53 protein-coding genes and 2 pseudogenes (2 of these 55 running past the window's edge) are annotated in these 56,455 nt (G+C 64.9%); 28 read left to right on the forward strand and 27 right to left on the reverse strand.

The genetic code is table 11. The features are described from left to right. The 7 genes in view from G6P99_RS39725 to G6P99_RS39755 are tightly spaced (at most 32 nt apart) and all read left to right on the forward strand, a layout consistent with a single transcriptional unit that may run on beyond the window. On the forward strand, positions 1 to 834 hold the 3' portion of the coding sequence (locus G6P99_RS39725; protein ID WP_029083040.1) for an ABC transporter substrate-binding protein. Its footprint begins 132 nt before the window's first position; 834 of the gene's 966 nt are visible here — the last part of the coding sequence; the start codon falls outside the window, past its left edge; its stop codon occupies positions 832 to 834. A gap of 1 nt (position 835) precedes the next feature. After that, positions 836 to 1,591: an ABC transporter permease gene (locus tag G6P99_RS39730; protein WP_029083041.1), complete on the forward strand. Its 756-nt coding sequence runs from the start codon at positions 836 to 838 to the stop codon at positions 1,589 to 1,591. After that, positions 1,570 to 2,382: an ABC transporter ATP-binding protein gene (locus G6P99_RS39735; protein WP_246709764.1), complete on the forward strand. Its 813-nt coding sequence runs from the start codon at positions 1,570 to 1,572 to the stop codon at positions 2,380 to 2,382. Before G6P99_RS39730 ends, G6P99_RS39735 begins: the two co-directional genes overlap by 22 nt. 7 nt (positions 2,383 to 2,389) lie before the next feature. Next, on the forward strand, positions 2,390 to 3,190 hold the full coding sequence (locus G6P99_RS39740) for an ABC transporter permease (RefSeq protein ID WP_029083043.1): 801 nt from the start codon (positions 2,390 to 2,392) through the stop codon (positions 3,188 to 3,190). A 12-nt stretch (positions 3,191 to 3,202) separates the two neighbouring features. Next, complete coding sequence (locus G6P99_RS39745; protein ID WP_029083044.1) at positions 3,203 to 3,868, forward strand: polysaccharide deacetylase family protein; 666 nt, start codon at positions 3,203 to 3,205, stop codon at positions 3,866 to 3,868. Further along, a complete protein-coding gene (locus G6P99_RS39750) occupies positions 3,865 to 4,734 on the forward strand; it encodes a fumarylacetoacetate hydrolase family protein (RefSeq protein WP_029083045.1) in 870 nt (289 codons plus the stop codon). The genes G6P99_RS39745 and G6P99_RS39750 overlap by 4 nt, the downstream gene beginning before the upstream one ends. Positions 4,735 to 4,766: 32 nt before the next feature. Then, complete coding sequence (locus tag G6P99_RS39755; protein ID WP_029083046.1) at positions 4,767 to 5,810, forward strand: 5-methyltetrahydropteroyltriglutamate--homocysteine methyltransferase; 1,044 nt, start codon at positions 4,767 to 4,769, stop codon at positions 5,808 to 5,810. 69 nt (positions 5,811 to 5,879) lie between these two features. On the opposite strand, the gene G6P99_RS39760 is transcribed toward G6P99_RS39755, so the two are convergent. The 4 genes from G6P99_RS39760 to G6P99_RS39775 form a co-directional block, all read right to left on the reverse strand. Continuing rightward, positions 5,880 to 6,848: a DUF2778 domain-containing protein gene (locus tag G6P99_RS39760; RefSeq protein ID WP_246709768.1), complete on the reverse strand. Its 969-nt coding sequence runs from the start codon at positions 6,846 to 6,848 to the stop codon at positions 5,880 to 5,882. Positions 6,849 to 7,118: 270 nt separating this feature from the next. Next, the gene (locus G6P99_RS39765) at positions 7,119 to 7,775 is read right to left on the reverse strand and encodes an EAL domain-containing protein (protein WP_246709769.1); all 657 of its coding nucleotides are present in this window, start codon (positions 7,773 to 7,775) and stop codon (positions 7,119 to 7,121) included. Positions 7,776 to 7,853: 78 nt separating this feature from the next. Next, positions 7,854 to 8,264, reverse strand: coding sequence for a DOPA 4,5-dioxygenase family protein (locus G6P99_RS39770; protein ID WP_029083049.1), 411 nt, complete (start codon positions 8,262 to 8,264; stop codon positions 7,854 to 7,856). Positions 8,265 to 8,362: 98 nt separating this feature from the next. Continuing rightward, on the reverse strand, positions 8,363 to 8,983 hold the full coding sequence (locus G6P99_RS39775; RefSeq protein WP_029083050.1) for a class I SAM-dependent methyltransferase: 621 nt from the start codon (positions 8,981 to 8,983) through the stop codon (positions 8,363 to 8,365). A gap of 173 nt (positions 8,984 to 9,156) precedes the next feature. On the opposite strand from G6P99_RS39775, the gene G6P99_RS39780 reads away from it, so the two are divergent. Beyond that, positions 9,157 to 9,861 (forward strand): hypothetical protein, encoded by a 705-nt coding sequence (locus G6P99_RS39780; RefSeq protein WP_029083051.1) that lies wholly within the window; start codon positions 9,157 to 9,159, stop codon positions 9,859 to 9,861. Between the two features lie 285 nt (positions 9,862 to 10,146). Further along, positions 10,147 to 12,633, forward strand: a complete 2,487-nt coding sequence (locus G6P99_RS39785) for an arylsulfatase (protein ID WP_205751546.1) — start codon at positions 10,147 to 10,149, stop codon at positions 12,631 to 12,633. A gap of 233 nt (positions 12,634 to 12,866) precedes the next feature. On the opposite strand, the gene G6P99_RS39790 is transcribed toward G6P99_RS39785, so the two are convergent. From G6P99_RS39790 to G6P99_RS39800, 3 genes and pseudogenes are all read right to left on the reverse strand, one after another. Beyond that, positions 12,867 to 13,676, reverse strand: coding sequence for an aminoglycoside phosphotransferase family protein (locus tag G6P99_RS39790; protein WP_165126049.1), 810 nt, complete (start codon positions 13,674 to 13,676; stop codon positions 12,867 to 12,869). 258 nt (positions 13,677 to 13,934) lie between these two features. Continuing rightward, positions 13,935 to 15,731, reverse strand: coding sequence for a flavin-containing monooxygenase (locus tag G6P99_RS39795; RefSeq protein WP_029082814.1), 1,797 nt, complete (start codon positions 15,729 to 15,731; stop codon positions 13,935 to 13,937). 219 nt (positions 15,732 to 15,950) lie between these two features. Next, positions 15,951 to 16,283, reverse strand: a pseudogene (locus G6P99_RS39800) (PilZ domain-containing protein); the annotation flags it as partial. Positions 16,284 to 16,673: 390 nt separating this feature from the next. On the opposite strand from G6P99_RS39800, the gene G6P99_RS39805 reads away from it, so the two are divergent. Next, positions 16,674 to 17,486 carry an enoyl-CoA hydratase gene (locus G6P99_RS39805; RefSeq protein WP_029082813.1) on the forward strand — a complete coding sequence of 271 codons (813 nt, stop codon included), beginning with the start codon at positions 16,674 to 16,676 and terminating at the stop codon, positions 17,484 to 17,486. Between the two features lie 331 nt (positions 17,487 to 17,817). Here the strand turns inward: G6P99_RS39805 and G6P99_RS39810 are convergent, their stop codons facing one another. The 8 genes and pseudogenes from G6P99_RS39810 to G6P99_RS39845 all read right to left on the reverse strand — a co-directional run bounded on the left by G6P99_RS39810 (position 17,818) and on the right by G6P99_RS39845 (position 25,402). Continuing rightward, on the reverse strand, positions 17,818 to 18,600 hold the full coding sequence (locus G6P99_RS39810) for an SDR family NAD(P)-dependent oxidoreductase (RefSeq protein ID WP_029082812.1): 783 nt from the start codon (positions 18,598 to 18,600) through the stop codon (positions 17,818 to 17,820). Between the two features lie 86 nt (positions 18,601 to 18,686). Continuing rightward, positions 18,687 to 19,614 (reverse strand): annotated as a pseudogene (locus tag G6P99_RS39815) (DUF1932 domain-containing protein). Further along, entirely contained in the window at positions 19,614 to 20,483 is an 870-nt protein-coding gene (locus G6P99_RS39820; protein WP_029082811.1) for an ABC transporter substrate-binding protein, read from the reverse strand. The pseudogene G6P99_RS39815 and the gene G6P99_RS39820 overlap by 1 nt, the downstream one beginning before the upstream one ends. 19 nt (positions 20,484 to 20,502) lie before the next feature. Continuing rightward, a complete protein-coding gene (locus G6P99_RS39825; protein ID WP_029082810.1) occupies positions 20,503 to 21,249 on the reverse strand; it encodes a TetR/AcrR family transcriptional regulator in 747 nt (248 codons plus the stop codon). Positions 21,250 to 21,308: 59 nt separating this feature from the next. After that, positions 21,309 to 22,187, reverse strand: a complete 879-nt coding sequence (locus tag G6P99_RS39830) for an SMP-30/gluconolactonase/LRE family protein (protein WP_029082809.1) — start codon at positions 22,185 to 22,187, stop codon at positions 21,309 to 21,311. 35 nt (positions 22,188 to 22,222) lie between these two features. Further along, positions 22,223 to 23,293, reverse strand: a complete 1,071-nt coding sequence (locus G6P99_RS39835; protein ID WP_029082808.1) for an aldose epimerase family protein — start codon at positions 23,291 to 23,293, stop codon at positions 22,223 to 22,225. 2 nt (positions 23,294 to 23,295) lie between these two features. After that, positions 23,296 to 24,225 (reverse strand): Gfo/Idh/MocA family protein, encoded by a 930-nt coding sequence (locus G6P99_RS39840; protein WP_029082807.1) that lies wholly within the window; start codon positions 24,223 to 24,225, stop codon positions 23,296 to 23,298. Between the two features lie 151 nt (positions 24,226 to 24,376). Next, the gene (locus tag G6P99_RS39845) at positions 24,377 to 25,402 is read right to left on the reverse strand and encodes a histone deacetylase family protein (protein ID WP_029082806.1); all 1,026 of its coding nucleotides are present in this window, start codon (positions 25,400 to 25,402) and stop codon (positions 24,377 to 24,379) included. A 179-nt stretch (positions 25,403 to 25,581) separates the two neighbouring features. On the opposite strand from G6P99_RS39845, the gene G6P99_RS39850 reads away from it, so the two are divergent. Then, positions 25,582 to 26,193, forward strand: a complete 612-nt coding sequence (locus G6P99_RS39850; RefSeq protein ID WP_029082805.1) for a TetR/AcrR family transcriptional regulator — start codon at positions 25,582 to 25,584, stop codon at positions 26,191 to 26,193. Between the two features lie 3 nt (positions 26,194 to 26,196). On the opposite strand, the gene G6P99_RS39855 is transcribed toward G6P99_RS39850, so the two are convergent. Next, a complete protein-coding gene (locus G6P99_RS39855; protein WP_029082804.1) occupies positions 26,197 to 27,147 on the reverse strand; it encodes a fatty acid desaturase in 951 nt (316 codons plus the stop codon). A 14-nt stretch (positions 27,148 to 27,161) separates the two neighbouring features. Further along, on the reverse strand, positions 27,162 to 28,193 hold the full coding sequence (locus G6P99_RS39860; protein ID WP_029082803.1) for an alpha/beta fold hydrolase: 1,032 nt from the start codon (positions 28,191 to 28,193) through the stop codon (positions 27,162 to 27,164). 217 nt (positions 28,194 to 28,410) lie between these two features. Between G6P99_RS39860 and G6P99_RS39865 the strand changes: the two genes are divergently transcribed. From G6P99_RS39865 to G6P99_RS39895, 7 genes are all read left to right on the forward strand, one after another. Then, positions 28,411 to 29,748, forward strand: coding sequence for an MFS transporter (locus G6P99_RS39865; protein WP_165126052.1), 1,338 nt, complete (start codon positions 28,411 to 28,413; stop codon positions 29,746 to 29,748). Between the two features lie 129 nt (positions 29,749 to 29,877). Then, entirely contained in the window at positions 29,878 to 30,783 is a 906-nt protein-coding gene (locus tag G6P99_RS39870; protein WP_029082801.1) for a LysR substrate-binding domain-containing protein, read from the forward strand. Positions 30,784 to 30,907: 124 nt separating this feature from the next. Continuing rightward, positions 30,908 to 31,849, forward strand: a complete 942-nt coding sequence (gene kdgD, locus G6P99_RS39875) for a 5-dehydro-4-deoxyglucarate dehydratase (RefSeq protein ID WP_029082800.1) — start codon at positions 30,908 to 30,910, stop codon at positions 31,847 to 31,849. A 44-nt stretch (positions 31,850 to 31,893) separates the two neighbouring features. Beyond that, the gene (gudD, locus tag G6P99_RS39880; protein ID WP_029082799.1) at positions 31,894 to 33,249 is read left to right on the forward strand and encodes a glucarate dehydratase; all 1,356 of its coding nucleotides are present in this window, start codon (positions 31,894 to 31,896) and stop codon (positions 33,247 to 33,249) included. 18 nt (positions 33,250 to 33,267) lie between these two features. Next, a complete protein-coding gene (locus G6P99_RS39885; protein WP_029082798.1) occupies positions 33,268 to 34,716 on the forward strand; it encodes an aldehyde dehydrogenase family protein in 1,449 nt (482 codons plus the stop codon). 184 nt (positions 34,717 to 34,900) lie between these two features. Further along, on the forward strand, positions 34,901 to 36,442 hold the full coding sequence (gene garD / locus G6P99_RS39890; RefSeq protein ID WP_029082797.1) for a galactarate dehydratase: 1,542 nt from the start codon (positions 34,901 to 34,903) through the stop codon (positions 36,440 to 36,442). A gap of 164 nt (positions 36,443 to 36,606) precedes the next feature. Further along, the gene (locus tag G6P99_RS39895) at positions 36,607 to 36,783 is read left to right on the forward strand and encodes a hypothetical protein (RefSeq protein ID WP_165126055.1); all 177 of its coding nucleotides are present in this window, start codon (positions 36,607 to 36,609) and stop codon (positions 36,781 to 36,783) included. A gap of 51 nt (positions 36,784 to 36,834) precedes the next feature. On the opposite strand, the gene G6P99_RS39900 is transcribed toward G6P99_RS39895, so the two are convergent. The 6 genes from G6P99_RS39900 to leuC are packed head-to-tail and all read right to left on the reverse strand — an operon-like array spanning position 36,835 to position 42,766. Continuing rightward, positions 36,835 to 37,707, reverse strand: coding sequence for an ABC transporter permease (locus tag G6P99_RS39900; protein WP_165126058.1), 873 nt, complete (start codon positions 37,705 to 37,707; stop codon positions 36,835 to 36,837). Further along, complete coding sequence (locus tag G6P99_RS39905; protein WP_165126061.1) at positions 37,704 to 38,537, reverse strand: ABC transporter ATP-binding protein; 834 nt, start codon at positions 38,535 to 38,537, stop codon at positions 37,704 to 37,706. The genes G6P99_RS39900 and G6P99_RS39905 overlap by 4 nt, the downstream gene beginning before the upstream one ends. Then, complete coding sequence (locus tag G6P99_RS39910) at positions 38,534 to 39,595, reverse strand: ABC transporter substrate-binding protein (RefSeq protein ID WP_029082794.1); 1,062 nt, start codon at positions 39,593 to 39,595, stop codon at positions 38,534 to 38,536. The genes G6P99_RS39905 and G6P99_RS39910 overlap by 4 nt, the downstream gene beginning before the upstream one ends. Continuing rightward, complete coding sequence (gene leuB / locus G6P99_RS39915; protein ID WP_029082793.1) at positions 39,595 to 40,728, reverse strand: 3-isopropylmalate dehydrogenase; 1,134 nt, start codon at positions 40,726 to 40,728, stop codon at positions 39,595 to 39,597. The genes G6P99_RS39910 and leuB overlap by 1 nt, the downstream gene beginning before the upstream one ends. After that, complete coding sequence (gene leuD, locus G6P99_RS39920; protein ID WP_029082792.1) at positions 40,725 to 41,360, reverse strand: 3-isopropylmalate dehydratase small subunit; 636 nt, start codon at positions 41,358 to 41,360, stop codon at positions 40,725 to 40,727. The genes leuB and leuD overlap by 4 nt, the downstream gene beginning before the upstream one ends. Beyond that, positions 41,360 to 42,766 (reverse strand): 3-isopropylmalate dehydratase large subunit, encoded by a 1,407-nt coding sequence (gene leuC / locus G6P99_RS39925; protein ID WP_029082791.1) that lies wholly within the window; start codon positions 42,764 to 42,766, stop codon positions 41,360 to 41,362. The genes leuD and leuC overlap by 1 nt, the downstream gene beginning before the upstream one ends. Positions 42,767 to 42,911: 145 nt before the next feature. Between leuC and G6P99_RS39930 the strand changes: the two genes are divergently transcribed. After that, complete coding sequence (locus G6P99_RS39930) at positions 42,912 to 43,700, forward strand: IclR family transcriptional regulator (protein WP_029082790.1); 789 nt, start codon at positions 42,912 to 42,914, stop codon at positions 43,698 to 43,700. Between the two features lie 288 nt (positions 43,701 to 43,988). On the opposite strand, the gene ald is transcribed toward G6P99_RS39930, so the two are convergent. After that, entirely contained in the window at positions 43,989 to 45,104 is a 1,116-nt protein-coding gene (gene ald, locus G6P99_RS39935; protein ID WP_029082789.1) for an alanine dehydrogenase, read from the reverse strand. Between the two features lie 127 nt (positions 45,105 to 45,231). Between ald and G6P99_RS39940 the strand changes: the two genes are divergently transcribed. Next, on the forward strand, positions 45,232 to 45,720 hold the full coding sequence (locus G6P99_RS39940) for an Lrp/AsnC family transcriptional regulator (RefSeq protein ID WP_165126064.1): 489 nt from the start codon (positions 45,232 to 45,234) through the stop codon (positions 45,718 to 45,720). Positions 45,721 to 45,797: 77 nt separating this feature from the next. Here G6P99_RS39940 and G6P99_RS39945 read toward each other — a convergent pair whose 3' ends face one another. Beyond that, positions 45,798 to 46,355, reverse strand: a complete 558-nt coding sequence (locus G6P99_RS39945; RefSeq protein WP_029082787.1) for a cytochrome b — start codon at positions 46,353 to 46,355, stop codon at positions 45,798 to 45,800. Between the two features lie 361 nt (positions 46,356 to 46,716). Here G6P99_RS39945 and G6P99_RS39950 point away from each other — a divergent pair, with 361 nt between their 5' ends. Together G6P99_RS39950 and G6P99_RS39955 are read left to right on the forward strand one after the other, a co-directional pair. Further along, positions 46,717 to 47,655 carry a hypothetical protein gene (locus G6P99_RS39950; protein WP_029082786.1) on the forward strand — a complete coding sequence of 313 codons (939 nt, stop codon included), beginning with the start codon at positions 46,717 to 46,719 and terminating at the stop codon, positions 47,653 to 47,655. Positions 47,656 to 47,739: 84 nt separating this feature from the next. Next, complete coding sequence (locus tag G6P99_RS39955) at positions 47,740 to 48,453, forward strand: type 1 glutamine amidotransferase (protein ID WP_029082785.1); 714 nt, start codon at positions 47,740 to 47,742, stop codon at positions 48,451 to 48,453. Between the two features lie 9 nt (positions 48,454 to 48,462). Here G6P99_RS39955 and G6P99_RS39960 read toward each other — a convergent pair whose 3' ends face one another. Continuing rightward, positions 48,463 to 48,813 (reverse strand): hypothetical protein, encoded by a 351-nt coding sequence (locus tag G6P99_RS39960; RefSeq protein WP_165126067.1) that lies wholly within the window; start codon positions 48,811 to 48,813, stop codon positions 48,463 to 48,465. 235 nt (positions 48,814 to 49,048) lie between these two features. Next, positions 49,049 to 49,984 carry a LysR substrate-binding domain-containing protein gene (locus tag G6P99_RS39965; RefSeq protein ID WP_029082783.1) on the reverse strand — a complete coding sequence of 312 codons (936 nt, stop codon included), beginning with the start codon at positions 49,982 to 49,984 and terminating at the stop codon, positions 49,049 to 49,051. A 196-nt stretch (positions 49,985 to 50,180) separates the two neighbouring features. Here G6P99_RS39965 and G6P99_RS39970 point away from each other — a divergent pair, with 196 nt between their 5' ends. The 6 genes from G6P99_RS39970 to G6P99_RS39995 form a co-directional block, all read left to right on the forward strand. Continuing rightward, positions 50,181 to 51,167: a hydroxyacid dehydrogenase gene (locus tag G6P99_RS39970; RefSeq protein WP_029082782.1), complete on the forward strand. Its 987-nt coding sequence runs from the start codon at positions 50,181 to 50,183 to the stop codon at positions 51,165 to 51,167. Positions 51,168 to 51,220: 53 nt separating this feature from the next. Then, the gene (locus G6P99_RS39975) at positions 51,221 to 52,552 is read left to right on the forward strand and encodes an MFS transporter (protein ID WP_029082781.1); all 1,332 of its coding nucleotides are present in this window, start codon (positions 51,221 to 51,223) and stop codon (positions 52,550 to 52,552) included. A 29-nt stretch (positions 52,553 to 52,581) separates the two neighbouring features. Beyond that, positions 52,582 to 53,910 carry an MFS transporter gene (locus G6P99_RS39980; protein WP_029082780.1) on the forward strand — a complete coding sequence of 443 codons (1,329 nt, stop codon included), beginning with the start codon at positions 52,582 to 52,584 and terminating at the stop codon, positions 53,908 to 53,910. Positions 53,911 to 53,931: 21 nt separating this feature from the next. Then, positions 53,932 to 54,957 (forward strand): amidohydrolase family protein, encoded by a 1,026-nt coding sequence (locus tag G6P99_RS39985; RefSeq protein WP_029082779.1) that lies wholly within the window; start codon positions 53,932 to 53,934, stop codon positions 54,955 to 54,957. A 33-nt stretch (positions 54,958 to 54,990) separates the two neighbouring features. Continuing rightward, positions 54,991 to 55,665: an RraA family protein gene (locus G6P99_RS39990; RefSeq protein WP_029082778.1), complete on the forward strand. Its 675-nt coding sequence runs from the start codon at positions 54,991 to 54,993 to the stop codon at positions 55,663 to 55,665. A gap of 621 nt (positions 55,666 to 56,286) precedes the next feature. After that, positions 56,287 to 56,455: the 5' end (the start) of a TonB-dependent receptor gene (locus G6P99_RS39995; protein ID WP_165129172.1), read on the forward strand. Its footprint extends 2,021 nt past the window's final position; the window shows 169 of its 2,190 coding nt (coding positions 1-169); the start codon lies at positions 56,287 to 56,289; its stop codon lies off the right edge, out of view.

Raw genomic sequence — 56,455 nt, forward strand, 5'->3', positions numbered from 1 at the left:
ACCGCGGTCCGGCAAAAACTGTTCGAGAAGGAAGGCATCAAGGCCGAGCTGACGGTTTACCGCAGCGGTGCCGAGACCTTCGAGGGCATGGCCGCGGGTGCTGCCGACATCATTCTCGATCCGCCGTCGCTGGTGTCAGCCGGCCGCAAGAAGGGCGTGATGTCGCGGATCGTCGCCAATGCCGCGATGGGCAATTTCGGCTGGCAATTGATGGTGCCGGCCAAGTCGACGCTCGAGGTCAAGGATCTCAACGGCAAGAAGGTCGGGATCACCGCAGCAGGCTCCGGCTCCGACCTGCTCGCGCTCTGGACCATCCAGGACCGGAAGATCGATTTCACCCGCGTGCCGGTCGGCGGCGGCGGCCTGGTGCCGAACCTGCTCGCCGGCAATGTCGATGCCGCCGTCGTCTATTCGCCGCTCAGCTTCCAGGTCGCCAAGTCGGGCGAAGCCAAGACCATCCTCGACTATGCGACCGCGGCGCCGCCGAACCTCACCGCGGGCTGGATCGTGCTCGACAAGTTCGCCGAGGCCAAGCCGGAGGTGGTCCAGAAGGCCGTCAACGCGCTCTATGGCGCCGTGCAATTCATGCGTGCCAACCGCGACGTCACCGTGAAGCTGATCGCCGACCTCTACGAGATGCCGGCCGAGATCGCCGCGATGGAATACGACAACACCATCATGAAGCTCGAGACCGACGGCAACATGGGCGCGGCCAACGTGCCGGCGGCGGTGCAGCTCTCGCTCGATCTCGCCAAGCTCGGCGGGCTGAAGGACATCGTTCCGGTCGAGGATGTGATCTCGACCAAGTTCAAGCCGGTGCCGACCAAGCCATAACATGCAGGCCACCCTCACCATCAAGCTCGCGCGGGTCGTGATCGTGATCGCGATCTTCGCGCTGTGGGAGATCCTGTCGCGGACCGGCCTCGTCAATCCGCGCCTGCTACCGTCGGCATCGGACACGCTGATGACGCTCGGCGACCTCCTGCAACGCTCCAGCGTCCGGACTGACCTCCTGGTGACCGCGACCGAAGTGTTGACCGCCTTTGCGCTCGCGGTGCCGATGGGTGCGCTGATCGGTTTCCTGGTCGCGGAGAACCGCTATTTTGCCGATGTGGCAAAGCCGCTGCTGTTCTTCGCCTTCAGCATCCCGAAATCGATCTTCCTGCCGATGTTCATCCTGGTGTTCGGCGTCGGCTTCGCCCAGAAGGTCGGGTTCGGTTTCTTCTCGACGATCTTCATCGTGATCATGTCGACCACGACGGCGGTAGAATCGGTCAAGGTCGAGCACCTCACGGTCGCCCGCTCCTATGGCGCCACGCGCATCCAGACCGCGTTCCGCGTCTACCTGCCGAGCATGCTGCCGGTGCTGCTGGAAGCGCTGCGGATTTCGATGATCTTCAACCTCACCGGCGTGATCCTCGCCGAAATGTACGCCTCGCGCGACGGCATCGGCCACCAGATCGCGACCTGGGGCGAGAATTTCCAGATGAAGCAGCTGCTCGCCGGCGTCGTTATGGTCGCCGCGATCGCCATGACCTTCAATGAACTCATCAGATGGGTGGAAACACGATGCAGCCATTGGCGAACGTGACACCATTGAAGCCGCCGCTGCGCGCCGGCGCGATCGAGGTGAGGAATGTCGGCCAGGTGTTCCGGACCAGGTCGCAGGACGTCGTCGCGCTGGAGGACGTCTCGCTCGACATCAAGCCGGGGCGCTTTGTCGTGCTGGTCGGCCCGAGCGGCTGCGGCAAGTCCACGCTCCTGATGATGATGGCCGGGCTGCGCGGGCAGACCTCAGGCACCATCACCATCACCATCAACGGCGCGCCGATCCCACAGCCAGACCCGAACCGCGTCGGCGTCGTGTTCCAGGAAGCGAGCCTGTTTCCGTGGCTGAGCGCCGAAGACAATGTCGAGTTTCCGCTGGCGCTGCGCGGCGTCGCCAGGGCGGAGCGCCGGGCCAAGGCGCAGGATGCGCTCAAGCTGGTCGGCCTCGAAGGCTTCGGCAAGCGTCACCCGCACGAGCTTTCCGGCGGCATGAAGCAGCGCGTCTCGATCGCGCGCGGCCTGGTGCAGGATCCGCCGGTGCTGTTGATGGATGAGCCGTTCGCCGCGCTCGACGAGCAGACCCGCATGACGATGGGCGACGAGCTGCTGCGGATCTGGGCCGCGACCGGCAAGACCGTCGTGTTCGTCACCCACAGCCTGACCGAGGCGGTCTATCTCGCCGACGAGGTGATCGTGACGTCGCCGCGGCCCGGCCGCATCGTCGATCAGTTGCAGGTCAATTTGCCGCGGCCGCGGACCTACGAGATGCTGAGCGGCGACGCCTTCGGCGCGCTGCGCGACCGCATCTGGCGCCACATCCGCAAATCGGCGTGAGGCAATGATGAGCGCGAGAACACTTCGCCATCTGATCGTCATCGGCCTGATTGCGCTGTGGGAGCTGTTGCCGCGCACCGGGTTGATCCCCGAACTGTTCCTGCCGTCGCTGTCCTCCACGCTGCTCGCCGGCTGGAACGAAGCCGCCGAATATGGCCACGCGCTCGCGGTGACGCTCTACGAGGTCGCGGTCTCGATGGCGTTCGCCTGCGGCGGCGGCATCCTGCTCGGCGCCGTCGTCGGCAGCCTGCCGCGGCCGCGGCTTCTGATCATGCCGATGGTCTCGAGCCTCTACGCGGTCCCACTCGTAATCCTCTATCCGGTGTTCACGGTGTGGCTCGGCATCGGCTCGGAGTCGAAGATCGCCTTCGCTTCGATCTACGGCTTCCTGCCGACCATGCTGGCGACCGCGGCCGGAATTCAGACCATCGACCCGCAACTGCTGCTCGCCGCCCGCAGCATGGGCGCGACGCTGGGCCAGCGCCTGGTCCGCGTCATCATCCCCGCCGCGATACCGACCGTGCTGTCGGGCCTGCGCGTCGGCGGCGCGCTCGTCATCGTCGGCGTGGTGGTCTCGGAGATGCTGATTTCCTCGGCCGGCATCGGCTATTTGATCTCGCGCTACCGCACCATTCTCGACAGCCCGCACGTCTTCGCCGGCGTGCTGCTGGTGCTGTTCATGGCGATCGCCTTCAACACCGTGATCCGCTGGGTCGAGCGCAAGGCCGCGATCTGGCAGACCGGCACGCGCGCCGGCCAGAGCGCCGCCGACGAAGTCGGCTCCGGCGCAATGCAGCCGGCGACGTAAGGGGACCGCGACGTGTTCGACCTGACCTTGACGTTCGACAATGGACCGGAGCCGGACGTGACGCCACGCGTGCTCGATATCCTGGGCGAACGCGGCATCAAGACCACGTTCTTCGTGATCGGCGAGAAACTCGGCGACCCTGCACGCCGCCGCCTCGCCGCCCGCGCGCGCGACGAAGGCCACTGGATCGGCAATCACACCTATACGCACAGCATTCCGCTCGGCCAGCAGCCGGATGCGGACACGGCCCAGCGCGAGATCGGCCGGACCCAGGCCGCGATCGGCGAGCTCTCTCACCCGAACCGCTGGTTCCGGCCGTTTGGCGGCGGCGGTAATCTCGACGACCGGCTGCTGAAGCCCTCCGTGGTCGACTATCTGACGCGCAACAAGCACAGCTGCGTGCTCTGGAACGCGATTCCGCGCGACTGGGACGATCCGGATGGCTGGGCCGACCGTGCGCTCGCGCAATGCCGTGCACAGCCATGGACGCTGCTGGTGCTGCACGATTTGCCGACCGGCGCGATGGCACATCTCGACCGCTTCCTCGATCGCGCCGAGACCAGCGGCGCCCGCTTCCGTCAGGACTTTCCGCCGCAATGCGTCCCTGTCCGCAACGGCGAGATCGCACTTCCTATCCAGAACTATGTTTCCTCCATCGAAGAGAGTGAGAGACCATGAAGATCGCAAGTTTCAAGGCGGCGGGTACCGCAAGCTACGGCATCGTGACCGACGCCGGGGTGATCGACGCCGGCAAGCGGCTGACGGCGTATCCGACGCTGAAGGCGTTGCTGACGAAGGGCTCGCTGGATGAGCTGAAGAAGCTGCAAGGCGAGCGCGCCGATCACGCGCTGAAGGATATCGAGCTGCTGCCGACGGTGCCCGATCCCGAGAAGATCTTCTGCATCGGCGTCAACTATGCGACGCATCTCGCCGAGAGCGGCCATCCGACGCCGCCACATCCGATGATCTTCACCCGCTTCGCCAACAGCCAGGTCGGCGCCGGACAGCCGATGATCCGGCCGCTGGAGTCCGAGCGCTTCGACTATGAGGGCGAGATGGCTGTTATCATCGGCAAAGCCGGCCGGCGCATCAAGCGCGAGGCCGCGCTCGGCCATGTCGCCGGCTATGCCTGCTACAATGACGGCAGCATCCGCGACTGGCAGCGCCACACCTCGCAATTCGCGCCCGGCAAGAATTTCGTCGGCACAGGTGGCTTCGGGCCGTGGATGGTGACGACCGACGAGCTTTCCGACATCAGCAAGCAGCACATCGCAACCCGTCTCAACGGCGTCGAGGTGCAGGCGGCGCCGATCTCCGACTTGGTGTTCGACGTCGCGACGCTGATCGCCTATTGCTCGACCTTCACCGAGCTCGTGCCCGGCGACGTCATCGTCACCGGCACCACCGGCGGCGTCGGCGCCTATCGCACGCCGCCGCTGTGGATGAAGGATGGCGACGTTGTCGAGGTCGAAGTTTCCGGCATCGGCGTGCTGCGCAACCCGGTGAAGGACGAAGTTGCGGCAACTGCAACGCGGGCGGCTTGAGCCGGCCACGCAACAAGAAGAAGGAGGACATTATGAACCTGCCCAGGCATCTGCTGCCCACCACCGTCGTCGGTAGCTATCCGCAGCCGGAATGGCTGGTCGATCGCGCCATGCTGTCGAAGTCGGTGCCCCGCACCCGCATGCACGCAATGTGGCGCCTGCCGGCCGAGCATCTGGAGGAAGCGCAGGACGACGCGACCATCGTGGCGATCAGGGACATGGAACGCGCCGGCATCGACATCGTGACCGATGGTGAGATCCGCCGCGAGAGCTACTCCAACCGGTTTGCCACCGCCCTTGATGGCATCGATGCCGACAACCCCGCAATGATCACCGCACGCACCGGCAACACGCAGACGCCGGTGCCGCGCGTGGTCGGCCCGGTGAAGCGCAGGGGACCGGTCGAGCTGCACGACATGCAGTTCCTGCGCAACAACACCGACCGTGCCGCAAAGATCACCCTGCCCGGCCCGTTCACGATGAGCCAGCAGGCCAGGAACGAGTTCTACAAGGACGACGAGGAGCTCGCGATGGCCTTCGCCGCGGCCGTCAATGCCGAGGCACGCGACCTCGAGAAGGCCGGCGCCGACGTCATCCAGCTCGACGAGCCCTGGGTGCGCAACAATCCGGATCTCGCCAAGCGCTATGCGGTGAAGGCGATCAATCGAGCGCTCGAGGGCATCACGATCCCGACCGTGGTGCATCTCTGCTTCGGATATGCCGCGGTGGTGCCGGGCTCGACCAAGCCGGCCGGCTATTCCTTCCTCGCCGAGCTCGACGACACCATCGCCGACCAGATTTCGATCGAGGCGGCCCAGCCGAAGCTCGATCTCGGCGTGCTCAGGGATCTCTCATCGAAGAAGATCATGCTCGGCGTGCTCGACCTCGGCAACCCCGAGATCGAATCCGCCGCCATCGTCGCCGATCGCATTCGCAACGGCCTGAAGCATGTGCCGGCGGAACGGCTGGTGGTGGCACCGGACTGCGGCATGAAATACATGCCGCGCCACGTCGCGTTCGGAAAATTGAAGGCGATGTGCGACGCTGCCGCGACGGTCAGGAAAGAGATCGGCTAACCGCCGTCGCCGACCAAGCATGATAAGGCAAAATCAGTCGCCAGCGACGCTGGCGACGCCATACTCGGCCTACGAGTTCGACGGCGCGCGCGTCGATGCCGACTTAACGTCCTTGATGCTGACGATGACGGCGATGCGCTTGACCGTACCGTTGCGGTAGGCCTGCAGGAACCTGTCGTAGTGCTTCACGGAGATGCAGCCGTTGGAATCGCCGTTCGGCCCGAGCATGTAGCTGTGGACCAGCAGGCCGACCCGTCCGAACGGGTCGCTGCCATCGACCGGGGTCATGCGCAGCGCAGGCACACCGTGGAACAGCTTTTCGCGCGGCTTCATCTCGTAGATGCCGGGCGGCGTCGCGCCTGCATTGCGGGCGTTCACGTGGGCCGGATCGTCGAGCAGATTGCCGAGGCCTGAATGCGCCTCGAATTTGGTGCCGTCGGGCATGTACACTATGCGGCCGGTGATGTCGTAGACCGCCGTGGTGCTGTCGTAGCCGAGCGCGCCGAGATCGGGGCTCGGACCGGACAACAATCCGTCGTTCGGATCGATCGAGGCCAGCTGCAGCTTGCCCGGCATCATGTCGGCGATCTTCTGCAGGAACGTGCGGTTGTCACCCTGCGGCACCGGCGCCTGCGGCGGCTGATCGTTCCGTGCCAGCAGATTGGCTTCGGCCGGCCGTGACCGCGGCATCGGCACCGCGGATGTCGCAGGCGTCGTGGCGGCGACGGACGCCGTCGCAGGCAGGCTCACCTGTTCGGTCTGCGTGTCACGCAACTGGCCGGCCAGCGCATCCTCGATCTGAACGAACTCGGTATTGAAATCGCCGCGGCTCGAACGGAACCCGCGGCGCAGTGGATAATAAAGCGAGGCCGAATTGAGCGTGGAGCGCGAGCCGAAGCGATCTTCGAAGCTCAGCGCGGCGCTGGTGTTGGCGAGCGCCGGTCCGTGCAGCCAAGCGGTGGGATCGATGCCGACCGCCCAGGCGGCAAGGCCAGCCGACAGCGCAAGCGCGCTCACGGCAAACGCCGTGCTGCCCATCAGGGATATGCCGCGGCTCGACTTACGCCCGGCAGCTTTCGTCGTACGTTGACCCATCATCCCCAAATACGGTGCTCTGGGGCCTGTTGCCCGGCCCACGTGGGATTCACCGATCGCTCATCATATCAGGGAATTAGAGTAAGGCATAATCGAGACAGAGCGGGCAACGAGAGGTTTTTTAAACGTTTTTCGGATGGAAAGTGGCTGAGAATCAGCGCTCGGCCGGCCGAAATGGCCCAAAAAGTCCCGATTCGGGACAATTTCGGCGCCTCAGGCGATCCTTTCTTCCCAGAGGGTGAAGATCGGGACCGGCTTCCCGATGGCGTAGCCCTGGGCGTAGTCGACCCCGATCTGGCGCAGTTCGTCCAGGATCGCGAGGCTCTCGACGAATTCCGCGACCACCTGCTTCTGCATGATCTTCGCGGTCTTGGTGATCATCTCGGCCATCGCGCGATCGACCTTGCTGTTCAGGATCTCCTTCACGAACGAGCCGTCGATCTTGATGACGTCGACCGGCAGGTGCTTCAGATAGGCGATCGAGGACATGCCGGTGCCGAAATCGTCGAGCGAGAGGCTGCAGCCGATCTCGCGCAGCCGCGCGATGAATTTCTGCGCCTCGTCGAGATTGGAGATCGCGCTGGTCTCGGTGATCTCGAAGCACACCAGTGCCGGCGAAACATCATGCTGCGCGAACAGCTCGGCGACGAAGTCACTGTCGCCGATGGTGGCGCCGGAGAGATTGATGGCGTAGCTCGCGACCCTGCGCGAATGGTGCTTGCGCTCGGCGATGATCTCGAAGGCGCGGCGAACCACCCAGCGGTCGATCAGCGGCATCAGTCCGTAACGTTCGGCTGCGGGCAGGAAGCTGCCGGGCGGCACCAGGGCCGCTCTCGTCGCGCAGCCGCAGCAGCAGTTCGCGCCGCTCATTGCAAAACGCGACGAGCTTGAAACGACTTGGTTGTAATGCAATTGCGTCAAACTTTACGCATCCCGGCAACCGGGTGCTCAGGGCCGCAATGTCGGCGACGTGTTCGGCGCCGGCGCCTGCTCCATTTCGGACTCTTCCGGCAGCTTGTCGGCATGGACGGCAAGCGGCGCGCCGATCCAGAGCGGATCGTCGTGATGATCGCGGCGCGGATTGGTCGTGTTGGGATGGACCAGGATGCTCAGGCCGCCATGGTTCAACATCAGCCACGGCACCAGGGTCGGAAACAGCTCGGCCGCAAACGCAACCTGATACATCGCCTGATCGTGCGGACCGACCTTGACATCGTGCCAGCGCCCGAGCGTGACCAGGAAGCGCTCACCGATCCAGTTGCGCAGCCGTTCCGCCTCACCCCGGCTGTTCGCGGGGTCGTAATAGACATGGGCGTGATAGCTCGCGATCTCGCCGATCGGGCGCGGCGCATCCGTCATCTCAGCTCTCCTTCTGGCCGGCAGCCCCATCGAATGCAGCTGCCTCTACCTTCACCGACATATTGCACAGATTTGGCAAGTCGCGCCCCTTCGGCCGGTCACTTCCGCCGCAGCACACTGAACTGGAACGACTGCGCTGCTCCCCAGGGCGTGACGTGCCGATGCCGCTCCTCGGCGATCAACTCGAAGGCCGGTCCGATGGTCCGGCTGAGCGTTGCCGGATCATAGCGCTGCACCGGCAGGCCGCTGCACTTCTCCGGACCATCAGGCGCGAAGGTGCCGATCACGGCGTGGCCGCCTGCCCGGACGCCGCGATGCAGCCGGTCGAGATAGGCCGCGCGATCGTTTTCCTCGACGAGGAAATGAAACGCCGCGCGATCGTGCCAGATGTCGAAGGCCCGCTGCGGCTGCCAGACCGTCGCATCATCGGCGACCCAACGTACCGCGTCGCCCGCCGTGCCGAGCCGCTGCCGCGCGCTCGCCAGCGCAGCTTCGGAGAGATCGAGCACCGTGACATCGTGAAAGCCGCGCGTCAGCAACGCATCGACCAGCCGCGAGGCCCCGCCGCCGACATCGATGATCGACGCGTCGCAGCCGGGCGCGACGGATTCGATCAGCCGCAGCGACGGCTGCGGATCGGCCTGCGACCAGCTCACCTGCTGCTCGCCCTTGGTCAGATAGACGGTCTGCCAATGCGATTGGCGGTCGGATGCAGTCATGGGCGGTACGTTCCGAAAGCGGCGGCGGCAACCCGCGTTGCGCAACCATGAGCTAGGCGCGGCGGTTTCCCGCGTCAACCGGCAGCAGCGGGCGCGTTGCGGCAAATGCCGCAGTTGATTTGGCGCATTTTCCATTTAACCTGACGGACAGGTTGAGATCGGGGCGCCCGGGGATGGCCAATTTCGGCTGGACACGCGTCAACAAGCCTGCACCCGCGGAGGACGCCGCCGGCGACTTGCGCGGCCTCACCGATCCATTGGCGTTTCTCGCCGCACTCGACAAGGTCGTGCCGCGCTATCTCGATCTCGCCGACAACGGCGTGCTGGTCTATCCGGCCTGCAAGCGCAAGTCCGGCGACCTGCTCGGCGATACCAGAGCGATCTGGGAGCACACCCGGCTGGAAGCGATGCGCTATGTTCCGATGGTGCCGCGGCAGGACACCTCGCTGCTGGCCGATCCGTCCCGCCAGGCGGAGATGATCGACGCCTTCCTGCGCCAGCGCGCGCACGACAGCACCGTCGTCGACTTCACGGGCACCGCGATCGAGGATTACGGGATTGCGATCTACGCCGGGCTGAACTGGCTGAATCATTGCGGCGCCATCGTGGGTGCCGACCCGCAGAAATTCTCCGGCACGCTGCGAAGCTTCCGCAAGGTCATGGTCGTGGCCCGGCAGTGGTGGGCGCTCGACGGTGCCGCGGAGCGCTGCCGGCAGATGCTGGAGGCGCGCGAACGGCCGCCGCTGGTGTTCTTCCTGCTGTGGGCCGAATGTACCAACCTGGGGCGGGAGATTGCGATCGCGGCGGCCGGTGCCAACGCGAGCGAAGACAGCATCGCACGCCTGCGCGCAGCCGAGGATCCGGAAGAGCTGACGTAATGCGCGAATCGGACGCGCAGCCGCTGGCTAGGGTGCGTACTTATAAATTCAGGATGTCCGCTTTCGAGAGGTAAAGCGCACTCGCGGCCCCGACCACAGAGATGTCGCCTTTTGATCCATAGCGGTCTTCCATTGATTTAGATCAACGTGATACCGCGGGGGTTTCGTTCCTCTATCAAAACAAGCGACATCCCGCTTGGTCTCTTGGTTAGCAGCGGCGTCGCTGATTTTGATGGACGCGGTACATCCAGGAGGCTGGTTCAATCGTCAACAAGAGAGGACGCTATGAGCGATCGTCCAGACGACGGTTCCCCGAACGAATCCTCCTCAAACGCATCCGAAAAAGAGAGGCGTGGCGATGCCGGCATCCAACGACGCGACCTTTTGCTAGGTGGTTCGTCGCTCGCGGCGATGACGGCTTTGGCGGCGACAGCGCCAGCGACCGCTCAAGTGCAGCAGGCCGCACCGGCACCTGCAGCGGCGCCCACATCGACGGGGCCGAAGCTTGGCGAGATACTGCCGTTTCCGCAGCCGCAGCGTCCTGTCATCACCGAGCCGGATTGGCGCAAGGTGCCGCAGCCGAAGCCAGTCTCGATCCGGCCGCCGAAGGGCGCCCCCAACATCCTGGTCATTCTTCAAGACCAGACTTCCTATGCGGACCCATCGACCTTCGGCGGACCGATCAACTTCCCGACCATGGATCGTCTCGCCAAAGAGGGGCTGACCTACACAAACTTTCACGTCAACAGTCTGTGTTCGCCGAGCCGCACCGCGCTATTGACCGGACGCAATCAACATCAAAATAGCCAAGCCGCAGTAGTTGACGGTGCGACCTCATATCCCGGCGACACCGGCATGCGGCCTAAGAGCGTTGCGCCCATCGCCGAAATTCTTCGACAGTGGGGCTATTGCACGTCGATGTTCGGCAAAAGCCACGAGACGCCGCCGTGGGAAACCAGCATTAGCGGTCCGTTCGACCGCTGGCCAGCGCGACAGGGCTTTGAAAAATTCTATGGCTTTATCGGCGGCGAGAAGAACTTGTTCCGGCCCTACCTCGTGGATGGCACTACCGAACTCGGCGTGCCGCGCGACCCAAACTATCATTTCAACGTCGATATCACGGACAAGGCGATAGGCTGGATACGTGGTACGCGCTCGCTGACGCCGGATCGTCCGTTCTTTATGTATTACGCCACGGGCGGTGCGCATCCGCCTCATACGCCGCCGAAAGAGTGGCTCGATGTCTACAAGGGGAAATTTGATCAGGGGTGGGACAAGCTACGCGAGGAAATTCTGGCGCGTCAGATAAAGATGGGCTTGATGCCTCCGGGCACCAAGATTGCTGAAAACCCTCCTGAAATTCCTAAATGGGACGCCCTTTCGGACGACGCGAAGAAGGTGCTGTCGCGGCAAATGGAAGTCTATGCAGGCTATGCCGAGCATACCGACCGCGAGATCGGGCGTTTGATCGATGCCATCGGGGATCTCGGCGAACTCGACAATACCATCGTGATCTATATCGCCGGCGACAATGGCGGCACCGCGATCGGTGGTCTAAACGGAACCTTCAACGAATGGTCCAACCTCAACGACGCACCCGAAGACATCCCGTATCTCAAGACCCGAATGGACGAGTATGGCGGACCGAACTCCTACCCTAACTATTCGGTGGCCTGGGCAATGGCCGGCTCCACGCCGGCAACCTGGTGCATCAATGCCTGCCAGGGCGGCGGCCAGAATCAGGGCATGGTCATCCGCTGGCCCGGCGGCATCAAATCGAAAGGGGAAATCCGCAGGCAATATACCCACCTGATCGACGTTGGCCCCACCATCCTTGAAGCCGTCGGCATCCCCGAGCCAAAGATAGTCAACGGCGTTGAGCAGATTCCGATGGCCGGCACCAGCATGATCTACTCCTTCGACGATGCGGCGGCAAAGGATCGCCACACCGTCCAGTACAACGAGTGCAGCGGCAATCGCAGCATCTACAAGGACGGCTGGATGGCCTGCGTGATGCACCGCGCGCCATGGGAGAGCAGCCCCCGCGTCGATGACTACGCCAAGGACAAATGGGAGCTTTACAATGTGGCCGTGGACTTCGGGCAGGCCACCGACCTCGCCGCGCAAAATCCCGCGAAGCTGAAAGAACTGCAGGATCTATTCCATCAGGAGGCGATCAAGTTCGGCGTTTATCCGATGGATGACCGATCCTTCGCACGGCTGAATGCGACCAATGCCGGACGGCCCGACATTATGGCTGGCCGTACCGAGGTGACCTACTACGCCGGGATGACCGGCATGGCTGAAAATGTCTTCATCGACACGCTCAGCCGTTCCTATGTTGTCACCGCCGACCTGGTCATTCCCAAAGGCGGCGCCAACGGTGTGGTGGTTTCGCAGGGTGGCTTGTTCGGCGGCTGGAGTCTTTACGTCAAGGACGGAAGACCCAAGCTCGCCTACAACTGGCTGGCGCGGGAGAAATACTTCATCGAAGGCAAGGAGGCTCTACCGGAAGGCAAGGTCACGCTGGTCTATGATTTCACCTATGACGGCGGCGGCCTGCACAAGGGCGGCACCGGCGTGCTGTCAATCAACGGCAGGAAAGTCGGCGAAGGCCGCATCAATAAGACGCAGGGTGCGGTGTGGTCGCTGGCCGGAGAGACCGCGGACATCGGCATGGATGCCTACTCCCCAGTGTGCGATGACTACGATCCTTGGGAAAACGCCTTCACCGGCACCATCAACACGGTGAAGATCAAACACAAGGCTTGAGCGCAAGACTTGACCCTTCCCCGTTACGCGAGGAGGGCTCTCTTTGTGTCCCGCGCAACACCAGTCCGCTCCTGGCCCGTTGCTGACCTTCGCTCAGCGCGCCGACATGCCGGCTTCCGGGAGGCAAGCCGATGTTGGTCATGCGTGCGGCAGAGGGGCCGCTTTTGACCCAAAGGAGACACTGACGGCTCGCTCGATAGGCCACTCCGGCTCGCGCGCGCGACCAAAATAATTCAGTCTTCCGAGCGCAGGGCCGCCTCGACGCGCTGGATCAGCCGCTCCCGCATGTCAGGCATGGCCCCGCCGAGCAGGAGGAAGACGCGGACGATCGGCAAATAGGGCTGCATCGCCGCCGTCAGCGCCACAGGCGCTATGCCGGCCAGCCGCGCATACTCCGCCTGCAGAACCGAATTGACCGTGGCCCGCTCCGGATCGTCGGCGTGTTCGGGGCCAATCTCGGCAAGCAGGACATGGCACTGTGCAATCTCGTAGGCGGCGGGCGCACGAGCCGCGCCGAGCCAGTCGATCAGTCTCGGACCCTGCGCCGTCATAATCACGTTGCCGGGGTGAAGATCGGAATGGCACAGCACGTCAACGGGCGCGAGGTGCTCGATCAGCGCGAGGACGCCGGAGGTGATGCGCTCCGGAAGCACGCTGCCGCCGAACCGCAATCTGGCGTCCATCGCCTCCCGCAGCGAGAGTGCGTGCGGCGGCGGTCGCGTCTTGTGAACGGCAAGGCAGAGCGTCGCAAGGATTGCGCCCGCTTGTTCACGCGTGATGGCGCCGGTGCGCGTAGCCTGCGTCAGGTTCGGCCCATCGAACCGCGGCAGCACTATGCCAAAGCGGCCGTCCAGGGTGACTTCGCCGAGCACCTCCGGCGCTGGGCCGCCGGCGGCGAAGACCGCGCGGGTCATTTGCGTCTCGTGCTGGACGACCCACTGCGGGATACCTGGCTTGGACAACTTGACGACCTGACCGGGCACCCAGGCGTGGACATCAGCGAAGACGCCTTCGCCGATCTTCTCTCCCAGCGATCCCTGCATGCCCGTTCTCCGCCGTGCAGAGGAAACACCGGCGGCGAGCAAAAAGGAACCCCTCTCGTCGCGGGGCCGCCGGACACTATGATCGCCTTTCAACCTGCAGAGACCTTCGTCCACTCCGCTAAATGGTGCCAAGTCCGGTTGTGGCCCCTTTCCGACATGACGGATCAAGTCAGCGATGTCGGCTCAGCGAGACAACACGGACATTGCGTTGGCGAGGTGCAAATAACATAGGGCTCGCAATTCCTGCACTCGGCAATTTCAGGCCTTGTGATGGACAGTCTGCAGGCCGTAGACCTGCGTCGGGATGCTCTCGTAGCGCGCCTTCAGCTGCAGGGAAAGGAATTGCGAGTAATGTCGCGACTGATGCAGATTGCCGCCGTGGAACCATAGGCCTTCCTGCTGCGTCGGCTTCCACATGTTACGCTGCTCGCCTTCCCACGGGCCGGGGTCCTTCGTCGTATTCGAGCCGAGGCCCCAGACCTTACCGACTTTGTCGGCCATCTCGGGACTCACGAGATCGGCCACAAAGCCGTTCATCGAGCTGTAGCCGGTGGCATACACGATCACGTCCGCTGGCAATTCCTTGCCGTTGTCGAGCTTGACGCCGTTGGGCGTGATTTCTTCGACTTGTACAGTGAACAGTTTGATTTTGCCGTCAATGATAAGCTGTGAGGCGCCGACGTCGATGTAATAGCCCGAGCCGCGGCGCAGATACTTCATGAATAGCCCGGAATCGTCGTCACCGAAGTCGAGCCTGAAGCCGGCCTTTTCCAGCCCGGCGTAGAAAGCGGCGTCATCCTGGCGGATCTTGTCATAGACCGGCTTCTGAAACTGATTCAATATCCGGTAGGGCAGCGAAGCGAAGATCAGATCGGCCTTGGCCGTGGTCATTCCGCTGCGGACGGCACGTTCGGAATAAAGATCACCGAGGGTCGCCATCAGCGAATCCGAGCGCACAATGTGCGTCGTTGAGCGCTGCACCATCGTTACGTCGATGCCGGCCTCGTACAGCGCAGCGCAGATGTCGTGGGCCGAATTGTTCGAGCCGATCACCACCACCTTCTTGCCTTTGTAGCCGCCGGAGCCGGGATGGCGAGAGGAATGGTGTTGCTCGCCCTTGAACGTTTCCATGCCTTTGATTTTCGGCATGTTCGGCTTGGCCGACATGCCGGTCGCGAAAACAAGCTGCTTGGGCCGCAGAGTGATCTCCTTGCCATCGCGTTCGACGACGATGGTCCATTCCTTCCTTGCGTCGTCCCAACTGGCGCGTTTGGCCATAGTGTTCGTCCAGTAGTTCAGCTCCATGACCTTGGTGTACATTTCCAGCCAATCGCCGATCTTGTCCTTGGGCGAGAACACAGGCCAGTTCTTGGGGAAATCGATGTAGGGCAAGTGATCGTACCAGACGGGGTCGTGCAGGCAGAGCGACTTGTAGCGGTTGCGCCAGGAATCGCCGGCGCGTGCGTTCTTTTCGACGATGATCGTCGGTACACCGAGCTGGCGCAGCCGCGCACCGAGCGCAATGCCGCCCTGTCCGCCGCCGATGACAAGCACGTGGGGCTGGGTCTTGAACCCGAGTTCTTCGACTTCCTCGTCGCGCAGCTCCTTCCAAGTCTTGGAGCCGGGATTGACGCCATGCCTGGCGCCGAGCGGTCGGCTGAAGCCGGCCTTTTCCTCATGGCCCTTGAGTTCGGCCATCGTCGTCAAGAGCGTCCAGATCTGGTCGTTCTGCAGTCGGATGAGTCCATATCCGCGCGCGACCTCGGTCTCGAATGAGATCCAAGACTCGGTCACGCCGCCAGCCTCGGTTGGCGTTTCACCTTCGGCGATTTTCCAGTTGTGCGGCTTCACGCGCACTAGGCAATGCGCGAGCATGTCGCGGACCTGATCGCGGCCTTCCATGGTCTTGATGTTCCAGGTGAAGGCAACGAGGTCGCGCCAGTAGCAATCCGGAGCGAACATTCCTACGGCGGCGTCGAGATCGCCCGCCGCAAGCGCGGCATCAAACTTGTCGAGGAAAACTTGGACGCGCGCGCTAAGGGTGGTGTCGAGCATCACTTCCTCCCAAACGTCGTTTTCATATTTTTCTGCGCAGGCAACGTAACCTTACCCCAACCATCGCGGGAATCCAGACTCGCACGGCAGGTTCCCGGTCGGCTTCAGCACCTCTCGGCGCCCGCCTGCAACAACGCCGCTTTGCCCATCGACGAGTTAGTAGGTTTAGAGTTCTATTTGCTGCGGTGCACGAGTCTGGAGGTGGCCCTTTGCGGACATCGGATTCTTCTGCTTCTTCTCGATCCAGGTCAGCTTGTCGGCGAACTTCTCCCGCATAGCCTGCGTCATCTCGAGCTCGAGCGGGAAGCTGCCGCTCATCGTGTCGGTGGTGCAGCCCTCGAACTTGCCGAACTCCTCGAAATACGAGGTCAGCCGGTCGCCGACCTTGCCGACAACAGGCACGTCCACGATCATGCGGAACGGCGACACGCGCGTGGTGCGGCAGGCGAAGGTGCGCAATTTGCCCTGGGCGTCGTACGAGTTCGGCAGCGTGTAGCTGCCGTTGACCGAGATCCTGACAGCGTGTTGCTTGAGAAACTTTTCGACAGACACGGCTGGACCTCGCCCGAGGCGATGTGAGTGCACGGAGGTCGGGGGTTGACCGGCTTCTCTGCCGGTCCGGTGGTGGGGACGTCCGCTACCGACGCGACGGCAGCGGGAAGGCTGCGGCATGCGTCCCAGCGCGCCGCGGGCTGGGACGCAAGCAGCCTTGGCGCGCAGGTGCGTACAGTCGTACCGTCGAAAAACTAGGAAAAAGTTAAACCGGCACGGAGCACGGGCGGCGCACTCTATGGCGTAACCCTTTCACAACGGTTTATTTTGCGGGCCGCACAACTACCGGGAGAGTTGTCGCACGCCGATGCAATCGCGCCGTGCCCTAAAGCGCCTGCTCCGGCTTCCGCCCGGGTGCTAGGCTTGGCCGAAATCAGACCGGACCCTCGGATGCCAAACATGTCAGATAAAGCGCTTGCCGACGGCAAGATCCTGCAAAGCGTGGTCGATGGCGTCGGCGTCATCACCTTCAACAATCCCGACAAGCGCAATGCGATGTCGCTGGAGATGTGGGAAGGGCTCGGCGAGGCGCTGATCGCCTTGCGCGACGATCCTGATGTCCGCGTCGTGATCCTGGTCGGCGCCGGCGACAAGGCCTTCGTGTCGGGCGCCGATATCAGCCAGTTCGAGAAGACCAGGCACAATGCCGAGGCCTCCGAGGAATATTCACGGCGCAGCGCGGCCCAGCGCGCCCTGCTCGCCGACTATCCGAAGCCGACCATTGCCTGCATCCGCGGCTTCTGCCTCGGCGGCGGCATGCAGGTCGCGATGCTGACCGACATCCGCATCTCCGGCGCCAGCGGCCAGTTCGGCATTCCCGCGGCCAAGCTCGGCATCGCCTATGGCTATGAGGGCTTGCGCCATCTGGTGTCGCTGGTCGGCCCGTCCTGGGCGCGGCTGATCATGTATACGGGCATGCGGATCGACTCCACGGAAGCGCTGCGGATCGGCCTCGTCGATCGCGTGCTGCCGGACGCCGAGCTCTGGGACGCGACCATGGAGATCGCGCGCACCATTTCGGGCAACGCGCCGCTGGCGATCAAGGCCGCCAAGATCACCATCGCGCAGGTGCTGAAGGATCCCGCCGATCGCGACATGGCCGCGATCAAGCAGATCGGCATCGACTGCATGGACAGCGCGGATTTCCGCGAGGGCCGCAGCGCCTTCATGGAAAAGCGCAAGCCCAAGTTCAAGGGCCGGTAGCGGCGTCCTCATCCTCACCTGTCATCGCCCAGCCTGTGCGCAATTGCGCACTTGGACCGGGCGATCCAGTACGCCGCGGCCCATCGGCTCAAGCACGACCGCCTCTCGAATACTGGATCACCCGCATGCGCGGGTGATGACACCGGATGGCTATTGCGCGATTTTCTGAATAATCGAATAATACCGTCGATTTGCCCGACGTGTCAAGTTGCCGTGTCGAACGTCGGCAGCCGCGGGCTACTTTGCATGGGGTTGTTTTCGATATTTTGGCAATGGGCCCTTGCAACGGCAGGCCGCGGAGTTTCGCTGTGCTCGTGCTTGAACCTGCCCCCTACTTCTTCTCGTTGACCGGCACCGTGTAGTTCAGGATCAGCCGTCCGCCGTCGGGGTAGATGGTCTGGCCGGTGATGTAGGAGGCATCGTCGCTGGCGAGGAAGGCCACGACGGAGGCGACCTCGCTCGGTTCGCCGCAACGGCCGGCCGGGGTGCGCGACAGCACGCTGCGCCGGGCATCCTCGGACGAGAAGATCGCCGTCGCCACCATCTCGGTCAGGATCGTGCCGGGTCCGACCGCCACGACCCGAATGCCGTGCGGCGCCAGCGCCACGGCCGCCACCGAGGTGAGCTGCTTCATGGCGCCCTTGGACATCGCATAGGTCGCAAGCGAGGGGATCGCAAGCAGCGCATTCACCGAGGACATGTTGACGACGACGCCGCCACCGCCCTGCGCGATCATCTGCCGCGCTGCGGCCTGGACGCCGAAAAACGCGCCCTTGAGGTTGATCCCCATCACATCGTCGAATTCGGCTTCGCTGATGTCGAGGAAATCGCGGTTGCGCGCCACGCCCGCATTGTTGACCATGACGTCGAGCCGGCCGAACTCCTTGACCGCCGTAGCGACGATGCGATCGACATCGGCGCGCTTGCTGACGTCGGCTTCGACGGCCCGCAACCGATCCTCATGTCCGAGTTCGTTGGCGGTGTGGACGAGCCCAGCAGCGTCGACATCAGAGATGACGACCCTGGCGCCATCGGACAGGAAGCGCGCCGCGCAGGCCTTGCCGATGCCGCGCGCCGCCCCCGTGATGGCGACGACCTTGCCGGAATTCTTCATGGTAGTGCCTCCAGATCAAGACTGTTCAAGGAGCAATAGCGCATCGCGCGTCCGCAGGGAACGCGACGGATTCTCCGCAGGAGGATTCAGGACTTTATGCGCGCGAGAATTCTATCGGCCTCGATCCGCCAGTCCGCGCTGCGGGCGAAGTCCGGCGTTCCCTTACGCCCGAACACGCCTTCATCGGCAAGATCGGCGATCCAACCCTGCCGCTCGGCGGTAGCAGACGCGGACCATGGCGCAAGCCCGGCCTCGCGCACGGTCTCCGCCCGCCACCTCGCGCACCTCCTCGGCGCGGCGCCGGCCGTGCTCGATCACCCGCTGGAAGAAATAAGCGCCCTGCTTCTCCCAATCGATGGCAGGGAAGGTTTCCTTGAGCGAGGCCAGCACCGCATCCTCGACGCCATAGGCACGCGCGGTGGTAAAGCTCTCGATCACCATCGCCTCCAGGCCCTTGATCATGATGCTGCGGCACATCTTGACCGCCGAGGACACGCCGAGTTCGTCACTCGCGACCTTGGCCGCGAAGCCGAGCGCGACCAAAAGCGGCGCCAGCTCCCGCGCGCCCGGGCCGCCGAGCAGCAGCGGCACCTTGATCCGGTACGGCGGCAGCGAAGTCATCACCGCGCCTTCGACATAGCGGCCGCCGGCGCCATCGATGTGCACGGCGGCGCGCTGCTTGGCACCGGGCGAGGCCGAATTGAAATCGAGAAACCAGGCGCCGTTCCGGATCGCGGGTGCACAGGCCTCGGCCACCGCCACCGCCTGGCTCGCCGTCACCGCCGAGATGATGAAATCGGCCCGCGCCGCGAGATCGGCGTGGGATTGGGCGAGCGCGACGCCGATCTCCGCCGCGTGCGCGCGCAGCGGCGCGCCCTGCCCGCGGTCGAGCTTGATGTCATAGGCCGCGACCTTGACGCCCAGCTTACGCAGGTCCTCGGCGAGGATGCGGCCGACCTCGCCATAGCCGAGCATGCCGATCTGCCATTGTCGCGGATCGCTGGAGATTGTCATCAGTTCAAGTCCCGTGTTGTGTCGTCAAACAGCGCGTCGACCGCGACGCGACGCGGGATCAACGCCTGCTGGGCGCAGTAGTCGATCATCAGTTCGAGCGGCCTGCGGTTCGCCTCGACGCCGAACGGCACCAGGTCCGGCACGTGGGGCGGACCAGCCCTGGCCTTGCTGCGCTTGAGGAGCTCGTAGAGGCTGCGCACCACGTCGGGCCGCGACGTCGCGAGCTGTCCCGTCACCACCACCAGATGATTGACCGGTACGACACCATGCCGCGCATACCACCGCGCCGCCTCGCCGGCCGGATCGGCGAACAATGGCTTGAGCGCCGGGTCGCTCGAGGTCTCGCCCAGCACGGCGTCGAGCTCGCCGTCCTTCAGCATCTGGATGATGGTGCTGCCCTTCGGCGCACGCTCGGTGCGGTCGACATATTCGGCGATATGCGGGTCCTCGAAGGTCACCCAGTCGATGCTGTCGAGGTTGACGCCGTAGTCGTTGGCCAGGATGCCGCGCATCCATGCTCCCGTCGTGGTCGTGAACGAGCGGATGCCGACCCGCTTGCCCTCGAGATCGGCAGGCACGAGCGTGCCGCGGTCGGCGCGATAGAGCGCGTGACCGTGCTGGAAGCGGCCGACCATCGCTGCCGGCAACAGCACCAGCGGCTTGCCGTGCGCGTGGGCCATCAGATAGGTCACGATGGCCATCTCGCAGACGTCGAACGCCTGCTCGCGCACCATCGGCTTGAACGCGGCGTTGGTCGGCGTGAACTCGGTGAAGTCGAGGTCGAACAGCTCCGAGCGCAGCTCACCGTTCCTCACCGCCTGGATGTGCGGGTGATTGCCGAGCACGGTCCGCAGCCGAAGTTTCTCCATGGCGATCGCCTCCGCGGGATCAGGTCAGCGCTCGTCCGGGAATTGCGCCCGGTGCCTTGCGCGGGGCAGGCGTCACAGGATCGAGTGGAGGAGCCTGCAGCGCGGCCACCGTCGCGCGCACCAGTTCCTCGATGGCGTGGCCGGCGTCGGTGCCGTCGGCGCTGCCGCGCGACAGGCGCGAAACGCGCTCGGGGGTCACCAGCGTGTAGTAGAGCGCGCCGAGTAGGAAGTGGCCGCGCCAGACCAGATCGGTGCGCGGAATATGCGGCAGGCTTTCATGGATCGCATCGATGAAGGCGTGGCTGGTGTCGTCAAACGTCTGCGCGATGATCTTGCGCACGACCTCGTTTCCTTCGGCGGACATGATCGCGCGCAGCCGCGTGAACCGCGTCCCGCCGCCGGCAAGGTCGCTGCCCGAGGTGAAGGCCGGCAGCACATAGGCGCGCACGATCGCCTCCAGCCGGTCCTGCAAATCGCGCACGCGCCGCGCCGCCGCCAACAACTCGGAGCGCCGCCGGTTCATCGGACCGCAATGCCGCCGGTAGATTTCCAGCAGCAGGCCGTCCTTGGTCTTGAAGTGATAGGTCACGCTGCCAGGATTGGCGCCGGCGGCCTGCGCGATGTCACGCACCGAGACGGCGTTGAAGCCGTAGGTCGAGAACAGCTCCTCGGCGGCGGCGAGGATCGCCTCGCGCATGTTCGGCTTGCGTGAGCTTGCGGCCTTGACGTCGGCCTTAACGCCAAACTTGGCAGGTTTGCGGACCATATTTGTACTATCGTCCAAATAATCAGGTCGCGTCAACAAGGCGGCCAACAAGCGCGCGGTCAGGACAGTTTGAGGTCAGGCTCGGCTCGGCCGCGCGCGGCGGCGTCGAGCAGGAAAGTCTTGCCATGCCCGGGATCGGCCGCGCGCTGCGCGTCATCCATGTCCTGCCAGGCCGAGGTCACAAGCACACGCGAGAAGTCGCGGCCGACAAAGGCCGGGCAACTCGATTGGCTTGCCGGCACGCGCAGCGAGCGCAGACGCTTGCCCCGGGGATCATAGATGTCGACGCAGCCGCCGCCCCAGCGCGCATTCCAGATCAGCCCGTCGGCATCGACGACCGCACCGTCGAGCCCGCCCGTGCCTTGATGCTGGATCAGGACCGCGGGCTGGCCCACCGGCAATCCGGTCGCGGCATCGAGCGGCACCCGGTACAGCACATTGGTCGCGGTATCAGCGAAATAGCCGACATCGCCCGCGGGTGAAAAGCAGATCGCGTTCGGGATCGTGATGTCTGGATAAAGCTGCGTGATGCGACCACGGTGCAAGGTGTAGATCGCGCCCGCTCCCTGCTCGGCATTGCGCCCCATGGTGCCGAGCCAGAATGTTCCGGACGGATGCACGCGCGCGTCGTTGGAGCGCGTCGCCGGGTTGTCGGCCTCGAGCGCAGCGAACAGCTCTATGTGGCCATTGGCGATCTGCCGCACATAGAGCCCGTCGTCGGTGAGGACAAGCTGCCGCTCGCCGTCGATCCGCGCCAACGCGCTCGCCATGTTCGGCAGGTTGTGGATCACGGTCCGCCCACTGGCAAAGCGATGCTCGAACAGGCGACGCTCGCGGATGTCGAACCACCAAGCGGTGTCGGTTGACGCATCGTAGGTCGGGCCTTCGCCGAGATGACAGCGCTCGGCCGACAATATCGATGTCGGCACCTCTTCCATCGGCGGCTCGGCGGCTCGATCAGTCATGGCATCACTCACACGGTCGAGAATCGATAGATGGCGCTGCGCCGATAGATCTGCCCGGGATCGAGCCGCGCCGACGGAAAGTCGGGCCGGTTCGGCGCATCGGGCCAGGCATGCGGCTCGAGACACAGCGCATCGGATTGGCGGTACAGCCGGTCGCCCTTACCGGCGGTCGAGCCGTCGAGGAAATTGCCGGAATAGAACTGCAGTCCCGGCTGATCGGTGAACAGCTCCATCACGCGGCCACTGTGCGGCGCCTCGAGGCGCGCGGCGAAGCGGAGGCCGGTCCCCGCGGCCAGACAGAAATTGTGGTCATAGCCGCGCCCGAGCCGCAGCTGCTCGTCATTCATCCTGATCCGCGCGTCGATCGCTGTGGGCTTGCGGAAGTCGAACGGCGTGCCGTCGACCGGCCGCGGCGGCCCCGGCAGCGGGATCGCGGTGGCATCGACCGCGAGAAAATGGTCGGAAGCGATCGTGAGCCGGTGATCGAGGATCTGCGTGCCTGAGCGCGCACCGTCGAGATTGAAGAAGCTGTGATTGGTGAGGTTGAGGCAGGTCGGCCGGTCGGTGGTCGCCTCATAGGTCACCGCGAGCTCCATCGGACTGCGCACGCGATAGGTCACCCGCGTCGCCAGATTGCCCGGATAGCCCTCCTCGCCATGCGGGCTTTCGCGCTCCAGCACCAGCGTCGGCCCCGGACCGTCGCTGAGTTCGGCGATCCGCCACAGCTTGCGATCAAAACCCTGCAGCCCGCCATGCAGCGCGTTGGGGCCGTTGTTGGCGTCGAGCTGCACCGTTTCGCCATCGAGCATGAAGCGCGCGCCGGCGATCCGGTTGGCGTAACGCCCAACGGTCGCGCCAAAGAATTTGCGCTGCCCGAGATAGCCGTCGAACGCGTCGTGACCGAGCACGATGTCGTCGCACTGTCCGTCGCGATCCGGCGTTACTAGCGCCTGCAGCGTGGCGCCGAAGGGAAGGATGGCGGCCTCAAAGCCGTGCTCGCCGCGCAGCGTCACGCGCTCGACCACGGTACCATCGGGCAACATGCCGAAGGGCGCGCAACTAATTCCGGCCGAAGTCATTTTCAGTCCTCGAACGCCTCGACGAGGCGCCGCCGCCCCAGCATGAAGCTGTCGGCGACGAGCTGCAAGGGCACCAGATCGACGTCGGATTTACCATCCGACGTCAGCGTCACGAAGCGGCGATACAGCGCGGGATACTCCTCGTCGGCGGCATCGACGACCAGCATGCTGCCGTCGCGCAGCTGTCTGCCACCCTTGGACAGCGTCACGGGCCCGGCATCGGTCTCGCATAGGATGTCCCAGGTCTGCGGACCGGTCTGGCGGAAATCGAATTCGGCACGGATCGGCAAGCCGCTCTCATCGGAGAGCTCGAGTTCCGCGGCAATCGGCGCCTCCCGATTGGCGGGGAAATCCAGCATCGCACTCCTGACAAGAACCGGACGCGGCAGGATGTCGGTCAGGATCGAGAGCGCGTTGACGCCGGGATCGAACACGCCGAAACCTCCGGCCTCGAAGATCCAGGCCTGGCCGGGATGCCAGACGCGCACGTCCTCCTTCCAGATGATGGTCACCTTGTTGATAGTGCGGCCGGCGAGCAGCTTGCGCGCAGGACCGACCGCGGGCGCATAACGCGAATGCCAGGTCGCAAACAATGTCCGGCCTGCCTGATGCGCTGCCACGATCAACGGCGAGAGTTCGGCAACGGTGGCCCCCGGCGGCTTTTCCAGCAGCACGTGCTTGCCCGCAGCGAGTGCGGCGGCGGCCTGCGCGTGACGGGTCTGGGGCGGCGTGCACAGCGCGACCGCGTCGATCTCCGGCCCGTCGCGCAGCAGTTCATGCAGGTCGCGGAAATGCGGCAGCCCCGCCGGCGATTTGACCGGATCGGCGACCGCAACCAGGGCCGCGCCCGAAATCTTCGCGATCGCTGGCACATGCTGCCGGCGCGCGATCTCACCGAAACCGACAATAGCGATACGCAGCAGGTCGCTCATGCCCGTCCTCGTGTTGTCGGCGGCCCTGATCGGCAAACAGTCTCAGCGCAAGACCACAGGTCAGCACCCAACATTAACCGCACGCTCTTGGTTTGGTTGCAATCCGGAAAATCAGCCACGCCGCGTTGCAAGGTAACTATCAAGACCGCGTCTAGCGCGCGGCCTCGAACCCGCCCAGCACCGCCGTCAGATTGGCCCCGAGGATATCGGAGAGATAGCCGCCCTCCTGCACCAGCACCGTCGGCAGGCCGAACCGCGCCAGCCCCTCGCCGATGCGGCGGAAGCCGTCGGTGGTGACCGCGAGGCCCGCCAGCGGGTCCTTCTCGGAGGCATCGAGGCCGAGCGCGACCACCAGCGCCGTCGGTGCGAAGGAGCGGATCGCCCGCTCCGCCGCCGCCAGCGCCTTCATGTAGCCGTCGTCGCGGGTGCCCTTGGCCAGCGGAATGTTGAGATTGGTGCCGAGACCACCTCCGGCACCGCGCTCATGCGCATAGCCCCAGACGTAAGGATAGAAGAACGACGGATCGGCGTGGATCGAGACGGTGAAGACATCCGGCCGCTCGTAGAAGATGCCCTGCGTGCCGTTGCCGTGATGCACGTCGACATCGAGGATCGCGACGCGCTCGTGCTTCTGGCGCAGATGCTCGGCCGCAATCGCGCTGTTGTTGAGGAAGCAGAAGCCGCCAGCGAGGTCGCGATAGGCATGGTGGCCGGGCGGTCGGCACAGCGCGTAGACGGCATCTTCGCCATCCAGCACCATTTGCGCGGCGGTGACCGCGACGTCGCTCGAGGCGCAGGCGCCGGCCCAGGTGCCCGGTCCGATCGGACAGCCGGTGTCGACCGTATGCCAGCCGAGCTTGCCGACGATATGGGTGGGGTAGGTGCCGGCGTTGCGCACCGGATGCATGTTCGCGATCATCTCCGGCCCGGCATTGCCGAGCGCGGACCATTCATCCCAGGCCTCAGCGAGGAAGCTCAGATATTCCGGACTGTGCACCCGCGCCCGCGGCCCTTGCCCAAACTTTGTCGGCTCGATCAGCGTGTGCTTGCCAGCCTTCAGGCCCGCCAGCAGGCGGTCGGCGCGCTCGGGCTGCTCGGTGGTGCGCTGGACCACACCGCGGACCAGGAAGAATTGCGGATCATGGCTGCGGTGCAGATCACTGTAGACGGCCTTCACGGGACACTCCTGTTCGATCGGCAGTGGAGCGGGACAGTGCACGGACAACGCGCCGCACACTACGCTCAATCTGTGCGTTGTACACTATCAGCAGCCGCGCGGGTCTGAAACGGAGCACAATTCATGCTATGCCCGCACACGGCGCAATGATTCAAACGCGCTGGAGACGAAGTCCGACGATGGCGCGCAGCAAGGCGGAAACCGAGGATGCGACAACGGGGCGGCGCGGCCGACCTCGCTCCGCCACGACCACGGCCGCGATCCTGCAAAGCGCCTATACGCTGATGGCGACCACCGGCCTTGCCGCCACCACCATCGACGCGATCGCCAAGCACTCCAACGTCTCGAAGATGACGATCTACAAATGGTGGCCGTCGCGCGAGGCGTTGCTGATCGATGCCTTCCTCGACCAGGCCTCGCGCGCCGTGCCGCTGCCAGAAACCGGCAATCCGGTAGCCCGCATCCGCCGCCATGTCGCGACCTATGTCGAGGCGTTGCAGGGCGAGTTCGGGCGGGTGCAGCTCGCGGTGATCTCGGAATGCATCTCCAAGACCGGCGCAGCGGAGCTGTTCTACGAGCGCTACCTCGGCCTGCGCCGCAGCAGGATGCTGGAGATCATCACCGCCGGCCAGAAGGACGGCAGCATCGGCGCGCCGGGCGTGCCCGGCGATATCTATGACGCGATCTATGGCAGCCTGTTCTATCGCTATGTCTTCGGCATCAAGCCGTTGACGCCGGCGTATGCCCGCAATCTCGTCAATCTGGTTCTGCGGCCGAACAACGACACGTGAATATCAAGCAGAGTGCTGCCGCTGGCGGCGAAACCAGGCCCAGGTCTCGCGCGTGACGGCGCGGTAGTTGCTGCCGCGATACACGATGTGGCCATCGACGATGGCGTTCAGCTTAGGCAGCGCATGGAACGGCACCGTCGGATAGGCATGGTGCTCGACATGATAGGGCATGTTCCAGGCGAACCATTTCATGATCCGGCCGGTCATCGTGGTGCGCGTATTCTCGAATGCGCTCCGCGTCCGCTCGCATCCGGTGTGCTCGGCATAGAGATAGGGACGCAGGATCAGCTGACCGGCCAGCAGCGGCACGATCCATACCCAGAGCAGGATCGCGCTGTGCAGCGCAAGCGATGCCACCAGCAACAGCAGATAGCCCGCGAGATAGAGTCTCGCCTCCCGCACGATCGACGCCCGCTTGTGCTCCGGAATCCACGGCACGCTCACCTTCCCGGTGAGCGCGTGCCGCAACATCAGGCGGACGCGGACCAACACCTGCAGCAATCCGGAATAGGCGATTGCCAGTTGCGTGTCCGACGCCGGCCTGGGACCGACGATCAGCTCCGGGTCCTTCTCCGGATCCTGGGTGTAGCGATGATGGTCCCAGTGGAACAGGCAGTAATATTGATAGGGCAATCCGATCATGAAGGCGGACAGATTGCCGACAACCAGATTGAGGCGATGGCTGCGGAACGCCGTCTTGTGCGCAGTCTCATGTACCACCATGAACAGGAACGCGACGAAGTAACCTTGCACGACAATCAGCGGCACCGCCCACGGCAAACCGCAGCGTGACGAGACAAGCCAGATCAGCGCACCGACCACAACGATCATCCCGTAATGGCTCGCCGCGCGCACCGCGCCGGCAAGGTTCGACTTGGCCGACAGATCTCGCAGGGTCAGCGGGCTGAGCGGCTTCAAGCGCGGTCCGACGTCACTTGTCTCTGCGGTGCTCATGGTCGCCTCACATGTCAGCGTTGCAGCAGGGCCGAGATCTCGGCGTTGATGAAGGCGCGGTCTGCGGGGTTGTTGACCGGATTGCCGGCACGGTGGCCGTGGATCGAGGGGATCGCGTGCAGCGCCGCGGAGCGCGCGTTGACCAGGCGGCCGAGCTCATCCTCGTTATCGCGCGGGTCGAAATAGCGATCGGTACGCCCGGGCACCAGCAGGACGTGCGCCTTGATCGCGGCCAGCGCCCGGTTGAAATCGCCGCCGAATTCATCGCAACGGCTGATGTCGCCGGCCTGCCAGATCGCGACTTGCGCCAGCAGATCATTCGCATCGCGCCGCGCGAATGCGCCGTCCCACGATCCCGCCAGATAATCCTCCAACGAGTTGAAGCCGGCTTCGCGCCAGACCTCCTCGCGATAGAATTCATGCGACATCGCCCAGCCGGCATAGACGCGCCCCATCGCGCGCAGGCCAGCCGCAGGCTTGCTGACGAAGCGGCCGTCCCGATAGGCCGGATCGGAGGTCAGCGCGGCCTTCACCCCCTCGAGGAACACATGGTTATACGGCGAGCACCGCGCGCTGCCGCAGACCACCGCTGCGCGCTCCACCATGTCGGGGTAGCGCGCGGCCCAATGATAGGCCTGCATGCCGCCCATGGACCAGCCATAAACCAGCGCGAGCTTGGTCACGCCGAACCGCTCGAGTAGCAACCGCCGCTGAATGGCAACGGCATCATGATAGGTGAAGGCGGGAAACGGCGCGCCGCCAAGCACCTCGCTCGAATTCGAGGGCGAGGACGACAGGCCATTGCCGAACAGATTCGCGGTGACGATGAAGTAACGCTCGGGATCGAGCGCCCCGCCCGGCTGCACCAGCCATTCGATGTCGTAGTGCTGGGCGGCGAACGACGTCGGATAGAGGATGACGTTGTCCTCGGCCGCGTTGAGCGTGCCGTAGGTCTTGTAGGCCAGCCTCAGCTGCGGAAACACGGCGCCGCCCTGCAGGGTCACGTCACCGGCCTCGAACACCTCATAGTCGCGTGGCGTGGTCATGCGCATTCGACCTCAAGTATGCAGGGCGCGACGCTGCGCCCGCAATAACTGTACTTGTAGTACATTAATTCGGGAGCCGAGGCAACAGGGGCGAAGGTGGCATCGCACCAGGCCGATCCATTCAAAATCGGTATGGATCAATACCCGTTTCGGCTTGGACCCATTGCCGTCATCTCTCTAGGACTGCCCCCGAGGAAATTTTTTCAAGGAGGCGCTAATGAGCGCGATTGTGTCCGCTGCGGACGCGCGGCGATCCCGCGTCCGGCTTCTGATCGTGACGATGCTGTTTCTCGTCACCACCGTGAACTATGCCGATCGCGCCACGCTCTCGATCGCCGGCCCCGCGCTCTCCAAGGAACTGCATCTCGACCCCGTCGCGATGGGTTACGTATTCTCGGCCTTTGGCTGGTCCTATGTGATCGCCCAGGTGCCGTGCGGCTGGCTGCTCGACCGCTTCGGCTCGAAGTGGGTCTATGCGATCAGCATCATCGTCTGGTCGATCTTCACCGCGCTGCAGGGCCTGGTCGGGTTTCTCTCAGCGGGCGCGGCCGTGGGCCTGCTGTTCGCACTGCGCTTTCTGGTCGGCTTCGCCGAAGCGCCATCGTTCCCGGCCAATGCCCGCATCGTCGCGGCCTGGTTCCCCGGCAATGAGCGCGGCACCGCATCGGCCTTCTTCAACTCCGGGCAGTATTTCGCGACCGTGATCTTCGCGCCGCTGATGGGCTGGATCGCGCACGAATACGGCTGGCGCCACGTGTTCTACGTGATGGGCGGGCTCGGCATCGTGATGGGCATCGCCTGGATCAAGACGATCCACGAGCCGAAGGAGCATCCCGCGATCAACGAGGCCGAGTTCGACTACATCAAAGAGGGCGGCGCGCTGGTCGACATGGACGCGGCGAAGGACGGTAAAAAGCACGACAGCGGCCCCAGCTGGGACCACATCCGCCAGTTGCTCGCCAACCGCATGATGCTCGGCGTCTATATCGGCCAGTATTGCATCAACACGCTGACTTGTTTCTTCCTGACCTGGTTCCCGGTCTATCTGGTCAAGGAGCGCGGGCTCTCGATCCTGCAAGCCGGCTTCGTCGCGACGTTGCCGGCGCTGTGCGGCTTCATCGGCGGCGTGCTCGGCGGCGTGATCTCGGACTACCTGCTGCGCCGCACCGGCTCGCTGACCATGGCGCGCAAGATCCCGATCGTCGGCGGCATGCTGCTGTCGATGGCGATCATCGCCTGCAACTACGTCGACAGCCAGGCACTGGTGGTCGGCTTCATGGCGCTGGCCTTCTTCGGCAAGGGCATCGGTGCGCTCGGCTGGGCCGTGGTTTCGGACACCTCGCCGAAGGAAGCCGGCGGCGTCTCCGGCGGCTTGTTCAACACCTTCGGGAACCTGTCCTCGATCACCACGCCGATCATCATCGGCTACATCCTCGCCGCCACCGGCTCGTTCAACGGCGCGCTGGTGTTCGTCGGCGCCAACGCGCTGGTCGCGGCGATCGCCTATCTGTTCATCGTCGGCGAGATCAAGCGGGTGCAGCTGAAGGCGGCCTGAGCGAGGCCGCCGCAGCCGCTACAACATGTCAACGGCGGCTTCGGCCGCCGTCTTTGTCTTCTTGGCCAGTGGGAGGCATCGATGCTAGAACGTACAAATCCTCGAGCGATCCATTCCAGGCTAGCATCGATGTTCGACCTGAACCAGCTCCGCTGTTTCGTCACGGTGGCCGAGGAATTGCACTTCGGCCGCGCCGCCGCGCGGCTCAACATGACGCAGCCGCCGCTGAGCCGGCAGATCCAGGTGCTCGAGCACATCATCGACGCGCCGCTGCTGGAGCGCACCAGCCGCTCGGTGCGGTTGACGCCGGCGGGACGCAGCTTCTTGCCGGAGGCGCGGCGTATCCTCAAGCTTGCGGAGTCCGCGTCGCAGGTCGCCCGCCGCATCGCGCTCGGCAAGACCGGCTCGCTCAAGATCGGCTTCACGGCCGCAGCCGCCTATGGCTTCCTGCCCGACCTGATCGCGGCCGCCCGCTCCCGCCTGCCGGAGGTCGATTTTTCCCTGAAGGAAATGGTCTCCGGCGATCAGTTCGAGGCGCTGACCACCGGCCAGATCGACGCCGGCCTGCTGCGCCCGCCGATCGCGCGGCCGGAATTCGCCAGCCGGCGCGTCGTGGCCGAGCCGCTGCTTGCCGCGATCCCGAAGAAGCATCCGCTGGCCGCGGCCGAGACCGTCAGCATCAAGGATTTCGACGACCAGCCCTTCGTGATGTATTCGCCCTATGAGGCACGCTACTTCCACGATCTGCTGGTGTCGATGTTCACGCGCGCCGACATGCTGCCGCGCTATGTCCAGCATCTCAGCCAGATCCATTCGATCCTCGCCATGGTGCGCGCCGGGCTCGGCGTCGCGATCGTGCCGGAAGCGGCCGCCAGCCTGAAGATCGCGGATGTCCGGCTGAAGCCGCTGAAGTTGCGCACGCCGGTGCCGGTCGAGCTGTTCATGGTATGGCGGCGCGATCACGAGAACCAGCTGCTGCCGGCATTGATCGAGATCGCGACCGAAATCGCCGGCCCGCACCTGCGCGGCGATTGATGCAGATTGTGCATCGCTCGATACCGCGTTTGGCTTGGACGCGCATCGAACGATTTCCTAGAAATCTCGCCATGGACGCGCGCTGCTCGCGCATCCGTTCCAACAGCATTTTAGGAGTGGCGCCATGAGCAAGATGACCCCTCAGGAGATGGCCGCGAGAATCGGTGGCGGCCTCCTGTCCTTCCCCGTGACCCCGTTTAACGCGGATCATTCGTTCGACGAGGCGACCTATCGCGCCAACATGGACTGGCTGTGCGGATATGACGTCGCCGGCCTGTTCGCCGCCGGCGGCACCGGCGAGTTCTTCTCGCTGACGCCGGCTGAGGTTCCGCAGGTCGTGAAGGTCGCGGTCGAGGAGACCAAGGGCCGCGTTCCCGTGCTGGCCGGCACCGGCTACGGCACCGCGATCGCGCGCGAGATCGCGATCGGCGCCGAAAAGGCCGGCGCCGATGGCCTGCTGCTGCTGCCGCCCTATCTCACACATGCCGAGCAGGACGGTCTCGCCGCCCATGTCGAGGCGGTGTGCGCGTCGGTCAAGATCGGCGTCATCGTCTACAACCGCGACAACGCGATCCTGCAGCCCGATACGCTGGCGCGGCTCTGCGAGCGCTGCCCGAACCTGGTCGGCTACAAGGACGGCATCGGCGACATCGAGCTGATGACCCGCGTCTACACCCGGCTCGGCGACCGCCTGACCTATATCGGCGGGCTCCCCACGGCGGAAACCTTTGCCCTGCCCTATCTCGACATGGGTGTCACCACCTATTCATCGGCGGTGTTCAACTTCGTGCCCGAGTTCGCGACCAATTTCTACGCGGCGGTGCGCCGGCGCGATCATCAGACCATCCATGCAGGGTTGAAGGATTTCATCCTGCCGCTGATCGCGATACGTAACCGCAAGAAGGGCTATGCGGTATCGATCATCAAGGCCGGCATGAAGGTGATCGGCCGCGATTCCGGTCCGGTGCGGCCGCCGCTGACCGACCTGACCCAACAGGAGATCGCCGAAGTCGCGGCGCTGGTGGCCAAGCTGCCGCAGGCTGCGAGACAGCAAGCAGCAGAATAGGCCGAAGCGGCGCAAGAACGGAAGGAAGACCAAGGGAGGAGCAGATGATTCAAGACACGATCCGCACCGGCTTTGCCGGCGCCCCCGTCGTCACGGCGATGGAGGTGATCCCGGTTGCCGGCCGCGACGGCATGCTCCTCAATCTGAGCGGCGCGCATGCGCCGTTCTTCACCCGCAACCTCGTCATCCTCACTGACAACTCCGGCCACACCGGCGTCGGCGAGGTGCCGGGCGGCGAGAAGATCCGCAAGACGCTCGAGGACGCACGCGACCTCGTCGTCGGCCAGACCATCGGCGCCTGCAACAACATCCTGGCGTCGATGCGCCAGACCTTTGCCGACCGCGACGCCGGCGGCCGCGGCAAGCAGACCTTTGATCTGCGCGTCACCATCCATGCGGTGACGGCCGTGGAATCCGCACTCCTCGATCTGCTCGGCCAGCATCTCAATCTCCCGGTCGCGGCGCTGCTCGGCGAAGGCCAGCAGCGCGCCAGCGTCGAGACGCTCGGCTATCTCTTCTTTGTGGGCGATCGCAGCAAGACCAGCCTACCTTACGTTGAAGGCGAGACCGGCAAGGCGGACTGGTTCAATCTGCGCCATCAGGTTGCGATGACACCGGACGCGATCGTGCGGCTCGCCGAGGCGACGCAGGCGCATTACGGCCTTGCCGATTTCAAGCTCAAGGGCGGCGTGCTCGCCGGCGAACAGGAGATCGAGGCCGTCACCGCGATCGCCAAGCGCTTCCCACAGGCGCGCGTGACGCTCGACCCGAACGGCGCCTGGTCGCTCGACGAGGCGATCCGTCTTTGCAGCAACATGCACGGCATTCTCGCCTACGCCGAGGATCCCTGCGGCGCGGAGGCCGGCTTCTCCGGCCGCGAGATCATGGCCGAGTTCCGCCGCGCCACCGGGCTGCCGACCGCAACCAACATGATCGCGACCGACTGGCGCCAGCTCTCCCACGCGCTGCGCCTCGGCGCAGTCGACATTCCGCTCGCCGATCCGCATTTCTGGACCATGCAGGGCTCGGTGCGGGTGGCGCAGACCTGCCGCGACAACGGCCTGACCTGGGGCTCGCACTCCAACAACCATTTCGACATTTCGCTGGCGATGTTCACCCATGTCGGCGCCGCCGCGCCCGGCAAGGTGACCGCGATCGACACCCACTGGATCTGGCAGGACGGCCAGGCGTTGACCAAGAAGCCGTTGCAGATCAAGGGCGGCAAGATCGCGATCCCCGACCGTCCGGGCCTCGGCATCGAGCTCGATCGCGGTGCCATTGAAGCTGCGAACGCGCTATACAAGCAGCATGGCCTCGGCGCCCGCGACGACGCGCTGGCCATGCAGTTCCTGATCCCCGGCTGGACCTTCGACGACAAGCGTCCCTGCCTCGTGCGCTAATAAAGAAAGGTTGGAAACATGACCGCCCATCAGAAGAACTTCATCGCCGGCGAATGGGTCGACGGAACAGGCATCACGCGGGACATCAATCCCTCCAACACCAAGGACGTCGTCGGCGAATACGCCAAGGCCGACAAGGCGCAGACCGAAAAGGCGATCGCCGCGGCAAAGGCCGCCTTCCCGGCCTGGTCGCGCTCGACACCGCAGGAGCGCTTTGACGCGCTGACCAGGATCTCGGTCGAAATCCTCGCCCGCAAGGAAGAGCTCGGCAGCCTGCTCGCGCGCGAGGAAGGCAAGACGCTGCCGGAAGGCATCGGCGAGGTGGCGCGCGCCGGCCAGATCTTTGCTTTCTTTGCCGGCGAAGCGCTGCGGCTGACCGGCGAGAAGGGCGCATCCGTGCGTCCCGGCCTCGATGTCGAGATCACCCGCGAGCCGGTCGGCGTCGTCGGCATGATCACGCCGTGGAATTTCCCGATCGCGATCCCGGCCTGGAAGATCGCGCCGGCGCTCTGCTACGGCAACAGTGTGGTGTTCAAGCCGGCCGAGCTGGTACCGGGCTCCGCGCATGCGCTGTCCGAGATCATCGCACGCTCCGGGATTCCGGCAGGGGTCTTCAACCTCGTGGTCGGCTCGGGCTCGGTAGTCGGCCAGACCCTGCTCGAACATCCCGACGTCGCCGCGATCTCCTTCACCGGCTCGGTCCAGACCGGCCGCAAGATCGCGCAGGCCTGCGTGGTCTCCAACCCGATGAAGAAATTCCAGCTCGAGATGGGCGGCAAGAACCCGCTGGTCGTGCTCGACGACGCCGATCTCAAGGTCGCGGTCGAAGTCGCCGTCAACGGCGCCTATTTCTCCACCGGCCAGCGCTGTACGGCGTCCTCGCGCCTGATCGTCACCGCGGGAATTCACGACCGCTTCGTCGCCGCGATGACCGAGCGGATGAAGGGGCTTTCGGTGGACGACGCGCTGAAGAGCGGTGTGCATGTCGGCCCGGTCGTCGACCAGAGCCAGCTCGACCAGGACCTCCGCTATATCAAGATCGGCCAGGACGAAGGCGCCCGCCTGCATTGGGGCGGCGAGCTGTTGAACCGCCAGACGCCCGGCTTCTATCTGCAGCCGGCGCTGTTCACCGAAGCCACCAACACCATGCGCATCGCGCGCGAGGAGATTTTTGGCCCGGTCGCCTGCGTGATCCGCGCCAAGGATTATGAGGAGGCGCTCGCGATCTCCAACGACACCGAGTTCGGCCTCGCCTCGGGCATCTGCACGTCAAGCCTGAAATACGCCTCGCATTACAAGCGCAACAGCGAGGCAGGCATGGTGATGGTCAATCTGCCGACCGCCGGCGTCGACTACCACGTGCCGTTCGGCGGCCGCAAAGGCTCGAGCTACGGCGCGCGCGAACAGGGCGCCTATGCCCGCGAGTTCTACACCACGGTGAAGACGGCTTATACGTTCCCGGGTTGAGACTCATCGCACGGAAAGTGCGCCCTCTCTCCCGCTTGCGGGGGAGGGTTGGGGTGGGGGCTCTCTCCACGAGTTACACTGTGGAGAGAGCCCCCACCCGTCACGCTACGCGTGCCGACCTCCCCCACAAGCGGGAGAGGTAAAGCAAGAAAGCCGTTGGCGCCGAAACCTCAGGAGAGCCCGCATGGACCAGTCGATCGGCGCGAAGGAGCAGCCCCGCTACATCAAGCTCAACGAACGCGACAATGTCGCGATCGTCGTCAATGATTTCGGCCTGCCCGCCGGCTCCCGCTTCGCCTCCGGCCTGACGCTGCGCGCCTTCGTGCCGCAGGGCCACAAGACCGCGCTGGAAGACATCGCCGAGGGCGCGCCGATCATCCGCTATGGCGAGGTGATCGGCCATGCGCTGTCGCCGATCCTGGCCGGCGAATGGGTCGACGAGGCACGCATCCGCATGCCCGACGCGCCGCCGCTCGATCAGCTCGAGATCGCAACCGCGGTGCCGCCGGCGCTGCCGCCGCTCGAAGGTTTTACGTTCGAAGGTTTTCGCAATCCCGACGGCTCGGTCGGTACCAAGAACATCCTCGGCATCTCCTCCTCCGTGCAATGCGTCAAGGGCACGATGGAATATGCGGTCAAGCGCATCCGCGCCGAGCTGCTGCCGAAATATCCCAATGTCGACGACGTCGTGCCGCTGACGCATGCCTATGGCTGCGGCGTCGCGATCACGGCGCCCGATGCCGTGGTGCCGATCCGCACCTTGCAGAATCTCGCGCTCAATCCGAATTTCGGCGGCGAGATCCTCGTGGTCGGGCTCGGCTGCGAGAAGCTCGCGCCGGAACGGTTGGTGCCGGATGGCATCAGTGACGCCATCGTACGGATGCAGGACGAAGCCTTTGACGGCTTCGGCGCCATCGTCGATGCGATCATGACCCAGGCCGAGGCGCGCCTGAAGGTGCTCAACGCCCGCACGCGCGAGACCTGCCCGGCCGCCGATCTCGTGATCGGCCTGCAATGCGGCGGCAGCGATGCGTTCTCCGGCGTCACCGCGAACCCCGCAGTCGGCTTCGCGGCCGATCTGCTGGTACGCGCCGGCGCGACTGTGATGTTCTCGGAAGTGACCGAGGTGCGCGACGCGATCCAGCTTCTGACCCGCCGCGCCGTCAACGAGGATGTCGGCCGCGCGCTGATCCGCGAGATGGCATGGTACGACGCCTATCTCGCCCGCGGCGGCGCCGACCGCAGCGCCAACACCACGCCGGGCAACAAGAAGGGCGGGCTCGCCAACATCGTCGAAAAATCCTTGGGCTCGATCGTCAAGTCGGGCTCCGGCCCGATCACGGGCGTGCTGTCGCCGGGCGAGAAGGCGCGGCAGAAGGGCATGCTGTTTGCGGCTACTCCTGCAAGCGACTTCATCTGCGGCACGCTGCAGCTCGCCTCCGGCATGACCTTGCAGGTGTTCACCACAGGCCGCGGCACGCCCTATGGCCTCGCCGCTGCGCCCGTCATCAAGGTCGCGACCCGCAGCGAGCTCGCGCGGCGCTGGAAGGATCTGATCGATTTCGACGCCGGCTGCATCGCGACCGGCGAGAAGACGATCGAGGAGACCGGCTGGGACCTATTCCGCCTGATTCTCGATGTCGCGAGCGGGCGGACCAAGCCATGGTCGGACCGCTGGGGCATTCACAACGATCTCACGCTGTTCAACCCGGCGCCGGTGACCTAGGACTGGCGTCAACGACCCTGCTGCAGATGCGCACGCGCAAGCGCGGAACATCGCGCATGGAACTCGCGTGAACAGACATTCACCAGCGTGGCAAAATGCTCATGTTCCACGCGTTGAATCGCCCGAATTGATCTCCCACGTCCTCATCAACAGGAGGACGTTCCATGAAACAATCGCAGCACTTCCTCGACAATGCGGAGAACTGCGCGCAGCTTGCCGAGCGCGCTGACGACGAGCCTACCTACAATCGCTTCAAGCGCATGGAAGCGGCCTGGCGCGCGCTGGCCAAGGAGCAGGATTGGCTCGACGGCGAGAGCTCGCCGTCGGAAACCGCAGCGTGAATCAGAAGGTGGCCCGTGCGCGACGAATGCGATGTCGCCGCGGGCCGCTTTCTACTCCGCACTGCGCTGCCGCTGCCAGCGCAAGAGATAGGCCTGCAGCCGCCAGATGATCGCCGACAGCACGACACCGACCAGCATCAGCACCACGACCGCGACCATCATGCCGGAGGCCTCGCCGCGCGCCTCCGACTCGATGATGAGACGGCCGATGCCGCGCTCGGCGCCGATGAATTCGCCGACGATCACGCCGATCAGCGCAAACGAAATGGCGGGCGTCAGCGAGGCGAACACCCAGGCCATGGTCGAGGGGATCACCACGGTGCGGGTGATCTGCCACTCGCTGGCGCCGAGCAGCCGCGCAGCATTGGTAAAACCCTCGTCGATCGAGCGCGCGCCTTCGAAGGTGTTGAAGAACACCAGGAACACCACCACGATCCAGGAGGTCACGATCTTCGACATGTCGCCGATCCCGAACGCCAGCACGATGATCGGCGCCAGCGCGATCCGCGGAATCGAATTCACCGCGGTGATGAAGGGCTGGAAGATCGCGCTCAGGCGGTCGGAGCGCTCCAGGATCAGCCCGGCGACGAAGCCGCTGACCACGCCGGTGACGAAGCCGAAGAAGGTGTTCTTCAGCGTAATGGCGGTAGCGGCCCAGAGATTGTTCTCGTTGCGTGCCAGGCACTTTGCGAAGTCGCCGTTGAACCAGCCGTTGAAGACGCCGAGCTTCGATTTGAGGCAGCTCTGGATCAGGAAATTCTCGTAGATCATCGACGGCTTCGAGATGAAGTACGGGTCGAGCAGATCCGGCACCAGCCACGGCAGTTTTGTGCGCAGGTCGTAGCCCCATTGCCACACCGACAGCACGATTGCGCAGATCAGGACCTGCCAGCCGATCGTGTTCATCATGCTGTATCGCTTCATGGGCTGCGGCCCTTGACGAATTCCTCGCCGAGCGAATGCCAGATGTGCTGGAACAGCTCGGCATAGCGCGGGGTCTCGCGCACCTTCACCGCATCGCGCGGGCGAGCGAAGTCGACCTCGAACATGTCCTTGATCCGGCCCGGCCGCGCCGAGAACAGGATGATGCGGTCGGCGAGCGTCAGCGCCTCGCCGAGATCGTGGGTCACGAACAGCACGGTTTGCTGCTCGCGCTCCCAGATCCGGAGCAGCACCTCGTGCATGTCGATCTTGGTGTGGGTATCGAGCGCGCCGAACGGCTCGTCCATCAACAGGATCTGCGGCTCGACGATCAGGGTCCGCATCAACGCCGCGCGCTGCCGCATGCCGCCCGACAGCGCCGACGGATAGGCATTCTCAAATCCGTTCAGCCCAGCCTGCGCGACGCATTCCGCGATGCGCGCTTTCCGCTCCTGCGCCGGCACGCCTGACAGCTCCAGCCCATAGCCGATATTGTCGGCAACCGTCCGCCAGGGGAACAGCGTATCGCGCTGGAAGACGTAGCCGACATCGGGCGTCGCCTTGCCGGCGACGACGCGCTTGCCGTCGATCAGGATCGCGCCGCCGGTGGGGCGGATCAGCGAGGCGATCATGTTGAGCACGGTGCTCTTGCCCGAGCCCGACGGCCCAAGCAGCGCGACGAACTCGCCGCGGCGGACGTCGAAAGTGACGTCGCGAACAGCCTCGATCGTGGTTTTGGCGAGCTGGAACGACTTGCACAGGCCGTTGACCTCGACGCGGCGGTCGGCCGAGGCGCGCGGCGACGGAGTGACGCTCGTCTCGAGCGCGCTCAACCCGGATAGGCCTTTCGCGCCGCGTCGATCAGGTTGGAGTTGACCACGTCGGCGATCTTGAGCGGCTTGATGCCCGTCATCTCGCGGAACCAGACCTTCTCGCCGCGCGCGAAGCTTGCGGCGTCGATCGTGCCCTCATAGTCCGCGACCTTTTGGATCGCCGTGATCTCGAGCAGATTGGCATCACGCGAGGTGCTGCCGACATAGGGCTCGATGGCGTCGTAGACCTCCGTCGGCTTGTGCGCCTTGATCCACTGCGACGCGCGCCACAGCGCGGTGACGAAGGCCTGCATTTTGGCGGGATCCTTGTCGACGGTCGCCTGCAGCGTGAAATGCGCGGTTACCGGCACCTTGCCGCCGATATGCTTGTTCCAGATCGCCTCGTCGGTGCCGTCGAACAGCAGTTCGCCCCAGCCCTGCTGCTGCGCCTCGTTCAGCAGCGACAGCGAGCTGACAAGGATATCGACTTGCTTCGATTTCAGCGACCCCAGCATGGTGTCGACATTGCCGGTGCCGATCCAGGTCACCTTGTCGTCGAGACCCATGGTTTCCATGTAGTAGGACGCCCAGACATGGTTGGTGCCACCGAGCGAGGACACCGAGACGATCGGCTTGCGGCCGTCGGGCCGCTTCCATTGGGCGAAGGCCTCCAGCGAGTTGATGCCCTGGTCCTTGAGGTCCTTGCGGATGATGAACATCACCGAGTTCGACCGTGTGTCGACCGGCAGCAGCACGCGCGCGGCGCGGCCGTGATTGGTCAGCTGCATCGGATGGGTGACGTCGCCGATGCCGATATCGCCCTGCGACGAGGCGATGATCTCGCGGGTCTTCACGCCGCTGCCGCCCTGCAGCAGCTTGCAGTCGAGCCCGGCTTCCTTGAAGTAGCCGATGCGATCCGCAACAAATTGCGTCTGATAGACCGGCACCGCGACCGGATAGATTGCGCGGCCGGTGGCCGCCTGCGCCCATCCACGCCCCGCAGCCAGCGCCGCGCCGCCGGCAGCGATCACCGTCAGCGCCGATCGCCTCGATACTTGGGGCATGGTGATGCGCGCCATCAGGCGTGCTCCTTGGCCGAGATCTTGTCCAGCGCGGCGAGCACTGCGTCGCCCATCTGGACGGTCGACAGCTTCCTCGCACCGGCTTCTGCAATGTCGGCGGTCCGCGCGCCGGACGCAAGCGCAGTCTGCACCGCCTTCTCCAGCAAATCGGCATCCTCAGGGCGGTCCAGTGTCAAGCGCAGCAGCATCGCGACGCTGAGGATCGAACCGAGCGGATTGGCGATGCCCTTGCCGGCGATATCGGGCGCGCTGCCATGCACCGGCTCATACAGCGCCTTGCGCCGGCCGAAGCGATCGACCGGGCCGAGCGAGGCCGACGGCAGCATGCCGAGCGAGCCCGAAGCCATCGCCGCGCAGTCGGACAGGATGTCACCGAAGATGTTGCCGGTCACCATCACGTCGAATTGCCGCGGCTCGCGCACGATCTGCATCGCGGCGTTGTCGACATAAAGATGGGTCAGCTCGACGTCGGCGAACTCCTCCTTGTGCAGTTTGATCATTTCCTCGCGCCAGACCACGCTGGTCTCCAGCACATTGGCCTTGTCGACCGAGCAGACCTTGTTGCGCCGGGTCCGCGCCAGCTCGAACGCCGAGCGCGCCACGCGGCGGATCTGGTTGGTGGTGTATTGCTCGGTGTTGAAGCCGCGGCGCTGGCCATCGGGCAATGTCTCGATGCCGCGCGGTTCGCCGAAATAGATGCCGCTGGTCAATTCGCGGATGATGACGAAGTCGACGCCGTCGAGCACCTCGGCCTTCAGCGGCGCCGACGCCGACAGCGCCGGGCTCGCCACGATCGGCCGCAAATTGGCGTAGAGATCGTATTTGCTGCGCAGGCCGAGCAGACTGCCGGCCTTGCGCGCCGCCGCCGGCACCTCCGTGGTCTCCGGCCCGCCGGTCGCGCCCCACAGGATCGCGTCGGCCTCGTCCATCGCTTCCGCCGTGTCCTCGGGCAGCACCTTGCCGGTCGCCAGATACGGGATCAGGCCGTATTGCGCCTCGCGCAGCGTCATCGGCACGTTACGTTTGGCCGCGAACCAGTCGAGCACGCGGCGCGACTGCGCGGTGACCTCGGGACCGATGCCCTCACCGCCGACGACGGCGACCTTGACCATGTTGGATTGCGTGCTCATACAGGTGTCCTTGTAGAATGAATCCAGGGCCGCGCCGCGCGGTCGGCGGCCTGGAAGGCGTGGATCTCGTCGTCGCGCTGCAGCGTCAGCGCCACCTCGTCGAGCCCCTTCAGGAGCCCGTCGCGCCGCCGCGGGTCGATCTCGAACGAATGCCGCGCGCCCGACGGCGAGACGATGGTCTGGGCCTCGAGATCGATCGAGATCTTGCCTGCGCCCTGCGTCGCCTCGATGTCGGCGGCAAGCGAATCCACCACCGCCTTGTCGACGATCACGGGGAGGATTCCGTTCTGGAAGCAGTTGGCGAAGAAGATGTCGCCGAAGCCGGAGCCGATGATGGCGCGGATGCCGCGCTCTTGCAGCGACCACACCGCGCCTTCGCGCGACGAGCCGCAGCCGAAATTCGGCCCCGTCACCAGGATCTCGGCCTCGCGGTACGGCTCGCGGTTGAGGATGAAATCCGGATTCTCCGAGCCGTCGGCGAGATAGCGCAGCGAGCCGAACGCCCATTTGCCGAGCGTGCCGCGGATCGAGTTGCCGACCAGGCGCTCGATGCGGATGATGACGTCGGTGTCGATATTGGCGCGCATGATCGGCGCAGCGGTTGCGGTGAGCTTGTCGAACGGCTTTGGCATCACTGGCGTCCCATCATCCTGACATCGGCGATCGCGCCGGCAATGGCTGAGGCCGCCGCACTCGCGGGGCTCGCCAGATGCGTGCGGGCGCGCGGCCCCTGGCGGCCGACGAAATTGCGGTTCGAGGTCGAGACCGAGCGCTGCCCAGGCGCCACCACCTCGCCATTGGCGGCAAGGCACATCGAGCAGCCCGGCTCGCGCCACTCGAAGCCGGCGTCGATGAAGATCTTGTCGAGCCCCTCGGCAACCGCCTCGCGCTTGACGTTTTCCGAGCCCGGCACCACCCAGGCGCGGACCCCGGCCGCGACCTTGCGGCCACGCGCGACCTCGGCCGCGGCGCGCAGATCGCTCAGCCGGCTGTTGGTGCAGGAGCCGATGAACACCCAATCGACCGGCGTGCCGGCAATCGGTGCGCCGCCTTGCAGGCCCATATAGTCGAGCGCGGTCTCGATCGCGGCGCGCCGCGCCGGATCGTCGACCGTCTTCGGATCGGGAATGACGCCATCGACGCCGACGACGTGCTCGGGGCTGATGCCCCAGGTCACTTGCGGGATGATCTTTTCGACATCGATTACGACCTCGCGGTCGAACACCGCGTCCGGATCGCTCGGCAGTTCGCGCCACGCCTTCACCGCGAGATCCCACATCTCGCCTTGCGGCGCATAGGGGCGGCCGCGCAGGAATTCGAAGGTCTTGTCGTCCGGCGCCACCATGCCCATCTTGGCGCCGAGTTCGATCGAGAGGTTGCAGATCGTCAGCCGGCCCTCGATCGGCAGCGCCCGGATCGCGCTGCCGGCATATTCGACCGCGTAACCGGTGCCGCCGGCGGCGCCGACATGCCCGATCAGCGTCAGGATCATGTCCTTGGCGGTGACGCCGAGCGGCAGCTTGCCCTCGAAGCGCGCGCGCATCGTTTTCGGACGCTTCTGGATCAGCGCCTGCGTCGCCAGCACATGGGTGAGCTCGCTCGATCCAATGCCGAAAGCGAGTGCGCCGAGGCCGCCATGGGTACAGGTGTGGCTGTCGCCGCAGACGATCGTCGCGCCCGGCAGGCTCAAACCGAGTTCCGGCCCGATGACGTGGACGATGCCCTGGCCGGGCTGGTCGACATCGAACAGCGTGATGCCGCTCGCCGCGGTCTCGACCCGCAGCGCGGCCAGCAATTCCATTCCGATCTTGCTGGTTCCGGCGCGGCCGGGCGCCGTCGACAGCGCATGATCCGGCGTCGCAAAGACCAGTTCGGGATTGTGAACCTTGAGGCCACGGCTCTTCAGGTCGAGCAGGCCGCGCGAGCCGCCGAGATCGTGCAGCAGATGGCGGTCGATATGCAGGAGATCGGTGTCCTCGCTGAGGCGGGCAATGACATGCTGGTCCCAGATCTTCTCGAGCAAACTTCGTCCGGGCATCCGCCTTCCCCTGCTCTCTGCGTTTCCATGCGGCTTGATCTTATTGACGCCAATCTGTGCCAAAGTTGTCGTCAAGTGAAGCAGTTTCGTCCTAACATCACATATGTGATGGAGGTGCGGTAGTTGACCCGCCGCGGAGACAGCTATGCCGAACTCGAATAAGACGGCCATCGTCAAATCGGCCATGCGGACGTTTGCAGTTCTGGAGTTCTTTCGGGAAACAAAGCGGGCTGCTTCCGTGACTGAAATATCTTCCGCGTTGGAGATGCCCCAATCGAGCACGTCAGTATTGCTCAGCAGTCTCGTTGAATTGAACTACCTCGAATACGACCGACAGACCCGGCGTTTCATCCCTAGCTACCGGGTAAATCTGCTTGGTGATTGGATCCGTCGTTCTCCGTTCCGTGACACAAAGCTCACCGATCTGATGGAGGAACTCTGGACCGCGACTGGCGGCGAAACCGTGATGCTTGGACAACAGGCAGGCGCCGCTGGGATGCAGTATCTACACGTTGTACGCGGCGGCTATCAGCTTCAGTTCATTGCACATGCTGGTCAAATACGACCGATGGTTCGTACCGCGCTCGGACACGTGCTGCTGAGCCAAATGCCAAATACCAAAATTCGCGGCATCATCCGTCGCAATAACGCCGAGGAGCCGAGTCAGTCGGCGCGCGTTCGCGAATCGGCCTTTCTCGAAGAGGTCGAGCGCATTCGCCGCCGCGGCTTTTCCGAGTCCAGCGGCCGCACGACGCCGGGCGCAAACACAATAGGCATGCTTGTACCCCTACCCAAGAGACGCGCTCCGCTCGCGATCGGCATCGGCGGACCGATCGAACGAATCGCGGCGAAGCGCGCGCGCATCATTGAGGTCATGCAGAGTCGGCTGAAGAAACTGGCAGATGAAGCTAGGCCAGGATTCGTTGAGAAATGACCTCTCAGGACGCTTAACGCGTGCGGGTGACAGAACCGTAGCCCGGATGCAGCGAACGGGTCGCGCGAACGAGCGCCCGATGACAGGCTCCGCGCAATCCGGGGAGCCAGCCGCATCCGCGCGAAGGATCCATCCTCTCCTTCCCCCTGAAAGGGGAAAGGTCGGGATGGGGTCAGCCGCAGGCGACTCTCTATGAGGAGAGCGCCGATCCCCACCCGCTTTGCTCTGGCGAGCAAAGCGACCTCCACTTTTCAAGGGGAGGTTAGCTTCATCCGGGCTACTGAATTCCTACGACGCCAGTGCTTCCTCCGGCATCACGACCGCGAGATGCTGGCTCTCGGCCACGGCGCGGTTGGTGATGCGGCCGCGATGGACGTTGAGGCCGGCGCGCAGATGCGGATCCTCGACCAGCGCGCGCAGTCCCTTCGATGCCAGCGCCAGGCCGAACGGCAAAGTGGCGTGGTCGAGCGCGTGGCTCGAGGTGACCGGCACCGCGCCCGGCATGTTGGCAACGCAGTAATGCACGATCTCGTCGACCAGATAGGTCGGCGCCTGATGCGTGGTCGGCTTCGAGGTTTCGAAGCAGCCGCCCTGGTCGATCGCGACATCGACCAGCACCGCGCGGCGCTTCATGCTGGCGAGCTGCGCGCGCGAGACGAGCTTGGGCGCGCTGGCGCCCGGGACCAGCACCGCGCCGATCACGACGTCGGCGGCGATAATCTCCTGCTCGATCGCCTCCAGCGTGGCGTAGCGGGTGCGGACACGGCCGATGAAGAGATCGTCGAGCGCGCGGAGCCGCGGCAATGAGCGGTCGAGGATGGTGACGTCGCTGCCGAGCCCGGCGGCCATCCGCGCCGCATGGGTGCCAACCACGCCGCCGCCGATGATCGCAACCCTGGCCGGCGGAACGCCCGGCACGCCGCCAAGCAGCTTGCCCATGCCGTCGGCGGATTTGCGCAGCGCAGCGCCCGCCGCCTCGATCGCGAGCCGGCCGGCGACCTCGCTCATCGGCGCCAGCAGCGGCAGCCCGCCATGCGCATCCGTCACGGTCTCATAGGCGATCGCCGTGCAGCCGGAAGCGAGCAGGCCCTTGGTCTGCGGAACGTCGGGCGCAAGATGCAGATAGGTGAAGAGGATCTGTCCCTCGCGCAGCCGGGCCCATTCGGCCGGCTGCGGCTCCTTCACCTTCACGATCATGTCGGCGACGGCAAACACCTCATCGGCGGTATCGGCGATCCGCGCGCCGGCCTGCGTGTAGACGTCGTCGCCGGCACCGATGCCGTCGCCGGCGCCACGCTGCACCACGACCTCGTGTCCGTGCGCCACATACTCCCGCACCGAGGCCGGCGTCAGCCCGACCCGATATTCCTCGACCTTGATCTCCTTGGGCACGCCGATGCGCATGGTCCGCTCCTTGAATGGATTCGTTTCCGCTCTCCTTAAGGGTATTCCCCGTCACACGGCGTTTCTCAGCGAATTCCGGCTTGTGCACATCCAGATACGCTCATATCCTTCGTCGCGGGCTCAGCTCTTGAAGGAAAACTGCGTGGACGGTCTCGATCGTATCGACCTCAGAATCCTCAGCGAGCTGGTCACTGATGCCCGCGCGAGCCAGATCGAGCTCGCGGAAAAGGTCGGGCTATCGCCGACCGCCTGCGCGCGTCGCATCCGCCATCTCGAGGAGATCGGCGTGATCCGCGGCTACCGCGTTGATCTCGAGCCGAGCGCGCTGGGACTTGTGACAACGGTCGTCGTCACCATCACGCTGGAGAAGCAGAGCGAGGACTATCTGGCGGCATTCGAGGCCGCGATCGCGCGGTGCCCCGACGTCGTGTCCTGCCATCTGATGTCGGGCAGCGACGATTATCATCTGCAGGTCATCGCCCGCGACATCGCCGACTTCGAGCGCATCCACAAGCAGCATCTGTCGCGGATGCCCGGTGTCGCGCGCATCCATTCCAGCTTCGCGATGCGCGAGGTGGTCCGCCGCACCATTCCAGAGACCGCGCTGCGCGGCTGACGCAGAGCGTTTTCGAGCGGAAGTGGACACCGGTTCGCGTGAAGAAAACGCGTCAAAATAAAAACTAGAGCAACGGATCAGGATGGATTGCGGCTCGCGCGCGGCCACATCCGCGCCAGCGTCTCGTCCTTCTTCACCACGGCATGCCAAAACGTCGCGGCGATGTGCAGCACGACCGCGGCGTAAACCACGTAGGCGAGCGCGCCGTGCGCGAGCTCGCCGGCATGTTCGACCGCCTTGTTGTCGGCGAACAGCCGCGGCCAGCTGAAAGTCCAGAAATAGCGCAGCGAATAGCCGCCGGCCGACGAGAACATGTATCCCGTCACGGGCATCACGAAGAGAACGAAGAGGATGGCGTAGAGCGCCCAGTGATTGAGCCGCGCGGCGATCTTGACCAGCGGCGAGAACGATCCCGGCTCCGGCGGCGCCGTGGTCGCAGTCCGTACGATCAGCCGCAGGATCGCCAGCATGAACAGCGTCATGCCGAGCGACTTGTGCACCTCGAGCAGCTCGCGTCGCGGCGACGTCCCCGCCGGCTGCAGCCCGCAATAGAGCCCGATCAGCATTGCCGCGATGAACAGCACCGCGGTCGCCCAATGAATCCTGCGCAGCAGCGGGTCGTAGCTGGCCGTCATGTCCGTCGTCACAAGGCGCCTTCGCTTGAAGCCAGCCCGTGCGGGTTCGGCCCGAAAAAGGAAGCAGTTCAATAGATGATCGCGCGAAGCCTGCCTACCGGCGCGGGCGTCAAATTCGATCACGATCGCGAAGGGCCGGGGCCGAGACTTCTCCCCTCGTCATTCCCGGGCGCGCAGAGCGCGAACCCGGAGTGTCGAACGGAGGGTCGGGCGCACCACGCGCTCGCTGTCACAAATCTCGCTGTCATAATTGGAGCCCTGCCCGCGCCACACGCATTTTTTAGTCGTGATTCCCGGCCGTCTGTGACAGAATTAATACACCCAAATGTCAATTCGGTTACACGCGGAGCGGTGAATGAGCATGGAGTGGCGGGCACGGCCGGTTTCGCTGGCTTGGTCGAATCCGGTGGTCCGTTGGTGGGGCATGCTGAGCCTCGTCAGCGCCGCCAACATCGCGGTGTGGTTCGCGCTTTACCGCCAGTTCCACGAGCAGGCCAATGGCAGCCTGAGCAACACCTCCGGCATCGGGCTGATGCTGCTGCTCTGTGCCGCCTATGTGTTCGGCTGCGCCTTCCGCTCGGTGCTGCCGCGCGCCGACGTGCAGCGCATCTGCCTGGTCGACACCTGGCTGTCGAGTGTCGTGGTCGGCCGCACCGTCGCCACCGTCGCCGAGGTCTGCTTCGCCGCGCAATGGGCGATCGTGCTGTATCAGCTCGGCACCATGAGCGGCGCCGAGACCACCGTGAACATCGCCTGGATCATCGTGCCGCTGATCGTCATCGCGGAATGCTTCTCCTGGTATGCGGTGCTGACCACCCACTATCTCTGCAACGCGATCGAGAACTCGATCTGGGCCGTGGTGTTCTTCCTGGTCGGGATTGCGCTGTGCCGGCTGCTGCCCGAGTTTCACGGCCCGGTGCGCTGGGCCTTCATCGTCGCGATCGTCGGCATCGCCGCCTTCCTCGCCTTCCTGATGACCGTCGACGTCCCGATGTATCTGAACCGCTGGCGCGCCAATCTCGCCGCCGGCGGCACGCTGCTGCATCCGCTCGACGGCTTGCGCGACGTCAGCCGGCGCTGGGTCGTGACCCACGACATCGCCGAGTGGCGCGAGGAAATCGCCTGGATGTCGCTGTATTTCAGCATGGCGGTCTGGTCGAGCCTTGCGCTCTGCGTCGGCTATTCGCTCGCGGATCAGCTGCCACGTTACCGCACCGAGCCCGTGATTGTCAGCACGAGCACGGCGCCGGCGGCGCAGCACACCGCAACGATCGAGGCTGTGGCGACACCCCGCAATTGATCGGCGGCCGACAGCCGCAGCTTGTGGCCAGCAGCGCTTTCGGAGTAAAGGCTCGTCATCCCCGCCCATCACTCGTCGCGTCCCATGCCCAGCATCACCATCATCGAGACCGGGCTCGTCAGCCCGCAATTCCGCGAGCGCCACGGCAGCTATCCGCAGATGTTCCAGCGGATGGTCGCTGCCGCCGATCCCTCTGTTGCCTGCGACGTCGTGAGCGTCGCCAACGGCGAGGCGCTGTCGGAGCCGGCGGCGCTGGATGCGATCCTGATCACGGGATCGTCGGCGGGCGTTTATGACGATGTCGACTGGATCGCGCCGCTCGAGGCCTTCGTGCGCGCGGCGCATGATAAGCGCGTTCCGATGGTCGGCGTCTGCTTCGGCCATCAACTGATCGCGCAGGCGCTCGGCGGCACCGTGCGCAAGTCGGAGAAGGGCTGGGGCATCGGCCGCCACGTCTATCGGCTGGCACCGAACAACGGGCTGATCGCGGGCGAGACGATCGCCGCGGCCTGCTCGCATCAGGACCAGGTGATCACCCCGCCCGCCTCCGCACGCACCATCATGTCATCAGACTTCACGCCGCATGCCGGGCTGCTCTATGGCAACGGCACCACGCTGTCGGTGCAGCCGCATCCGGAATTCACCGCCGATTACGCCGACGCGCTGTGCGACCTGCGCCGCGGCCTCGCGCCGGATGCCGTGGTCGAAACCGCCAAGGCGTCACTCGCCGCGCCGCTCGAGCACGCCCGGCTCGGCGGCGTGATCACGCGCTTTCTCACCGGCCGCGCGCCTGGGTGAGGCGATCGCTCAGGTCATGCTGCCCGGCATGAAGCAGCGCACCCGCGGGTGGCCGTCGATGTAGTGCTTCCACACCATGGTCCGCCCGATCTTGTTCGGCTCGGTGATCACGGCTTCGTTCGGCACCACGACCCATTCATCGTCGATGTGGACGCGATAATGGCCGTGATCCGACTCCCAATCGGGATCGGCGACCACATAGCCGTCGGCATCCGAGCAGCATTGTCCGTAACCACTGTGCAGGCTTTCAAACCAGGGCTTTAATGGTGAATTGGCGTAGCGGCCGTCGTCGCGCGCCAGGGTCGGCGATGTCAACCACATCGTCCCAAGCAGCAGTGCCGCACGCGTGATGGCGTGCATAATGTCGTCTCCGCAGGTTTCGATCCCGCTGCGGGCGCGTATCACTCCAGTTCGCCCGCGACATTGCCGTCGCAGGCGAGAACACGACGAATCGGCGCCCCAGCTCCTGCCATTCACCTATGCAAGAGCAGAGCCAGACTGCATTCCGGGAGACTACTGCCGACGAAAGTATGGGGTGCGCACGCCGCCGCAATCTCAGGCGGGAAGCAGCGCGCGCGTGCTCGGCGCAGCTCGATCACCGGCTCGCCGCGGCGACCTCGGGAACGAGCGGCGGTGCGCTGCGCGACGCCGCCTGCAATGCGCATTCGACGAAGCGGCGCGGCAGCAGCGAGGCGTTCGCGCGCATCGCCACCAGCATGCGGCTCTCCGCATCCGGCGTGTCCAGCGGCTTCGCCACCACATTCATGACGCCGGCCTGCTGGTAGCAGGATGGCAGGATCGAAAGCCCGATCCCGGCCGCGACCAGGCTCAGCACGGTGCGCAGTTCATGCGCCTCCTGCACCACGCGCGGGGCAAAGCCCGCCCGCCGGCACAGCATCGCGGCCTGATCGCCGACGCCGCAGCCGCTCTCGGCCATGCCGACGAATTCGTGATCGGCGAGATCGGCCATCTCAAGCGCGCCTTTGGCGCCGGCCAGCGGATGATCCAGCGGCAGGAACACCATCAGCCGGTCGCGCCAGACCACATGGACCTGCAAATCGGCTGCCGGTCGAAAATCGAGCGGCGGCCGCATGATCGCAACATCGAGCTCGGCGTCGGCAAGCGCGCGCAGCTGCGTCGCCGTCGACATGTGCCGGAGCTCGATCTTCACCCGCGGATAACTGGCGCGAAAGCTGCGGAACAGCTCGGCGAACATGTCGAGCATCGGCACCGAGCCGGTGAAGCCGACGCGGATCATGCCGGCCTCGCCGCGCGCTGCACGACGAACCGTCTCCGACGCCAGATCGAGCTCGCTGACCGCGCGCCGCGCATGCTCCAACAGCAATTGCCCGGCCTGCGTGAGTTCCACAGCGCGCCGCGTCCGTGCCAGCAGGCGCGTCCCGAGCTCCGCCTCCATTGCCTTGATCTGCGTGCTCAGCGGCGGCTGGCTGACATGCAAACGTTTGGCTGCGCGGCTGAAGCTCAATTCTTCGGCCACCGCGATGAAGTAACGAAGCTGCCTGTAATCCATCGCTTATTCCGTTTCCCTATAAGTGGGGGGTCAACAAGGTATTTGACCTCACGGGGCCGTTTCCCGATCTTCGCGCGAAATCAGCAATGCTCCAAGGGAGAAGAAGGGAGAAGCGCGAAAAATGCGTCAGGTTCTTGCAGTATGGCGCGGCGCACGCAGCGGGGCAGCCATGCAATATCGCAGCGGGCGATAGGCCATGACCGCTTCGTTTCGCGTCCTGGTCACCGGCGACACCCTCGCCCCCGCAGCCGTCGAAATCCTCAGCGAGATCGGCGCGGACGTCGTGCTGATGCGCGATGCCATCACGCCTGAACGCCTCACGCACGAGATGGCAACAGCGCCGACGCAGGCGATCCTGATGCGCGGCAATCCGGTATTCTCCTCCGCCGTCATCGCCAGCAATCCGCATTTGCGCGTGATCGCCAAGCACGGTGCGGGTATCGACAGCGTCGACATCGATGCCGCAACCAAGCAGCGCGTGCTGGTGATGGTGGCGGGCGACGCCAACGCGCCCGCGGTTGCCGAGCACACCATCGCGCTGATCCTCGCGCTCGGGCGTGATGTCGTCAGCCTGAACGCGCGAACCCATTCCGGCGCCTGGGACCGCGCCACCTATCGCGGCCGCGAAATCCGCGGCCGCACCCTCGGCCTCGTCGGCTTCGGCCGTATTGCCCGCCACGTCGCGCGCACAGCGGCGGCGCTCGGCATGACCGTCGTCGCGCTCGGCCGAAGCAAAGGCCGTGTCGATCCGGCGCTGGCGCGCGAAGCCGCCGATCTCGCCGATCTGCTCGCCGTCTCCGACATCGTCAGCCTGCACGCGCCGCTGACCGATGCGACCCGCGGCATGATCGACGCCGCGCGCCTCAACGCCATGAAGTCCGGCGCCATCCTGATCAACACCGCGCGCGGCGCGCTGGTCGACGAGGACGCATTATGCGCAGCGCTGAGCAGCGGCCATCTCGCCGGCGCCGGCCTCGACACGCTGGCGCAAGAGCCGCCCGCCAAGGACCGGCCGATCCTGCAGGCGCCGAACCTGATCGTGACGCCGCATATCGCAGCCCAAACCGGCGCATCGATCACGCGAACCGGCGTCGAGGCAGCGCGCAACATCGCAGCAGTGCTGACGCAGGGCGACATCGATCGCGCCAACGTCGTCAACCCGGCGGCGCTGGACCCGCCATAACGCTCGCAGAAACGGCCCGACAAGAGGCCCGTGATATCAAGGGGGAAACGAACATGAATCTGGGGTGGCTGTCCAAGCTGTCCGCCGTCGAACGCAAGACATTCTTCGCCGCCTTCGGCGGACTTGCGCTCGATTCGATGGACACGACGATCTATGCGCTGGTCACGCCGGCGCTGATCGCGACGCTGAGCCTGTCGCGGCCGGACGCCGGGATTCTCGCCTCGAGCTCGCTGATCGGCACCGCTGCGGGCGGCTGGATCGCAGGCATTGCCGCCGACCGGTTCGGCCGGGTACGCGTGCTGCAATTCACCATCCTTCTGGTCGCGGTCTCGACATTTGCCGCCGCCTTCGCCGACGGCTTCTGGTATCTCCTGGTCGCGCGCGCCGTCCAGGGCATGGGCTATGGCGGCGAGGCCGCGGTTGGTGCCGTGCTGGTGGCCGAGGTGGTCTCGGCCGGCATGCGCGGCCGCGTCGCCGCCGCGATCCAGAGCGGATATGCCGTCGGCAATGCACTGTCGGTGGCGGCATTTCCGCTCATCTTCGGCTGGCTGTCGCAGGACATGGCTTGGCGCGTGTTCTTCGCGATCGGAATCCTGCCCGCGTTGCTCGTCTTCTTTGTCCGCCGCTTCGTGCCGGAATCCGCGATCTTCGTCGAGGAGAAGGCGCAGCGCGGCGCCTCGGCGACGCACAGCTTCTGGACCATCTTCACCGGCGAGCATCTGTTCAAGACGCTGGTCGCGACCTTCTTCACCACCGGCACACTTGGCGCGGCCTATGTGATGATCACCTGGCTGCCGACATATCTGCAGACCGGCCTGCATCTGCCGGTCATGCACACCGCCGGCTATCTCGCCGTCAACATCTTCGGATCGTTCGTCGGGCCGATCGCCTTCGGCCTGATTGCCGACCGTATCGGCCGCCGCAAAGGCTTCATGCTGTTCCTGCTCTGCCAGGCGCTGAACGTCGCAGTCTACACCCAGGCGCCGATCGGCCAGGGCATCACCATCATCCTCGGATTTTTCCTCGGCGCGCTGCAGGCCGGCCTCGCCTCCGGCCTGATGCCGACCTTTGCCGAGCTGTTTCCGACCAACATCCGCGCCAACGGCGCCGGGTTTGCGCTCAGCGCAGGGCGCGGCCTCGGCTCGATCGTGCCGGCGACCGTCGGCATCCTGTCGACGCGGATGCATCTCGGCGACGCAATGGCGATCTGCGCCATCTGCGGCTACGCGGCCGCGTTCTGCGCTGCATTGATGCTGCCCGAACAGCAGGGCATCGACCTCCGAACGATGGCGGCAGGCCCGGCTCCGGACGGAGCCGAACGGCTGCCTCCCGCGCGCGAGGCCGTCCACCCCAACAACATCCGAAATGGCGTCGCGACCCAATGAACGCCATCACAACGAACGGGAGGATTTTAATGGCCGGAGCGTCCGTCAGAGAACTCGAACAGCAAACCATCCGCCGCGTCTACTGGCGGCTGATCCCGATCCTGTTCGTCATGATGTTCTTCAACTATCTCGACCGCATCAATCTCGGCTATGCCGGGCTGACGATGAACAAGGATCTCGGTCTCAGTCCCGCGATCTTCGGCTTCGCCGCCAGCATCTTCTTCCTCGGCTACATGGTGCTCGAGGTTCCGAGCAATCTGATGCTGCACTGGTTGGGCGCGCGGATCTGGCTGGCGCGCATCCTGATCACCTGGGGCCTGGTCGCGACGCTGACCGCCTTCGTCTGGAATCCGCTCAGCCTCTACGTGATGCGGTTCGGCCTCGGCGTCGCGGAAGCCGGCTTCATGCCCGGCGTGGTGCTCTATCTGACCTACTGGTTCCCCGCGCGCTATCGCGCCCGCGCGGTGGCCGGCTACATTATCGCCGGCTCGTTCTCGGCGGTCCTGGGCGGACCGATCTCGACCAGCATCATGACCTGGTACGACGGCGCCGCCGGCCTGCATGGGTGGCAATGGATGTTCATCGCTGAGGGCGTGCCGACCATTCTGCTCGGCCTGTTCACGCTCTATTATCTGACCGACCGCCCGGCCAAGGCGAGCTGGCTGAGCAAGGAGCAGGCCGCCTGGCTGGAGGGCGAGCTCGCCGCCGAGCGGGCCGAGATCGAACAACAAGGGCAGCACAGGTTGATCGAATGTATCATCGATATCAGGGTCTGGCTGCTGGCGGCGCTGTTCGGCTGCGCGCTGGTCGGCATCTATGGCCTGCTGCTGTGGCTGCCGCAGATCATCAAGGGCATGGGCAATCTCAGCAATATCGAGGTCGGCTTTCTCTCCGCGATCCCGCCGCTGCTCGGCGTCATCGGCACCATCATAGTCAGCTGCAGCTCCGACAAAACAGGCGATCGCAAGTTTCACCTCGCGGCGGTCTATCTGCTCGCGGCGATCGCGATGCTCGGCAGCGCCTATGTCTCGAGCCCGGTGCTGGCCTTCGTGTTCCTTTGCATCGTCGGCTTCAGCCTGAATGCCGGCAATCCGCTGTTCTGGAGCATCAACGCCTCGCTGCTGACCGGCGCGGCCGGCGCCGCCTCGATCGCCATGGTCAACACGCTGGCGCAGTTCGGCGGCCTGATCGGGCCGTGGTGCATCGGCCTGATCAAGGACTCCACCGGAAGCTTCTCATGGGCGCTGGTCGGCATCGCCGGCTTTCTGCTCATCGCCTCCGCCATCGCCGCCACCATGCGCGTCAAACCGCGCGAGACGGAATTGACGGGCGCGATGCCGTCCTCCGTCACACACTGACAACCTCGTAAGGAAGCAACCATGATCATCGATTGTCACGGCCACTACACCACCGAGCCGGCCAAGCTGCAGATATTCCGCGACAAGCAGCTCGCCGGCCTCGCCGACAGATCGCGCCGGCCGCTCACCACCAAGCTCGGCATCACCGATGACGAGATCCGCGACAGCGTCGAGGGCGCGCAGCTTCGCCTGCAGAAGGAGCGCGGCACCGACGTCACCATCTTCTCGCCGCGCGCCGCCGGCATGGCGCATCATGTCGGCAAGGAAGCGACCAGCCGGGAATGGACCACGATCTGCAACGACCTCGTGCACCGGGTCTGCACGCTGTTCCCGCAGAACTTCGTTCCCGTGTGCCAGCTGCCGCAGAGCCCTGGCGTCAAGCCTGCGAACTGCATCGAGGAGCTGGAGCGCTGCGTGACGCAGCTCGGCTTCGTCGGGTGCAACCTCAACCCCGATCCCGCCGGCGGCTATTGGTGCGATCCGCCGCTATCAGACGAATGGTGGTACCCGCTCTATGAGAAGATGGTCGAGCTCGACGTGCCGGCCATGGTCCATGTCTCTTCGTCCTGCAATCCCTGCTTCCACGGCACCGGCGCGCATTACCTCAACGGCGACACCACCGCCTTCATGCAGTTCCTGACCTCGGACCTGTTCAAGCGCTTCCCGACCCTGCGGTTCATCATCCCGCATGGCGGCGGCGCGGTGCCCTATCACTGGGGCCGCTACCGCGGCCTCGCGCAGGACATGAAGCTGCCGCCGCTGTCGGAGCATCTCCTGAAGAACGTGTTCTTCGACACCTGCGTCTATCATCTCCCTGGGATCGAGCTGTTGACCCGGGTGATCCCGGCCGAGAACATCCTGTTCGCGTCGGAGATGGTCGGCGCGGTCCGCGGCATCGATCCCGAGACCGGGCATCACTTCGACGACACCCGCCGCTACATCGACGCGCTGCCGCTAAGCGCGGCGGACAAGGCCAAGATCTTTGAAGGCAACGCCCGCCGCGTCTATCCCCGCCTCAACGCCCATCTCGACCGCCGCTCGCATTAAGCGATCGCGCCGACAACAAACCGGAGAACACCGATGGCTGTAGGATTTGCAATTCACAAGGCGAAGCGGAAAGTGTCGCCTGGCCTCGTCGCGCGCTACCGGCCGCTGCCGGTCGCCAATATCAGCGATTCGATGTCGCGGATCGCGGGCACCAACCGTCTGCGGCCGATGCATGCCGGCGGCTGGCTCGGCGGCCCGGCGCTGACCGTGAAGACCCGGCCCGGCGACAATCTGATGGTGCACAAGGCGATCGACCTGGCCCAGCCGGGCGACGTCATCGTGGTCGACGCCGGCGGCGTCCTCGTCAACGCCATCATCGGCGAGATCATGTCGACCTTGGCTGAGAAGAAGGGTGTGGCGGGCTTCGTGATCGACGGCTCGATCCGCGATGCCGGCGCGATCCGCGCTGGTGCGTTCCCGGTGTTCGCCGCCGGCGTCGCGCATCGCGGCCCCTACAAGGACGGCCCGGGCGAGATCAATTGTGCCATCTCGATCGACGGCATGATCGTCGAGCCCGGCGACCTCATCGTGGCCGACGACGACGGCGTGCTCTGCGTGCCCTATGACGACGCCGAGGCCATCTGCAAGCTGACCGAGGCCAAGAAGGCCACCGAGGAGAAGGCGATCCAGCAAATCCTGGCCGGCACCAGCGACCGCCGCTGGGTCGACGAGGCCTTGCAGCGCCTCGGCTGCGAGTTCAAGGACTAGACACGATACCGTTGCCTAAGAGGCGGGAATGCCCGTCTCTTAGGCACAAACCTGCGTAAAGCCGCCCAGAATCACCGCCCCGTATCGGATTCGCGCGTCCGTCCACCAGCATCGGGAATTTTTCCCGAACATATCTGGAAAAGAATCCCGGTCCTCCGGGACACATCTTGTTTGCCAAAGCCTTAGCGCTCCCGCAGTCTTAAAACCAAGGTTCGTCGGGGATAAAAGTCGAACCGCGACTTTGGGGTGGGCGTCATGGCTGGTGCGTTGTTGCGTACGGCAACACGATTTTTGTCTTCTTCGGTTCACACGCGTGGCGCCGCGGCCGTGCTCACGGCGATCGGCGCCGCGGCGCCGCTGACCGTTGTTTACGCCCAGACCCCCGCACCCGCCCCGACCGAGTTGCCGCCGGTCACCGTGATTGCTCCCTCGCCGTTGGCGGGCACGCGCAGCCCCAAGCCGGCGGCACGGCCGGCGGTGCAGACATCGCGAACCACACGAACACGGGCCGCGCCGGCGCAAACCGCGGCGGCGCCCGAAGGTGGCACCGGCGTCCCCGGCCCCTCCGAGCGCGACTCCACCCTGATCGATCGCGACAAGGTCCCGTCCAACACCGCGGTGATGACGTCGGCGGATTTCAGCCACAACTATTCGACCAACTTCCTCGATGCGGTGAACCGCAAGCTGCCCGGCGTCACCCTCACCGACCAGACCGGCAATCCGTTCCAGCGCACGCTCGACTATCGCGGCTTCGTCGCCTCGCCGGTTCAGGGAACGCCACAGGGGATCG

It is taken from the genome of Bradyrhizobium sp. 6(2017) (genome assembly GCF_011058295.2).
In the GTDB taxonomy this organism is placed as follows: Bacteria; Pseudomonadota; Alphaproteobacteria; order Rhizobiales; family Xanthobacteraceae; genus Bradyrhizobium; species Bradyrhizobium septentrionale.

Bases quoted from the DNA above. Each gene is read 5' to 3' on its own strand.
- G6P99_RS39970 (WP_029082782.1), top strand. From the start codon at position 50,181: ATGACCGCTTCGTTTCGCGTCCTGGTCACCGGCGACACCCTCGCCCCC.
- G6P99_RS39850 (WP_029082805.1), top strand. From the start codon at position 25,582: ATGGCGCGCAGCAAGGCGGAAACCGAGGATGCGACAACGGGGCGGCGC.
- G6P99_RS39750 (WP_029083045.1), top strand. From the start codon at position 3,865: ATGAAGATCGCAAGTTTCAAGGCGGCGGGTACCGCAAGCTACGGCATC.
- G6P99_RS39975 (WP_029082781.1), top strand. From the start codon at position 51,221: ATGAATCTGGGGTGGCTGTCCAAGCTGTCCGCCGTCGAACGCAAGACA.
- G6P99_RS39780 (WP_029083051.1), top strand. From the start codon at position 9,157: ATGGCCAATTTCGGCTGGACACGCGTCAACAAGCCTGCACCCGCGGAG.
- G6P99_RS39790 (WP_165126049.1), bottom strand. From the start codon at position 13,676: ATGCAGGGATCGCTGGGAGAGAAGATCGGCGAAGGCGTCTTCGCTGAT.
- ald (WP_029082789.1), bottom strand. From the start codon at position 45,104: ATGCGCATCGGCGTGCCCAAGGAGATCAAGGTCGAGGAATATCGGGTC.
- G6P99_RS39860 (WP_029082803.1), bottom strand. From the start codon at position 28,193: ATGACCACGCCACGCGACTATGAGGTGTTCGAGGCCGGTGACGTGACC.
- G6P99_RS39965 (WP_029082783.1), bottom strand. From the start codon at position 49,984: ATGGATTACAGGCAGCTTCGTTACTTCATCGCGGTGGCCGAAGAATTG.
- G6P99_RS39755 (WP_029083046.1), top strand. From the start codon at position 4,767: ATGAACCTGCCCAGGCATCTGCTGCCCACCACCGTCGTCGGTAGCTAT.
- G6P99_RS39805 (WP_029082813.1), top strand. From the start codon at position 16,674: ATGCCAAACATGTCAGATAAAGCGCTTGCCGACGGCAAGATCCTGCAA.
- G6P99_RS39955 (WP_029082785.1), top strand. From the start codon at position 47,740: ATGCCCAGCATCACCATCATCGAGACCGGGCTCGTCAGCCCGCAATTC.
- G6P99_RS39740 (WP_029083043.1), top strand. From the start codon at position 2,390: ATGAGCGCGAGAACACTTCGCCATCTGATCGTCATCGGCCTGATTGCG.
- G6P99_RS39775 (WP_029083050.1), bottom strand. From the start codon at position 8,983: ATGACTGCATCCGACCGCCAATCGCATTGGCAGACCGTCTATCTGACC.
- G6P99_RS39835 (WP_029082808.1), bottom strand. From the start codon at position 23,293: ATGACTTCGGCCGGAATTAGTTGCGCGCCCTTCGGCATGTTGCCCGAT.
- G6P99_RS39960 (WP_165126067.1), bottom strand. From the start codon at position 48,813: ATGCACGCCATCACGCGTGCGGCACTGCTGCTTGGGACGATGTGGTTG.
- G6P99_RS39870 (WP_029082801.1), top strand. From the start codon at position 29,878: ATGTTCGACCTGAACCAGCTCCGCTGTTTCGTCACGGTGGCCGAGGAA.
- G6P99_RS39770 (WP_029083049.1), bottom strand. From the start codon at position 8,264: ATGACGGATGCGCCGCGCCCGATCGGCGAGATCGCGAGCTATCACGCC.
- kdgD (WP_029082800.1), top strand. From the start codon at position 30,908: ATGAGCAAGATGACCCCTCAGGAGATGGCCGCGAGAATCGGTGGCGGC.
- G6P99_RS39730 (WP_029083041.1), top strand. From the start codon at position 836: ATGCAGGCCACCCTCACCATCAAGCTCGCGCGGGTCGTGATCGTGATC.
- G6P99_RS39990 (WP_029082778.1), top strand. From the start codon at position 54,991: ATGGCTGTAGGATTTGCAATTCACAAGGCGAAGCGGAAAGTGTCGCCT.
- leuB (WP_029082793.1), bottom strand. From the start codon at position 40,728: ATGAGCACGCAATCCAACATGGTCAAGGTCGCCGTCGTCGGCGGTGAG.
- G6P99_RS39895 (WP_165126055.1), top strand. From the start codon at position 36,607: ATGAAACAATCGCAGCACTTCCTCGACAATGCGGAGAACTGCGCGCAG.
- G6P99_RS39900 (WP_165126058.1), bottom strand. From the start codon at position 37,707: ATGAAGCGATACAGCATGATGAACACGATCGGCTGGCAGGTCCTGATC.
- leuC (WP_029082791.1), bottom strand. From the start codon at position 42,766: ATGCCCGGACGAAGTTTGCTCGAGAAGATCTGGGACCAGCATGTCATT.
- G6P99_RS39930 (WP_029082790.1), top strand. From the start codon at position 42,912: ATGCCGAACTCGAATAAGACGGCCATCGTCAAATCGGCCATGCGGACG.
- G6P99_RS39810 (WP_029082812.1), bottom strand. From the start codon at position 18,600: ATGAAGAATTCCGGCAAGGTCGTCGCCATCACGGGGGCGGCGCGCGGC.
- G6P99_RS39795 (WP_029082814.1), bottom strand. From the start codon at position 15,731: ATGCTCGACACCACCCTTAGCGCGCGCGTCCAAGTTTTCCTCGACAAG.
- G6P99_RS39735 (WP_246709764.1), top strand. From the start codon at position 1,570: ATGCAGCCATTGGCGAACGTGACACCATTGAAGCCGCCGCTGCGCGCC.
- G6P99_RS39950 (WP_029082786.1), top strand. From the start codon at position 46,717: ATGGAGTGGCGGGCACGGCCGGTTTCGCTGGCTTGGTCGAATCCGGTG.
- G6P99_RS39910 (WP_029082794.1), bottom strand. From the start codon at position 39,595: ATGGCGCGCATCACCATGCCCCAAGTATCGAGGCGATCGGCGCTGACG.
- G6P99_RS39885 (WP_029082798.1), top strand. From the start codon at position 33,268: ATGACCGCCCATCAGAAGAACTTCATCGCCGGCGAATGGGTCGACGGA.
- G6P99_RS39760 (WP_246709768.1), bottom strand. From the start codon at position 6,848: ATGGGCAGCACGGCGTTTGCCGTGAGCGCGCTTGCGCTGTCGGCTGGC.
- G6P99_RS39865 (WP_165126052.1), top strand. From the start codon at position 28,411: ATGAGCGCGATTGTGTCCGCTGCGGACGCGCGGCGATCCCGCGTCCGG.
- G6P99_RS39945 (WP_029082787.1), bottom strand. From the start codon at position 46,355: ATGACGGCCAGCTACGACCCGCTGCTGCGCAGGATTCATTGGGCGACC.
- G6P99_RS39855 (WP_029082804.1), bottom strand. From the start codon at position 27,147: ATGAGCACCGCAGAGACAAGTGACGTCGGACCGCGCTTGAAGCCGCTC.
- G6P99_RS39820 (WP_029082811.1), bottom strand. From the start codon at position 20,483: ATGGAGAAACTTCGGCTGCGGACCGTGCTCGGCAATCACCCGCACATC.
- G6P99_RS39985 (WP_029082779.1), top strand. From the start codon at position 53,932: ATGATCATCGATTGTCACGGCCACTACACCACCGAGCCGGCCAAGCTG.
- G6P99_RS39765 (WP_246709769.1), bottom strand. From the start codon at position 7,775: ATGAGCGGCGCGAACTGCTGCTGCGGCTGCGCGACGAGAGCGGCCCTG.
- G6P99_RS39830 (WP_029082809.1), bottom strand. From the start codon at position 22,187: ATGGAAGAGGTGCCGACATCGATATTGTCGGCCGAGCGCTGTCATCTC.
- G6P99_RS39980 (WP_029082780.1), top strand. From the start codon at position 52,582: ATGGCCGGAGCGTCCGTCAGAGAACTCGAACAGCAAACCATCCGCCGC.
- gudD (WP_029082799.1), top strand. From the start codon at position 31,894: ATGATTCAAGACACGATCCGCACCGGCTTTGCCGGCGCCCCCGTCGTC.
- garD (WP_029082797.1), top strand. From the start codon at position 34,901: ATGGACCAGTCGATCGGCGCGAAGGAGCAGCCCCGCTACATCAAGCTC.
- G6P99_RS39840 (WP_029082807.1), bottom strand. From the start codon at position 24,225: ATGAGCGACCTGCTGCGTATCGCTATTGTCGGTTTCGGTGAGATCGCG.
- leuD (WP_029082792.1), bottom strand. From the start codon at position 41,360: ATGCCAAAGCCGTTCGACAAGCTCACCGCAACCGCTGCGCCGATCATG.
- G6P99_RS39785 (WP_205751546.1), top strand. From the start codon at position 10,147: ATGAGCGATCGTCCAGACGACGGTTCCCCGAACGAATCCTCCTCAAAC.
- G6P99_RS39825 (WP_029082810.1), bottom strand. From the start codon at position 21,249: ATGGTCCGCAAACCTGCCAAGTTTGGCGTTAAGGCCGACGTCAAGGCC.